The following is a 57,671-nucleotide window of genomic DNA, read 5'->3' as shown; positions in this document are numbered from 1 at the left end:
TTACAGTGATAAGATACAACAAAAAAAGAGCTATTAAAATAGCTCTTTCATAAGTATAAATATATTAGTAAATTCTATTTCTTAAGAAAACAGGTCTTTAAAACAATACTCGAACCGTCAATTTTACAATCTACTTCTTCCGGATTATCAGTTAATCGTATGCTTTTTACTTTAGTTCCTCTTTTAATTACCATAGAAGAACCTTTTACTTTAAGATCTTTAATGACTGTAACCGCATCTCCATCTTGAAGTTCAGCTCCGTTGCTATCTTTAACTATTGAATTACCCGCCGATTCTTCTCCCGACCATTCATAAAAACAATCCGGGCATACGTAGGAAGTACCATCAAAATAAACATTTTCCATTGAACATTTTGGGCACTTTAAAACATCTGTCATTATTTTTTCTTTTTAAAGATTACTAAATTTAATTAGGTTGCAAATATAACTTATTTAAACGCAGAGAACAAATATTCAATTTACTATTACATTTATATTATTCTTTTCTCTAATTATATACATAGTATTATTCCATATTTTTAAAAACATTTGTATATAGGTTTCTTTATAACTATATAAATTATTCTTTAATTTATAAGATTCTTTTAGTCAAAATAAAAAAGTTTACCTTTGTTTTATTTCGACAAATTCATTTACCATGAAAGATAGAATTGTTGTAAAAATTGGAAGTCAGCTGTTAACCCGTAAGGATGAAACTCTTGACATTACCCAAATGTCTGATATCGTCGATCAGATTGCCGAATTACATAAAAATAATACGGAAATCATTCTGGTATCATCCGGAGCGGTAGCGTCCGGTAAAAATGAATTTAAAATCCATTCAAAGCTTGACAGTATTTCTGCTCGCCAGTTATATTCTTCTGTTGGACAGGTAAAACTAATTCATAGATATTACGACCTATTTAATCAACACGGAATTCTATGCGGACAAATCTTAGCAACTAAAGAAGATTTTTCAACACGCAGGCATTATCTAAATCAAAGAAATTGCATGAATATTATGCTTGAAAATCATGTGATTCCAATTGTAAATGAAAACGATGCGATTTCCGTTAATGAACTAATGTTTACGGATAACGACGAATTATCAGGCTTGATAGCTGCTATGATGGATTGCAAAAAATTGATTATTTTAAGTAATATCGATGGAATTTACACCGGCGATCCTTCAGACCCTGAATCTAAGCTTATAAAAGAAATAGACAGTTCAAGTGATTCTGTTGAGGATTATATACAATCTAAGCGGTCGACTACCGGAAGAGGCGGAATGAAAACCAAATATAATATAGCTAGAAAAGTAGCAGAAGAAGGCATAGAAGTTATTATCGCCAATGGAAGGATAAAAAACATCATTTCTCGACTTGTAAATGGCGTTGACACACCTTCCACCCGATTTATTCCGGCGTCTAAAGAAATTTCAGGCGTAAAAAAATGGATCGCCCATTCTGAAGGTTTCGCTAAAGGAGAAATACATATTAATGAAGGAGTAAGAAAAGCTTTATTAAATTTTAAAGCCGTCAGCATATTGCCTGTAGGCGTAACTCGGATAGTCGGAAATTTTGAAAATGATGATATTGTTCGCATTATTGATCATACCGGAAAACAAATTGGAATAGGCAGATCTTCCTATTCCAGCGAAAAAGCGAAAGAAATTTTAGGACAGGCCAACAATAAGCCGATCATACATTACGACTATTTATATATTGAAAAATAAATGATGTCTTCTATTCAACAAAATATTTTTACCTCATCCGTTAAAGCGGTAAATGAACTAAATTTAGTTGATATTGATAAAATCAACCAAGTTTTAGAAGTTCTTGCCAAAGAAACTGAAAATTCTATTCCCTATATTCTTTCTGAAAATAAGAAAGATATAGAAAGGATGTCTACTTCCGATCCGAAATTTGATCGGTTGCTTTTAACTGAAGAACGCATACAAGATATAGCAAAAGATATTCGCAAAGTTGCCTCTCTTCCCTCTCCTGTTGGAAAAATAATTTCAGAAAAAATTCTATCCAATGGTCTTAAGTTATCTAAAATTACAGTTCCTTTCGGAGTTATAGGAATTATTTATGAAGCCAGACCGAATGTAAGTTTCGATGTATTTTCTTTGTGTTTAAAATCGGGTAATGTTTGTATTTTGAAAGGAGGCTCTGATGCTTTTTTTTCTAATACAGCGATTGTTTCGATTATTAAGCGAGTTTTACTACAGGAGGGTTTGAGTCCCGATATTTGTAATTTATTGCCCGCTGATCGTTCTTCGACTTTACAATTATTGAACGCAAGTAATTATGTTGATCTTCTTATTCCGAGAGGAAGTAAAGAGCTTATTAATTTTGTTCGTGAAAATTCGAAAATCCCTGTAATTGAAACCGGTGCAGGAGTATGTCATACTTATTTCCACCGGGAAGGTAATTTAGAAATAGGAAAAGAGATCATCTTTAATGCTAAAACCCGAAAAGTTAGCGTTTGCAATTCGTTGGATTGCTTACTTATTGATAAGGAAAGAATACAAGACCTTCCCGAATTGTGTAAAAAATTAATTGAGAAAAAAGTAGTTATTTACGCGGATGAACCTGCATACGCTCAATTAGAAAACTCTTATCCATCCAATTTACTGCATAAAGCAACTTCCGCAAATTACGGAATGGAATTCTTGGATTATAAAATGTCTATAAAAACGGTAAATTCTATTAAGGAAGCAATTGAACATATAGCGAACTACGGATCCAAACATAGCGAAGCAATAATAAGCGATAATAAATCATGTATAAAAATTTTTGAAAAGCTGGTAGATGCCGCTTGTATTTATGTTAATACTTCTACTGCCTTCACAGATGGCGCACAATTCGGAATGGGTGCAGAAATAGGGATCAGCACGCAGAAAATGCATGCACGAGGTCCTATGGCTCTGGATGAATTATGTTCTTATAAGTGGATTGTAGAAGGTAACGGTCAAATAAGACCGTAAATAATTTAGATAGTAGCTACACTATTTTTATTTCTTAAATTAATAATCTTTTCGGTTTTTAAATTCAGTATAAAAATTGGAATTAAAAAAAGATGAATGCTTTATCTTTATATGAAAAAAATTCATTAAATATAAATTTTTGAAAATAATAAAAGGCAATGGATGAATTAAATTTTAATCAGTAGTAAAATTTAATTCATCCATTACAAATACAAAATATATATTAATTAAAATCAGTTCCTATTCAAAATATCTAGCTATTAATTAGTCATTTTTTCATCACCGTTTTTCAATCTCATCCTAAAATCTTCGAAGCATCCAAAACTATTTTCACTAAAAACAATAACGAAACAATATAAACCGTTGGAGTAACCTCTTTTCTTCTGCCTCCTAATACTTTTAACAAAGTAAAGCTTAGCATACCAAATACAATACCTTCCGCTATACTAAATGTAAAAGGCATAAAAATTATGGTTAAAAATGCGGGTAAACCTTCCGTGATATCATTAAAATTAATTTTTACAACAGAAGAAATCATAAAGAGACCGACAATAATTAATGCCGGAGCTGTGGCAGCTGCCGGAACCAGTAAAAATATAGGAGCTAAAAATAAAGATAAAAAGAACATCAAAGCTGTACTAACTGCTGTAAGACCGGTACGTCCTCCGGAGGCTACTCCGGAAGCACTTTCTACATATGAAGTAATCGTGCTGGTACCCAAGATCGCTCCAACCGTCGTTCCCAATGCATCAGACAATAATGCTTTTTTCATTTGAGGAAAATTTCCTTCTTCATCCGTGAATCCCAATTTAGATACAACTCCTATTAATGTTCCAATCGTATCAAATAAATTAACAAATAGAAAAGTGAAAACTACAATCAACATATCCACTGAAAATATTTTGTCCCATCCTTCAGAAGAAAACATCGGTTCGACAGCTTTACCAAATATAGGTTCAATAGAAGGAGGCATGCTTACCAATGAACCAGGTAATTGTATGTCGCCCAACAAATAGCTAAATAAAGTGGAAACTACAATTCCCGCTAAGATAGATCCATTTATATTGCGCGAATGAAGTACAGCCGTAACCAACAATCCCGCAAAAGCAATCCATACCGAATGCTGTTTAAAATCACCTAAAGCAAGAAAAGTATTGGGATCTGAAACAATGATATTAGCTCCTTTTAGTCCAATTAAGGTAATAAATAATCCAATTCCGACAGGAATTGCCTCTTTCAGTACTCTAGGAATGCTTTTAACTATCATTTCCCTGACATTCAAAAAAGTAAGAATTATAAATATAAGCCCCTCTATAAAAACAGCTGTTAGAGCAAATTGCCAAGAATATCCAAGTCCTAAAACTACAGAAAAAGCAAAAAAGCTGTTCAGTCCCATTCCGGGTCCTTGTGCTATGGGCAATTTTGCCAATATTCCCATTAACAACGTCGCAAAAATAATAGCTAACGTAGTTCCTGTAAAAAGAGCTTCTCTATCCATTCCCGTTTCCGATAAAATACTAGGATTGACAATCAAAGCATAGGACATGGTTAAAAAAGTGATGATCCCGGCTACTAATTCTTTTTTAATAGTTGTACCATTTTCGGATAGCTTAAAATATCCGTCTAGAAAAGTTTTCATGTTATCAGTTTAGTTTAGTTTAGTAAAAAGCAAAAGTACTAACAAATAAGTAATATTGGTTAGTGTTTTTGTGTGTAAAGGCTGCCTTTCCACTCATTTAATCAATTGCATTTTTTATTTAATTAATTATCAGTTTATTAAAATCTAAAGTTAAAAGCTCTTCGGGTAAAATCGTATTGAAAAAGACTTGACCGGCTTCTTCTTTTAGTATGGATATATCGGTATAACGATTGGAAAAATGCCCTAATATTAATACTTTAACGTTTGCCATTTTTGCTATTTCTGCGGCTTGATATGCTGTGGTATGTCCTGTTTTAGAGGCTAATTCTCTTAATTCATCTAAAAAAGTAGCTTCATGGTATAAAACATCTACCCCTTTAATTAACGGGACTATATTGGGACTGAATTTAGTATCTGAACAAAAGGCATAGCTGTAAGAATGTTTAGGAGGAAGGGTAAGATACTCATTTTTTATGATATCTCCGGATTGAGTTATAAAATCTTTACCTAATTTCAAATTATGATAATCGCATACTTCAATTTCGGGATTGTATTTAATTACATCCATATTTAGCCTTCTTGGCTTTACTTTTTCTTTAAATAAAAACCCATTAGTGTAAATACGATGGTTTAATGGAATCGTCCATACACACAATTTATTATCTTCATAAATTAATTCACTTTTTAAAGAAGTCAGTTCAATAAAGTTAATATCAAAATGATTGATACTCTCAGTTAATAGTAATTGAATTTCAATTAATTTTTTAATTCCTTTAGGCCCATAAATGGTTAAAGGTTCAGTTCTTCCCAATAAATGAAAGGAAGATATAAGTCCGATCAAACCAAAAACATGATCGCCATGCAGATGAGAAATAAATATAGTATTTATATGGGTAAATTTTACTCTTGCTTTTCTAAGTTGTACTTGAGTCCCTTCTCCACAATCTATTAGAAAATATTGGTTATTACATTCTAATAACTGTGATGTAGGATTGGTACGAACAGTCGGAACCGCTGAGTTATATCCTAAAATAGTAAGTTTCATAAATTTTAAGTTGTATTTTTGAGTTTTTACAAACTATTACCTTACTAATATTTTTCATAAAAATACATGATTTTTTTCATTTGATAAATAAAAAATTAATTTTTAAGGCACTTTTTTTTACGCTTTTTTTTCATTTTTAACGCATTTTTTAAGAAAAATAAGTGATTTTTTAATGAATTTTTTCTTAATTAAATTAGCGCAAAATACTAAATTTCAAACAATTACATTTTCAAAAAATGTTTTTTAAAGAAAAAAATTACAATTTATAACAATTCAAATATATTATTCATATATTACTGTCCTTAATAAAATAAAAACATTATGAAAATACTTAAAAGTCTTTACGTACAAGTAATAATTGCCATAATTATAGGTATTCTTATTGGATATTTTTTCCCAAGTGAAGATATTATAGTTAATGGAGTTAAACAACACAGTACGGGACTTGGTGAAATGCTAAAACCATTAGGAGACGGATTTATCAAGCTAATTAAAATGATCGTAGGACCTTTGATTTTCTGTACCATTGTGCTGGGTATTGCAGGAATGGAAGATACTAAGAAGGTAGGTAAGGTTGGTTTAACAGCTATTGTTTATTTTGAAATTATGACAACAATAGCTTTAATCATTGGCTTGGTTTTCGTTAATGTGCTAAAACCCGGAAACGGCATGCATGTAGATCCTTATGCATTGGATTCTTCATCAATGTCCCATTATATAGAAAAAAGTAAAGAAGATCACGGAATTATTACGTTTATTTTGGATATGATTCCTGAAAATGTTATTGCTTCAATTGCTTCTAATAATTTACTTCAAGTGTTGGTATTTGCCATTCTTTTTGGTTTTGCCATGACGAAAATCGGACCTAAATCTTCAAAACCGGTTCTATCCGTAATGCAATCTTTCCTGGATGGACTTTTTGCTATTATAAAAATAATTATGTATCTGGCACCTTTAGGAGCCATGGGTGCTATGGGATATACTATTGGAGTTTACGGATTGAAAGCATTGAGTAATTTAGGAATGTTAATTTTATGCTTTTATTTAACGTGTATTGTTTTCATTTTTGGAGTTATCGGAGCAGTTCTTTATTACAATAAGGTCAACATATTCAAATTTATTAAATACATTAAAGAAGAACTTTTAATTGTGCTCGGCACCTCATCTTCCGAATCAGCATTACCGGGAATTATGAGCAAGATGGAGAAGATAGGATGTTCTAAGTCTGTCGTTGGTTTGGTAATACCAACCGGCTATTCTTTTAATCTCGACGGTACTTCCATTTATCTTACCATGGCTGCTGTTTTTATTTCTCAAGCTTTAGACATGCATTTGAATTTACAACAAGAAATTACGCTTCTTTTAGTGTTGCTTTTAACCTCAAAAGGTGCAGCCGGTGTAACAGGAAGTGGTTTTATTACTCTTGCCGCTACCCTACCGGTAGTTGGACATGTACCGGTTGAAGCTGTGGCGTTAATATTTGGTATTGATAAATTCATGAGTGAAGCAAGAGCTTTAACTAATTTAATAGGTAATGCAGCAGCTACTATTGTTGTTGCCAGAAGGGAAAATGAATTTAATTACGATAAAGCTGAAAGCATATTAATATCCAATAAGTCTTAAGTGTGATTTGTAATTTATTTTTAAAAAATATAATTTGTTAAATAAATATTATCATTTTTTTGGTAAAATTATAAATTAAAAATAGATTTGTATAAAATATACTAGTTTTGAAAGTCCTGGTAGATAATTTACTAGGGCTTTCTTAGTAAATTTTCAATTTTTTACTTCGACTTATTTATAAATATTCTTTTTAACGCAGGCTTACGTAAATTTATGAACATATATTTTTTATTTTTGTAATACTATGGATTAGCATAATATTAAATTTTTTAAAAGAAATTTGAAATTTTAGATTAATAAAATTTATTATTAGAAAATATTGAAAATATAAAAGATTTACTATTTTAATTTTTATTTAATATTTTAAATGTTAATCTTATGAAGTAATTTATTTCGATAAATAAATTATCTTCAAGCAATTAAAATAGAATACGAGCAACTTTTGAATTATAATTAAGCAATTAACCAATGAAAAAAATATATTTAGACAGTGCCGCTTCAACCATTATAGATGAAAGAGTTATTGAAGCAATGATTCAATCTATGAAAGAAGATTTTGGTAACCCTTCTGCTATACACAGCTTTGGGCAAGAAAGTAAGTCAAAAATAGAAATGGTCAGAAAAAATATAGCTCAATGGTTGCATGTAAATCCTAATGAAATCATTTTCACAAGCTGCGGTACTGAATCTAATAATTTAATTTTACGTTCTTGTATAGAAAACTTATCTATTAAACGGATCATATCTTCTCCCTTAGAACATAAATCTGTTTTGGAAACCATCAGAGATCTAAAAGAAAAACATCCTGAAATTGAAGTTGTTTTTCTTCCTTTGAAGAATAAAAAAGGGGATTTGGATATTGCTTTTTTAGAAGATTTACTAGAAGATAAAATTCCAACATTAGTTTCTTTAATGCATTCCAATAATGAAATTGGAAATTTAACGGATATTGATAGTATTGCTCAATTATGTAAAAAATATGGAGCTTTATTTCATTCTGATACCGTTCAAACTATGGCTCATTATCCTTTAGATTTCTCTAAAACACCCATTGATTTTGCTTCTTGCAGTGCCCATAAATTTCATGGTCCTAAAGGAATAGGAATGGCTTTTATAAGAAAATCAAGCGGTTTAAAAGGTATTATTACCGGAGGAACACAGGAGCGTAATTTACGAGCCGGAACTGAAAATGTTTATGGGATTGTTGGCTTAGGTAAATCTTTTGATTATGCTATGCAAGAATTAAAGGAAAGAAGAAGGATAATTGAAGATTTAAAACAATATACAATAGATCAATTGTCTAAAAATATACAAGGGGTTTTGTTTAATGGGCATGGAACAGATTTTACTAAAAGTAACTATACTCTTTTAAGTATTTTGCTTCCTTTTCCCAATACTTTGGTTGGTTTTCAACTCGATATGAAAGGTATCGCAGTTTCTCAAGGAAGCGCCTGTGCTTCCGGTGCTTCCAAACCGTCAAAAACCATGTTGCAGCTTTATACTGAAGAAGAATTAAAAAATACAACGACGTTACGCATTTCATACAGCCATTATAATACAAAAGAAGAAATAGATGTTTTGATCAATTTTCTTTCTGAGATACAAAAGAATTTAACTAATACCATCCCCGCCGAAAATGGGTAACCACCGCGCTTAAGTTAAAATTAAAGGTAAATCGAATATGGGATAAATAATTATTTTTTGCCGGTTCAAATCCCAACGTTGATTGAATGGGTAAATACAATTCTAAAAATTCAGGTATTATGTTCAATTTAACTCCTGAATCGTAGATAAAATACGTAGATTTCTTTTTATTCGAATACAATCCCATATCTGCATATAAGTCAAAAGGCTTCCATAAATGTATTTCTCCATTTAATGAAGTAATCCATTTATTGGCTGATTTATCCAACATGGATTTAAACCCTCCTTCAGCCATTATATATTGTTGATAAAACAATCCACCGGTTGCAGATCTTCCTAAATAATCCATGTAATTGAAACTATAATCTGTTATATGATCTACTCCGAAATCGAAGTAAGTAGAATTGGAATGATTGTTTATAAAATATCCTCCAAAATAGCGTAAACTTATTTTTTTATTCGGCGCATATTCATGTCTAAAATATATTTCTGTACTTATTTTATTGAAAATATTAGAATGTTGGAAGTTCGTTTTACTATACCATTCATTAATGATTCTTTTATCTGAATGCGAATACGACAGATCCAGCAGATTATAATGGGAATAATCATTTTTTTCAAGAATTTTAAACGGATCTTTTTCTCTTTCAACACTATTAAATGAAATTCCTATGGTTCTGTTAATATCTGATCTGGGCCTCTTTTTAAATATAAGATTTACATTTCCTGAATATTTTTTATAACTCAAATTCTTATCATAATGATAATAAGTATATCCTGTTCCCATAGACATTCTTCTGAATAAGCCTTCTTCCATATCGTAATTGTAATTTAAGGCACCTGATCCCGTTAAACTTTTGGTTCCAGTGGAATAAGTTGGAGAAAATGAATATTCGAAAGGTCTTGAAAATGGAGAGCTATTATAAAAACGTAATCCTAGTATAAATTTATCGTAATTATTCCAGTTTATATTGGGTTCATAAAAAATTTGTGTATAATTAGGATTATCAACGTCTGCATAGAATTTCATTTGCAATTTCTTTCTGTTCTTATAAATACCCTCCGTATTCAATAGATTATCATTATCGTTAATTTCCGGAAACAGGTAATTTTTATTTATAAGTAAACGATCATATTCTCCATTTTTAAATGAATATAAAGAATCTTTATTGGTTGAAAATACCCATTTCTGATTGATTATCTTCTTGTTTTTTTCTCCCGTGATTAATATTGGAATCGGTAAAGCCGTTTTATTAGTGATACGTACTTTTATAGTATCTTTTTCATACTTATCCTCATAAAATTTTTTAATCTTAAAATTGATACGATCATTGGTAACTATATAATTTTGAAAAAACCATGCTAAATTTTTTTGAGAGTTTGTTTCTAAAATCCTTTGAAAGTCTGATGAAGTAATTTCACGATCTTTTCCTTCTTCTATAAGCTTTTTAACTGAATTTTCGAAAAGATCCGCTCCCAAATAGGCGGATAGAAAATTAAAACTTAATCCCGATTTAAATCCACTAATTATATACTGGTTGATATTGCTCAATTCTAAAAAATCTTCACTTATCGGCTGATCATAATTTTGAGTTGCTATATATCTGTAACCTAATTTATATCGATCGGTTATAGGAACTTTAGATATGAAAAAATATTTTAACGGTTTAATTTTTATTATGCTAAGTTCTTTAGGAAGATTACCTAATAACTTAGTGTCAGGATAATACTTCTTTAAATAATTTAATTGATAATAAGTAAGCAAACCGTTAGGTATCCAATGATATTTATTTTTATCCACTTGTATTACCTGATTGATAACTGAATAGGCTATTTGCTGAAACATTTTAAGATCAATTTTTACGTCATCAGGAAAAAGTTTCCATTCTTTTAAACCCAATAATTTAATATCATCAACTCCTATAAAATTGCGATCTTTTTTAATTTTAGAGCTAATTAATAATTTTGAGGGTAATTTGCCTAATTTTTCATTTAAAAATAGTAATTCGCGTTTAATATTTTTATAATAAATTTTTTTAAATTTTTCATTAATGGAATATCCAATTACTACTTCGGTTTGCGATCCGTTTATAGTATAAATAAAAGAAATCGGTTTACTTTTAGTAAGGATCATAGTTACAGCATCACCGCATGTTCCCTGTAATTGATTTTCTCCTACTTTTGTAAGGTCTCCATCCATATATAAACCCATAGGATAGTAAAAGTTAATAGTATAATTGGTTTTTCTATAGGGATTAAACTCAGTATCGGTAAATGGCTCCAACTTGGGTTTTGAATTGATAAAATCCAAAGGCTGTATAAAAAAGTTTTTTAATACATAAGTACCTTTCGAGGAAAATCCATATCCGGTAATTTTATTGGAAGGTATTTTTATATTATAATTTAAATTCAAAGATATACTATCATTGGGTAATAAAGGAGAAAAAAGATTTACTTCGTAAAATTCAAAATCTCTAAGTAAAAAAACGGGTTGTCGTTTATTTATAAAGATGGTCAAATCATTGTTTCGACCTCTATCCATATATTTAGAAAAATATAAAGTTTTATTTCTATCCTCTAATTTTCGTTTTCCTAATACCGTATTAGTGTTAGAATAGGAATTAGCGGCTGCGTGTAAATATATTTTATCTAAAGTTATACCCGTATTATTATAAAAAACGATCTTTTGTTTTACGGATATATTTTTAGTTAGGCTGTCTAAGGTTGCTGATATAAGTATTTTGTCATTTTGTGAAAAGCACAAAACAGGTAAAATTACTAAAATTATATTCGATAAGATTCTTAGAATTTTCATAGTTAACAGCAAGAAGTCATAGGTGATGATTACTATTTAAATCTTATTTCAACGGCTCCAAAACGATATTTAATAATGTCTGCTTCAAAATATTCAATATCATCCATACTATTTAATATTTTATAAATTTCTTTTTTTAATACTCCTTTTCCTTTGCCATGTATTAGTATCAACTTCTTAACCTTATCTTTCTTGGCTGATTTTATTTCCTCCATAGCTTTATTAATTTGCTTTTCAAGCATTTGATGAGGCATCATGTTTTTAAATGAGTCAACAATATTTCCTATATGCAAATCAATAATTCTTTCTTGTATAGTTTCTTTTTTTACATTGTTGATATTTTTAGAAGTTACATCTTCTTTTTTAGCATTAAAATAGGTAGCTTCAGTATACATATTTGCATATTTATCATAGGCAATTAAGTTATTTAGTGAATGAGTAACTTCAAATCCATAAGAATCTAGTAAAACTGCTTTATTTCCTATAAAATTTTTTATAGTAAAAATTCCTTCTTCATCCAGTAGTTTAACTTTATCCCCGATCTTCATACAGATTGAATTAATAAAGAAGGCTATCTTGAGGATAGCCTTCTTTGTTTTGTTTATACTATTTAATTTATTTTACATTATTTTCTGGGAACTCTATTGCTGGCTCCTCTTTTGGTTCTTTTAGAAGAAGATTCTTTACCTTTGTGATCTTGAGCTACCCTAAATCCAACCCATACGGCAGACTCATTTTCAAGCATATATCTTCTTTGTCCCGGATCTAACCAATAAGCGGTATCATTCCAAGATCCTCCTTTAATAACCCTTAAATCATTACTGATTTGGGAAGTTCTTTGTTTGGAATCCTTATCTAAAACTACTCTTCCACTTTTATCTACGGTCCAGTTTCTAATAGGTGAATTGTAGTAATTAAAGGTACCGGTTGAATCAACACGACCATCTCCAGATTCTAAAGAAGATTGTAAATCTCCGTCTCTAAAGTTTCTTGCATCATCTACAATCTCTGTTTCAAATTTTCCGGATAAATTTCTATATAATTTTCTTCCATCTGCTAAAGTATCATATTGAATAGTACCGTCATCAACTTTTTTAAATCTGCCGGGATTTCCTTCTTCACTAATAAATTGTTGATATACGTTTCCTCTATAATAGTTGAAATCATTAAAATCAGTATCTATTAACGGTCTATAAACGTCTTGTGTCCATTCAGCAACATTTCCATACATACCATACAATCCAAAAGGGTTGGATGGATATGCTCTAACATCGGAAGTAATTGCATTCCCATCATTAGCCCAACCTCCACTACCGGAATAATCTCCTTGTCCACCGGATTTAAAATTATCCAGAAATTGACCTCTATTTCTTCCTTTTTTAGCACGCATTCTATTGATCATTACGTCTTTACCTTCAATGATATTATACTGTCTGTTATCTGCTTCAGCCAGTGCAGCATATTCCCATTCAGCTTCTGTAGGTAATCTGAATTTTTGTACTAAATTTCCTTGAGCACTTTTATTAACTGCTATAATTCTTTCATTTTTGCTGGTAATACCGCTTTGTTTAGCGATTTTATCTTGATTGACAATACCTTCCAATTCAGGATCATTGTATTTATATTTTTCAACATTAAATGAATTTGAACCCACATTATTGGCCGGATTACTATAAAAATCTTTTGGGATAATACCTTTATTCATTAATTCTCTTTCATTGGCCCTATCGGTCAACCAATCACAATATCTTTGTGCTTGTAACCAACTTACTCCAACTACCGGGTAGTTATCAAATTGAGGGGCTCTGAAATAATCTTCTGAATAAACATCGTTTCTGGACAATTTATTTTTCCAAACAAGAGTATCAGGAAGGGCTCCATAATAAATATCTTTATAATTCTCATCCGTTGGTGAATATACATACTTTAACCAAGTTACATATTCACGATATTCATAATTTGTTACTTCAGTTTCACCGATAAAAAAAGATCTTACTTGCATTCGGTTAGGGGTATTGTTCCAATCATGCATTACATCGTCTTTAACTAATCCCATAGTAAAAGCTCCTCCTTCCACGAATACCATTCCAACCCAACCTTTTTCAGTCTTTTTCTTTTTACTATAAAACCAGCCGTTTCTATCATTGGCCTTCCATCCGGTCAAACTTTTTGTATTTTTAGTTCCACCGCCAGGTTTAGTTCTCCCACCACCGCAACTAACTAATGCTAAGGAAATTGAAGAAACAACGGATAATAATAATATGAATTTCCCGATTCTCATTGTATTTATTTTCATAATTAAGATCATGCAAAAATAATATAATATTACTGAAAGAAAAATTTTTTCTACTTTATATTACATAACCTCAAATAACGTTAACTTATTTGTAGATATTGTATATTTAGTAAAATATTATTTCTACTTATTCGTTATTTAGAGGTAAATGAAAAGATTTTTATACATTTTTATAGCGTTTTTCATTCAAGTGTCCACATTTATCCCTGTGGCACAAACTATTACGATTAATTGGGACGGTATAAAGAATTTTTATTATTCAACTGAGCAAGTAAAAAAATATCCTTTCTTTACCAATGATAACTATTCCATTGATGAAGGAATACCTACTTTATATTATGCCGAGAAAACTGATTTTATTGGAGATGTATATCTGACCAATTTACAATGGCAACCTATTGAAAAATCGCAACTTGGCGATACGCCTTTGGACTTTATTCCCGATGATAATATTTTCAGCGCGTCAATTACTAAGTCACGAGATCAAAAATTTATATCCGTAACCATTAAAACATTAAAGAAAACAGGTAATACCATTTTTAAACTGGTACGTTTTACCATTGAGAAAAAAAATTCATATAGTAAAAATTTTTCATCTATAGAATCCTTTTTGAATGTTGAAAGTGTTCTAAAAAACGGATTATGGTATAAAATTAAAATTGCAAAAACAGGAGTTTATAAAATTGATCGTAATTTATTACAATCTTTAGGAATAAATTGTAATTCTTTAGATCCCAAAACTATACGAATATTTGGCAATGGAGGAAAAATGCTTCCGGAACCAACCTCATCGTTCAGATACGATAACCTAAAAGAAAATGCCATTTATGTCCGAGGAGAAAATGATGGAATTTTTGATTCAGATGATTATATATTATTTTATGGGCAAGGACCGGATTATTGGATAAGAAATTCAAAGGTTAGGCATAAAAAAAATATATATGAAGATTATGCATATTATTTTATTAACATCAATCAAACTGCAGGAAAAAGAATTCAATCCAATCCTTACAAAACACCAAACGCTAAAGTATATGTAGAGTACGATGATCATCAATTCTTTGAAGAAGATAGACTAAATTTAAATCAATTAGGTAAAATTTGGGTGGATGAAAATTTAGGATTGAAAAATTATAAAGAAATCCTATTTCCGGTGCATGACTTAGTTCCGGGTTCAAGCATAACTTGGAAATATGCTTGGGTATCAAGAAACGGTATTAATGGAAAAATAAATGTGTCATATAATGATAATCCGGTATTTTCATCGATTTTAAGACCATCCCCTAATGAAATTGATTTTGCAATTGGAAGCCAAACACAAACTATCACTCCAACTAATAATCAATTAAAATTTACTTTAGGATTTGATAACTCTGCTAATCCCTCGGCTGAATTTTATCCCGATTATTTTGAAGTCTTATATAAGCAAAAGCTTAAATTTAATGGTAGTCAAATGAATTTCAGAACATTTGATCCCATTGAAGATGGAAAAATATATGGATTTACTTTTGTTCCTTCTGAAGATTTTGAAGTTTGGGATGTTTCAGATGTTGTCAACGCAAAAAAACTGGAACGATCAGCAAATGCTTTTACGTATTCCTATCAACTATTATCAACTAATTTTAAAAACGAAATGATCGCCTTTAAGCACTCAGCTGCCTACATTCCGGAAGTTGTTGGTAAAATTTCAAATCAGGCTTTACATTCCATATCCGATGTAGATTATATTGTCATAACTGTTCCTGAATTTGTTTCTCAGGCAAATCGCATTAAAAATTTACATCAATCTAAAAATCGATTAAAAGTAGAAGTAGTTACTGTAAATCAAATTTATAATGAATTTAGCTCCGGGGGACAAGATTTAACCGCAATAAGGGATTTTTTACGTTATCTATATAAGAAAGACAATGGAAAATTAAAATATGTGCTTCTACTGGGATCAGCTTCGTATGATTATAAAAATAGAACCGGAACCGGACATAACTTAATTCCTACCTATCAAAGTTATAATAGCACCGGTCTTAATTACTCATATGCAACAGATGATTTTATAACGATATTGGATGATGATGAAGCTAATTTAATAGGAGAAGATGCCAATCTTTCAGCTACTCAATTAGATATAGCAGTGGGAAGAATGATTGCAAAAAATCTATCCGAAGCAACAGCATGTGTAGATAAAAGTGTAAAATACGATAATGGAAAAGCTCCTCAAGGTATTCCTTTTGGAAATTGGAGATTAAACGCCTCTGTTATTGTAGACATTGACAGTGATAACAATTTCCATAAAAAAATTGAAGAAACTATTGCTCAAAATATTTTTGATAAATCATTGAAAGAATATACACTTAAAAAGTTATATATAGATTCTTATAATGCAGATTACACTACAGGTGGAGCCAGATTTCCACAGGTAAATGAAGCTATTAAAGCCGCTTTTAACAATGGTAATTTAGTAATAAATTATTTTGGACATGGCGGTACATTATCTCTTTCTCAATATAGGCTATTTTCAAAAGAAGATGTAAATAGCTTGTCTAATTTCAACAGAGATTTTTCTCGACTTCCTTTATTTATTACTATCTCATGCGATGTTTCCGTATGGGACAATCCTTCTTTAAATTCTTTAGGTGATTTATTATATCTCAAAAAAAATGGTGGAGCATATTCCATGATTACAACCAATAGGGCGCTATCAATCTATTATGGGTTGAATATGAATCCTATAATCATGAAAAACATATTCACAAAAAAAACTGAAATTAATCAATATATAGCTCTAGGTGAAGCGCTTCGACTTTCCAAAAAAGAGATCTTAAGTGGAGAAAGTCGAAAAATAAATTTGTTCGGAGATCCCGCGCAATCTTTGGTATACCCGAAACGTAAAATTAAGGTCACTAAAATAAACGGATTGGACGCAGACCATTTCTCGGGTGTTATAAAAGCCCTTGATTTTATTACCATTGAAGGCCAAGTACTAAATGAAAATGGAGATGTTGATCCCTCTTTTTCGGGAAATATCCAAACTGTTTTATATGATAAACCTGTGGATAAAAAAACTCTAAATAATTTTAATTATAATTCACTTAAACCACCTCTTGAATATAAAGAACAGGTTAATGCCATATATAAAGGAGGTTCACAAGTTAAAGATGGAAATTTTAAAATAGAATTTTACGTTCCTAAAGATATTAATTATGATATCGGCGATGGCAAATTACTTTTATATGCCGATAATTCTGAAATTGACGCCTTATATTTTAAAAATGATTTAAAAATTGGAGATATAAATCCCAATGGAATAAATGATTCGGAAGGCCCAAAAATAGGTTTATACATGAATAATCTAAATTTTGCCAATGGAGGAATAACTGATCGCTCACCGTATCTTTTAGCCTGTGTTACGGATAGTACCGGTATTAATTCAACCGGTTTAGGAATTGGACATGATATCACGGGCGTGTTAAATAATAATGTAAACGGTACCATTATTCTGAATGATTTTTATACCGGAGGAGAATCTTCTCCTTGTCTAAATCCGAATTTAAAAGATTATCAAAAAGGAAAAGTTTGGTATCGATTAGATAATCTTGAAACAGGAAATCATTCAATTAAATTCAAAGTTTGGGATATTAATAATAATTCATCTTCTGCTACCTTAGATTTTTTAGTTGTTGATAACGGTGATCAGGGATTAATAATAAAAAAATTATTAAACTGGCCTAATCCATTTACAACTAAAACATTTTTTCATTTTGAACATAATTGTCCCGATATTCTTGATGTTCAAGTCCAAATTTTTACCGTATCCGGAAAATTAGTAAAAACTATTAATAAAACCGTTACTTCTCAGCCTTTTAACGAAGGATACAGAACCGACAAATTTGGAATTGAATGGGACGGATTGGATGATTTTGGAGATAAAATCGGAAAAGGTGTGTATATTTATCGTGTAAAAATAAAAGGAACATCTGAATTTTGTAAGGGTTCAGTTTCTCAAGTGGAAAAATTGGTAATATTAAAATAAAATTTATTTTTGCATTATAAAAACGCTATAATAAAAAAAATTTATATCATTTTAACTCAAATAGTTCATGAAAAAAAGAATTTTAATTCTGACGTTGTTATTATTTAGCGCCTTTAAGGCTCAGAATAGAAATTACGCCATAGTCACCGGAGCACCCTTTTTAAGAATATCACCGGATGCTCGTTCTGGCGGTTTAGGTGATCAAGGGGTGGCAACTTCACCCGATGGGTTCTCCCAATTTTGGAACCCTTCAAAATATGTTTTTGGAACTAGTTATTCCGGAGTAGGTCTTTCATATACTCCCTATATGAATAAACTAACTAGCGATGTATTTTTATTAAACGGAACTTTTTATACATTCCTCGGTGAAGAAGAAAGAAGCACATTAGCCGCAAGTATTTATTATTTCAACATGGGTGAAATCCAACTTAACGAATTATTGGGAAATAACATTGTTGAAAAAGGTATTTCTAAACCCAATGAATTTGCATTAGATGTGTCTTATGGACTTAAATTAGCGGATGTATATTCCATGGCGGTTACCGCAAGGTACGTTCGTTCCGATTTATTTAACAATGTTGATAATTCATCTGCCCAAACAAAGGCTGCCAATACATTCGCAGTTGATGTAACCGGATATTTCCAATCTGAAAAAAGCAGTTCTTTCGGCAATTATGAAGGAAGATGGAGAGCTGGTTGGGGATTATTTAATATGGGACCTAAATTAGATTACTCTGACAGCAAAGAAAATTCCAGCTATTTGCCTACTAATTTAAGATTAGGTGTGGGTTATGATCTGTATTTCGATGACGATAATAAATTGGGATTGACTTTTGAAGCTACAAAATTACTTGTTCCTGCACCCGAAGAAGTTAAAAATCCCGATGGTAGCATAACATATCAAGTTCCAGATAAAAGTTTTATTTCCGGAATGTTTAAATCATTTAGTAATAAAGATGTGGGCAAAGAAATTACGTACAGTATTGCAGGTGAATATACTTTCAATAACGCATTTGCTTTTCGTACCGGTTATTTCTACGAAAATCCTGACAAAGGAGGAAGACAATATGTAACACTGGGAGCAGGTCTTAAATATCAATCGTTTGGTATTGATTTTTCTTATCTAATTACAACTTCAAGTGTTAATAATGCTTTAGACAATACATTACGATTTGGATTGACGTGGGATTTTGGTGGTGATGCAACCAATGCTTACGACAATTATTAAAATTTCAACTAAAATATCTAACCTATAGTAAGAATCACTCTGTATAAAAGAGTGATTTTTTTTACATTTACCAAAATTATACAGTACGATGTTTACACCTGAAAAACTCAATGAATTAAAACAATTAATAAAAACAAAAAAAAATATACTCATTTTGGCTCATCAGAATCCGGACGGTGATGCCATTGGTTCTTCTTTAGGATTATATCATTTTTTACGTAACGTTGGAGTTCAATCCACGATAATTGTACCAAATGAATTTCCTAAATTTTTAAAATGGTTGCCGGAAGCCAAAAATATCATCATTGGTGAATATCGGGTAAAATTCGTTGAAATAGCTTTTAGAAATGCAGATTTAATTTTCTGTCTTGATTTCAATACTTCTTCAAGGATTAATCAATTGGAAACAAAATTAAATGAATCAAGAGCCGTTAAAGTGTTGATTGATCATCATCAAAACCCGGATAATTTTGATTACATATATTCAGATACATCTCAACCGGCTACTTGCCAAATGATTTATAAATTTATTGATGCCTTAGGTGAAGTATCAAAAATCGATGAAAAAATAGCAACTTGTCTATATACCGGAATTTTAACTGATACCGGAAGTTTTCGGTTTAGAAATACCACCGCTGAAACTCATAAAATTATATCCGTATTTTTGGAAAAAGGAGCTAAACCGGATCTTATAGCTTCCAATATTTTTGATTGTAATACACCGGAACGACTAAAACTTTTAGGCTGTGTTTTAGAATCCATTGAACTTATTCCTGATAAAAATACTGCAATATTGTATGTGACCAGAAATCAATTGTTAGAATTGGGTTATCAAAAAGGAGATACGGAAGGATTTGTTAATTACGGACTTTCAATTATAGGAATTAAATTTGTTGCATTTTTTATGGAAGATCTGCAAAATGATTTTGTTAAGATTTCTTTCCGTTCCAAAGGTAATTTTGACGTTAACGCGTTTTCTCGAAGCTATTATAATGGCGGTGGACATATTAATGCTGCCGGTGGCAGAAGTGATCTTTCTTTAAAAGATTCTATTTCAAGATTTAAAAATATAATTGAAAACGAAATCCATGAAATTTCTTAACATTGCAATTATATATTCATTTTGTATAGGCATTTTATTCTCGTGTCAGAAAAAAGAAATTTTCCTTCCGGTAACTAATTCAAAATCTGCATATGGCAAAAAATTATTAGAAAACTCTAAAGCTAGAGAAGATAAGGAAAGGGATTTCTTGCAAAACTGGATTAGTAAACGAGAGGATTCTTTACATTTAAAATTTGTTCCTACTTCTTCGGGTATTTGGATTCGATTTATTTCACATAAAAAATCTCCACAACCTAAAAATAATAGCTGGATTAAATATTCTGCTGAAATAAAAACACTTTCAGGAGATGTAATTTATTCTTTTGATGAGTTTGGTGAAAAGCAGGGAGTTTTAGGAAAATTTAAAGAAATAAGAGGAATTGAGTCAGCATTGTACATGATGGAAAAAGGAGATATAGCTGAAATAGTCCTCCCCTCCTTCTCTGCCTATGGTTTATATGGAGATGAAAATAAAATTGGATCTAATGTACCCCTCTTAGTAACCCTTACTTTAATCGATGTTAAACCTTTATCGAAATGATTATCTTATAAAATTTGGGCGGATACACTTATTTTAAAAATTAATTATATAAATCTTTAAAATAGTTTTGTGTATTTTTTTTATCCAAAGTCAATCTAGCCTTAAGTTCATCTAATGAAGAAAATTTGATCTCATCACGTGCTCTATCATAGAAATAAATTTCAACTTCTTTTCCATATAAATCCCTATCAAATTCAAGTATATGAACTTCAATTTGTTTTTGTAAACCTTGTATGGTAGGACGCATTCCTATGTTCATCATCCCGTAAAAAAATTCATCTTTAATCTTAACTTTGACATAATATACCCCATTTTTTGGGCATATCTTGTGTGGATCAATTTCAATATTTGCAGTAGGAAAACCGATGGTTCTTCCAATCTTATCACCGGTAACCACTTTGCCCTTCATAAAAAAATTATACCCTAAATACTCGTTTGCTTTACCTATTTTACCTTCGCTAATTTTATTTCTAATTTTAGTGGAACTAATAACAGAAGTATATCCACTTACCGAAGGAAGTTTGTAAAGAATAAATCCAAATTGTTCGGAATATGTTTGCAAACGTTCGTAATTTCCATCCCGATTATTTCCAAATTGATGATCATAACCAATAACTAATGAATGTATGTGTAATTGGGATACCAATAGATCTCTAACAAATTCTAAGGCACTTAACCGACTAAACTCTTTCGTAAATTCTTGTACAAATAAATGCTGCACATTAAATTTTTCCAAAAGTTGTATTTTTTCATTTAAAGTAGTTAATAGCTTAAGTTCAGTTGTGGGTTGTAAAACGAATCGGGGGTGTGGATTGAATGTCATAACTGCTGTTTCAGCTCCCTCTTTATTTGCAATATCATGCAAATAGTTTAAAACAAACTGATGGCCCAAATGCACACCATCGAACATACCTAAAGTTAGTATAATTTTATTTTCTTTAGCTACTCTGAAATTTTTAGTATGAATATTCACCGGTAATGAAAACAAATTGTCTGCAAAAATATGATATTTTTTTGGTTTTTTTTCAACGCCTATAAGCTTTAAAATAGTATATTTGTAATTCCACAAAGGAAATGTAATTATTTGAATTTTAAATTATATGGTAACGGAAAATAAAGGTAAAATATCTCAGGTAATAGGTCCGGTTATAGACGTTGTTTTTGATGATGTAGAACAACTTCCCAATATATATGATGCTTTAGAAGTTATTAAAGATAACGATGAACCCAATTTAGTACTGGAAGTTGAGCAACATATAGGTCAAGATACAGTTAGATGTATCGCTATGGATGCTACCGATGGCTTATATCGAGGTCAGGAAGTTATAGCAACTAATAAACCTATAACGGTTCCTATCGGTGAAGAAATTAACGGACGTTTATTCAACGTTATCGGAAAAGCTATTGATGGTATCGGTGATGTACCCAAAACCCATGAATTACCTATACACAGGCCTTCTCCGAATTTTGAAGATATTTCTACTTCTGCAGAAGTATTATATACCGGTATTAAAGTTATCGATCTAATTGAGCCTTATTCCAAAGGAGGTAAAATTGGACTTTTCGGAGGTGCGGGAGTTGGTAAAACCGTATTGATTCAAGAATTGATTAACAATATTGCTAAAGGACACGGTGGGTTATCTGTATTTGCCGGTGTTGGAGAACGAACTCGTGAAGGTAATGACCTACTACGGGAAATGCTGGAATCTAAAATTATCTCGTATGGAGATGAATTTATGAAATCCATGGAAGAAGGCGGATGGGACCTTTCAAAAGTTGATTTTGAAGCTTTAAAATCATCGAAAGTTGCCTTTGTTTTTGGTCAAATGAATGAACCTCCCGGTGCTCGTGCCAGAGTGGCTCTATCCGGTTTAACCTTAGCTGAATATTATCGAGACGGTTTAGGAGCCGGAAAAGGTCGGGATGTATTGTTTTTCATAGATAATATTTTCCGTTTTACTCAAGCCGGATCGGAAGTTTCTGCTTTATTAGGACGTATGCCTTCTGCGGTAGGGTATCAACCTACCTTGGCTAGTGAAATGGGTGCACTTCAAGAAAGAATTACCTCAACTAAAAACGGCTCTATTACATCTGTTCAGGCAGTTTATGTTCCGGCAGACGATTTAACAGACCCTGCCCCTGCAACTACATTTGCCTATTTAGATGCTACTACCGTATTAGACAGGAAAATTGCTTCATTGGGTATCTATCCGGCCGTAGATCCACTACAATCTACTTCGCGAATTCTTTCTCCTGAAATTTTAGGAAATGATCACTATGAATGTGCTCAAAATGTTAAGGAAATCCTTCAAAGATATAAAGCTTTACAAGATATTATTGCCATCTTAGGTATGGAAGAATTAAGTGAAGAAGATAAATTAGTGGTTTATCGAGCTAGAAAAGTACAAAGATTCCTTTCACAACCTTTCCATGTTGCAGAACAGTTTACGGGAACTCCCGGTGCATTAGTGGATATTAAAGACACTATTAAAGGGTTTAATATGATTCTTAACGGAGAATTGGATCAATATCCGGAAGCTGCCTTTAACTTGAAGGGAACTATTGAAGAAGTTATTGAACATGGTGAAAGACTATTAGCTGAATTAAAAAAATAATTTGTTGAATAATTTTAAATCTTGATGAAAATACAAATACTTACTCCGGAAGAGGTTATTTTTGACGGTGAAGTTTCATCTATAACAGTTCCCGGTTCATTGGGTGAATTTCAAATGTTGGAAAACCATGCTTCTATTGTTTCTACTCTTGAACCCGGAATCATTAAGCTTGAAAATGTAAGTTCTTCTTCCAACGCTACTAAATTAAAGAATGATGGCAAATACCAAACATTCACTATTAAGAGCGGATTATTAGAATTTAATAACAATAAAGGTATAATACTTTGTGATTAAAATATTTATACAATAATATTATAATAACATAAAAAAGGATTGAGTAACAATCCTTTTTTTATTATATATAATTTACATTTAGGGTATCTAGTTAAGATATTTAAAATAGGTCAATTAATATAGCATGAAATTCCGTTTATAGTTATATTTTAAAATTCAGATAGGTGATAGGTTTACCTTCTTTCAAAAACATATTCTCATAAAATGTTTTTATTTCTCTTACGTAAGAAGGTAATTCGTATTCCGGCGCTCCATAAATATCATGGTGAGAAGATAACACGGTATATCCCAAACCATGTATTAATCCGTTGGCATAACCATGTAAAAATTCACTATCCGTTTTTAAATGGATACTCCCTCCTTCTTTCATAATTCTTTTATATTTTTCAAGAAAAATAGAATTTATTAATCGGTGCTTTGTCCTTTTATATTTAATTTGTGGATCCGGAAATGTTATCCAAATTTCATCTACTTCACCGGGAGAAAATACATGTTCAATTAATTCAATTTGAGTGCGCAAAAAACCAACATTTTTTATTTGTTGTTCTATGGCTGTTTTTGCTCCTCTCCAAAAACGTGCTCCTTTAATATCTATTCCTAAAAAGTTTTTATCAGGAAAATGTTGCGCTAAACCAACGGAATATTCGCCCTTTCCACAACCCAATTCAATGATTATGGGATTATCATTTTTAAAAAATTCTTCTTTCCATTTACCTTTATAATGAAAATTAGAAAGTATTTCATCTCTCGTAGGCTGTATTACATTATTAAAAGTCTTGTTTTCAGCAAATTTACGAAGTTTATCCTTGCCCATAATTTAGTATTGAATGTACAAAAATAACTATATTCGTACACATTTCAAATTTCTTTATTGTTAGCTAGTTTCATAATGTGACAATAAATGAATACCCCTAATTATAATTAAGATCTGCTAACTAAAAACGTTTCCTTTTAAATCTTCTTAAATTTCTTTAAAATTCATTAAAATATTAAAATTAAAGTTTTAATTATTATCGTATTTATAATTCATTCATAAAAAATTTCATATACTTAAAATTAATTTAATATTTTTATGGATTAAACACTATTATCAATGAATCTTTCTCAACCAAAACTTACTCCTAAAATACTTTGGCTGATGGCTATTAGTTCAGGACTAGTAGTAGCAAATAACTATTATAACCAACCACTATTGGGTTTAATGGCCAAAGATTTTAATGTCAGTGAATCAAAAATAAGCGGTATAACCATGTTTACGCAGATCGGCTACGCTTGTGGACTATTTTTTCTGATTCCTTTAGGTGACATGTTTCGTAGAAAAAAAATTATTCTTATTGATTTTATATTCATTATTAGTAGTTTATTAGCTATGGCTGTCAGTCCTTCCATAGAATTATTATTTCCTATAAGTTTTATAATAGGTTTTACCTCAGTTATTCCTCAATTGTTTATACCCATGGCTGCAACTTTGGCAGCTCCGGAAGATAAACCTAAAGCCGTTGGATTTGTGATGAGCGGATTACTCATCGGTATATTGGGATCGAGAGTTTTAAGTGGATATATCGGCGATATTTTAGGATGGAGAGAAATGTTTTATATCGCAGCTATATTAATGGGTGTTGTGTATCTTTTGATATATTTTAATTTACCGGAAATCTACCCGAATTTTAAAGGAAATTATAAAAAGTTAATGCTTTCACTCGTTGAGCTTTTTAAAACAGATTCATCAATACGCTCTGCCGCTTTACGAGGAGGACTTAGTTTTGCTTCTTTAAGTGCTTTTTGGACTCCTTTGGTTTTCCATCTTGAAGAAAATTTTCATTTAAGCGACGGAACAGCAAGTAATATAGCCGGAAAATTTGGCTTAATAGGTGCATTTGGAGCTCTGGCTGCTGCCCTCATGGGAAAAGTTATATCTAAATTCAATAAAAATATAATACTTGTTTTTACTGCATTATTGATTTTACTTTCATGGATTATATTCTACTATGGAGGTTATTCTTATTTGGGTTTAACTATTGGGATCATATTAATTGATATTGGGGTGCAATCTACCCAAATTACTAATCAATCTATTATTTTTTCAAATCACCCGGAAGCAGGTAATCGTGTAAATACTATTTATATGACCAGTTATTTTATCGGTGGATCACTGGGAACCTTTATTTCCGCCTATGCTTTTGAAATTTATAATTGGACAGGTGTCATTAGTGTAGGTAGCTTTTTCGCTATAATAATGATAATATTCCATTTACTTTCAATAAAACGATAATGTATTGTTAGTTTATTTCTTTTGTAATTATTGATAGTATAAAATAAACAAGTATTATTTAATTCATTAAACCGGTGACAACTGACTTTATTTCATAAAAAAAACTCCTATTTTCTAGGAGTTTTAATTTTTTTTTAACAGCAGCTAAATTATTTGGATTGTGGAATATAAATTTGAAATCCTAAACCAAAACCTAAACCACTTTGTTTGTTTCCGTTGTTAATATTTTGAATTGCAGCTGCATAGTTATATCCGATTGTACCTTCTAATGCTACAGAACGGGTAATAAAATGAGCGTAACCCACATTTACACCAAAGGCAAATCCACTGTCTGAGCTTCCGTTAACTGCTGCTCCTTTGAATCCAACATCACCTTCAGCAAAAAATCTTCCGGTTTCTTTAGCACCTTCAGGGAAGTAATACCTTACAAAAGGCATAACCCCATAGTTCCAAATAGGTTTTTCATCATCTTGAAATACTGCCCCGAAATCTATAGCTGCACCAACGGCTATTCCATGAGAAAGAAAATACCCAACTCTAGGAGTTAAATTAAATGAAAATCCTTTGTTTTCGAAATCATAGCCGAGATTTGTAATACCTGCTCCGGTCAACCAGCTTCCTTTTTGAATTGGTGTAGAACCTACGTTAGCCGAAGTTTGTGGTGTAGTTACAATCTGTGCATTTGATATTGCTATACTACCTAAAAAAATAGTAAACAATAAAAGTACTTTTTTCATAATTATTATATTATTTTTATACACCATAGTAAACGACAAAACCTATGCCAAAATTTTAACAAAATATTATATTTTTTTTAATTAGAATAATTTGGTGCTTCTTGAGTAATTATAACATCGTGAGGATGACTTTCTTTTAGTCCTGCTGAAGAAATTTTAACCATTTTACTTTCTTTTTGCAATTTTACTATATCTTCTGTACCGCAATAGCCCATACCTGCACGAATTCCTCCACATAATTGATAAACCACATCGGATAATTTTCCTTTATAAGGAACTCTCCCTTCAATTCCTTCCGGTACTAATTTTTTTGTTCCCGACTGGAAGTAACGATCTTTGCTTCCTCTTTTCATGGCAGAAATTGAACCCATACCTTGATAACTTTTGAACTTTCTTCCTTGAAAAATAATTTCATCTCCGGGCGCTTCATCGGTTCCGGCAAATAAAGATCCCAGCATGACACAGGATGCACCGCTGGAAATAGCTTTAACTATATCTCCCGAAAGTTTAATTCCTCCATCTGCAATCACCGGTATATGATGCTGATTTGCATATTCATAGACATTATATATGGCAGATAATTGTGGCACTCCCACTCCCGCTACTACTCTAGTGGTACATATAGATCCGGGACCTACACCCACTTTTAATGAATTGGCTCCGGCTTCTATTAAATCTTTTGCCGCTTGTGCGGTAACTATATTTCCACCAACAATATCTAAATCAGGAAAAGAAGCTCTGATTTCTCTGATTTTATTTAATACATTGATTGAATGTCCATGAGCGGAATCTACCGCAATTATGTCCACTCCGGCTTTAACTAATGCTTCGACTCTTTCTAAGGTATCATCTCCTACTCCTACCCCTGCTCCCACTCTAAGTCTTCCTTCAGAATCTTTACATGAATTGGGATATTCCAACAAATTATCAATATCTTTTATGGTAATCAACCCTATTAATTTGTTGTGATCATCTATAATAGGGAGCTTTTCAATCCTATTATTTAATAATATTTGCTTGGCTTGTTCCAAAGAAGTATTTTTTGAAGAAGTAATAATATGTTCTTTGGACATGACATCTTCTACTTTTTGATTTAAATCCGATTGATATTTAATATCTCTATTGGTAATTATACCGACTAAGGTATCATCTTCCTCTATTACCGGCAAACCGGATATTTTATATTCTCTCATTAACATGAGCGCATCCTGTAAGGTATGGTTTCGACTTAAGGTAATGGGATTGGAGATCATGCCGTTTTCTGACCTCTTTACTTTGTTAACTTCAACAGCCTGTTGATCTATCGGCATATTTTTGTGAATAAATCCAAGACCTCCTTCTCTGGCCAAAGCAATGGCTAAACCTGATTCAGTTACAGTGTCCATAGCTGCTGAAACTATTGGAATGTTTAATTGAATTCTTTTAGTTAACTGGGTTTTTAAATTTACTTGAGAAGGTAGAATCTCTGAATAAGAAGGAATAAGCAAAACATCATCAAATGTGATAGCTTCTTCTACAATTTTAGAACTAAGCGACATATTGTTTTTTGCCAAGCAAATATATAATTTTTTTTCTAAAAAAATAATTTAATTTTTTTAAAAAAGTATATAATCAAAATAATACATGATAAAATAATACGTAATTTTTTATAAAAAGACTAATTATTTATAAAAATAAATTAAATTGATATAGATATTTTGGATTTATTTTTCTTAAAATTATAAATATTTTTTTCTACAATTAAAATAATTTAAATTAATTCTTACTACAATTTTTTATATAGTGAATTTCTTACGCTTGATTTTTATCCACATTTCTTTTTTGATATTCTGCTTTCAGTTTATAATTAAATCGCGCTTTAAATTTTTGGATTTTAGGTGCAATGGTATAGCTGCAATAAGGTTGATTTGGATTCTGTTCGTAATATCTTTGGTGATAATCTTCAGCCGGATAAAATTCTTTAAAAGGTACTATTTCTGTCACATATTTACCTTTCCATAAGTCAGAAGATTCTGATTTTTTTAAAGATTCTTGAGCAAGAATTTTTTGTTCTTCGTTTCTATAAAAGATAACAGATCTATATTGAGTGCCAATATCATTTCCTTGTCTGTTTAATTGAGTCGGATCATGTAAAAACCAAAAAACATCTAATATTTCTGAAAAAGAAATTTCTTCAGGATCGTATTCAATTTCAATTACTTCCGCATGTCCCGTAGTGCCCGTACAAACATCTTTATAATTAGCATTTTCTTTTTTTCCTCCGGAATATCCTGCCGTTACCTTAGTAATACCGTTTAACATTTCAAAACAAGGACTTAAACACCAAAAACATCCTCCTCCTAATGTAATTTTCTCTAATTTTTTTCTCATTATATCCGTTTTCTTTTCTTGTGATTGATTGGTCTGACAACTAAACAAAAGTAAATTAATAGCATTAAAAAAAATAAATAATTGCTTTTTTATATTATTTGTTAGAACTAGTTGCATATTTATAAAACAGTTATAAAAATTTAAGTATTTAATATTATTCTTTATTAAACAAAAACTGTACTAAAATTTATTTTTTTTTAAATATTTTAGACAAACAAAAGGATTTATTTATATTTTTTTTTGAATAAATAAATTATTTCATAAAAAAAATATTTATTTTGTTTAGGAAATCATTCTAAATTATATTATAAGAAAGTATGATTACGGTAATTAATTTGCTAACTTTGCATATTACCTATTCTATAACATGAGTACAGATACTGCAAATAAAAATTTTGAAATTGTTAAAGATGTTTTTATAAAATATTTAGAAGATCGAGGTCATAGAAAAACTCCTGAAAGATTTGCTATCGTTGAGGAGATCTATTCAACGGATGAACATTTCAATATCGATTGGCTGTATATGAGAATGAAAGAAAAAAATTATAGAGTGAGTAGAGCCACTATTTATAATACCATTGAAATTCTTTTAGATGCCAAGTTAGTCCGAAAACATCAATTTGGAGAAGGACTTCAAGCTTTATATGAAAAATCATATTTTGCTAAGCAACATGATCATATCTTAATGATGGATTCGGGAGAAGTTATTGAATTTTGTGATCCTAGACTTCAAACAATTAAAGATTCTTTAGAAAAAATATTTAATATTGAAATCGAAAGTCATTCTTTATATTTTTATGCAAAAAAGAAAAGCAAGTAAATGAATTTAAAAATTATATTTTTTATTTTCTTTATATTCACAGGTGTATTTTTATTTTCTCAAGTTACCCCTCCGGCTCCTTCCAAAAAGGATAATCCTAAACCCATAAATCTTATCAATGCCGACATGGAAGAGGTGAATGAACATGTATTTAACGGAAATATTGTTTATTCAGGACATGTCATAGCAGAACACGAAACTTCTCATTTAGAAGCAGATTCAATCATTTATTTTAGCGATAAAAATTTTATTGAAGCAAGAGGAAATGTTTTTTTTAGGGATAAACAATCTACCTTGAATTGTAAAAAATTGACTTATAATGGAATAACCAGAAATGCCATCGCCTATCATAACGTAAAATTAGTTACCCCCGATCAAACGGTTGAAACCGAGGAAATGATCTATGATGCCAATCGGGATGTTGCCTATTTTGACAATTGGGGAACAGTTTATAAAGGCGAAAATATAACTCATACAAAAGTTGGAAAATATTTTGTTAAAGACAACCGAATTGAACTAGGGGATAATTCTACGTTAGAATCTCCGGAATATATATTAGAAGGGTCTGATATTAAATATGATGCTAAAAATGAAATTGCAACATTTACTAAATTTACCCGCATAACCAATAAAAAAGATCCCACCGTTTACGTAACGGGAAGTACGGGTTCTTACAATACCAAAACCAAACAATCCGATTTAAAAAATGACGGAAAGGTTTATTACCAAGGGAAAATATTATCCGGTAATGATTTATTTTTTGATGAAATAAAAGGTTTTGGTAGAGGAATTAAAAACGTTAAATTGGAAGAACCTAAAGAAAAAAGATTTTTAATCGGTGAATATGCTGAAGTATATCAATTTAAGGATTCTGCAATGATTACAGGAAGGCCTTATATGGTAAAAGCATTTACTAAAGATTCTTTATACATTCATTCCGATACCTTGATTGCCATTCAAGGAAAAGATAAAAAATCCACCATTCGGGGGTATCATAACGGAAGGCTATTCAAATCGAATGTTTCCGGAAAAAGCGATTCTCTGGTGTATCAAGAAACCATTGGTAGAATTGATTTTTATAAAAAACCCATATTTTGGTCAACAGGAGGAAGACAATTAACCGCAGATACTCTTTCTGCGTATTTAAATAGTTCCAGTCAAGCCATAGATTCCATTTATGGCAGATCCCATGCTTTTGTAATTAGTAAAGTAGATTCTTTAAGTCCTAAATTGGAATTCAATCAAGCAAAAGGAAGAATGCTTCATGCCTATTTTCAAAACGAAGAACTTCATTTAGTAGATTTAAAAGGTAATGCCGAATCCATCACTTATGTAGAAGAAGAATCTAAAACGAAAGGTAAACAACGGACGGGAATCAGCATATCTGTATGTGGAATTTTACAAGGTGAGTTTGTTGAACGCAAAATGGATATTGTTTCTTGTCAGCTAAGTGCAGAATCAAAATTATACCCTGAAAGTAGGCTTCCCGAGCAAAACAGATATTTACCTGAATTTGAATGGAGAGATGACGAAAGATTAAAAAAATGGCAAGATATATTCCCGGATGTCTTTCCCTATAATAAAAACGAGCCTAGAAAAACCATTGAGCAACTATTGGAAGAAGAGAAAAAACAAAATGCAAAAGTCAGCAATCGATAATTATCAGATACCTATATAAATATCTATATTTGCATCTTACATTAATATAAATTAGTATGGAAAGAGAAATAATTCGATGCGAATGGGTAGGATCTGATGACATATACAAAAAATATCATGATGAGGAATGGGGCAAACCGGTATATGATGACCGATTACTATTTGAATTTCTTTTACTTGAAGGATTTCAAGCCGGTCTTAGTTGGATTACGGTATTAAAAAAAAGAGAGAGTATTCGTGAAGCTTTTGACCATTTTGATTATAAAAAAATTTCACAATATACTCAGCAAAAAATGGATCGTTTACTTCTCAATGAAGGTGTTATTAGAAATAAATTGAAAATTAAAGCTGCCACAACCAATGCACAAAAATTTATGGATGTGCAAAACGAATTCGGAAGTTTTAGCAATTATTTATGGAACTTTGTCAACCACACACCTATTTGCAACCACTGGGAGACCATTAAACAAGTTCCCGCTTCAACTCAACTTTCCGATAGTATTTCAAAAGATTTAAAAAAGCGTGGATTTAAATTTGTGGGTACAACTATTATTTATGCATTTTTACAGGCAGTTGGAGTGGTTAATGATCATACTCTTACTTGCTCATTTCATCCTGTTAATCATTAGTTGATTGTAAACATGTTTTTTTCAATTTACTTTTATATTTAATAACTAATAATAAAAAATCTCTCTTAGGACCCATTGTACTATTCAGTAAAAAACACAGAATTAAAAAAAATTGTATAATTATTGAAAGATACCTGTTATGTTAAATCACATTATGCAGTAATTACACATACCTTATAAAATTTAATAGTATTACACATTATTAAAAAACAATACATTTGATAAATAAATCGAGTTTAAAGCAGATTAATTTTATATGTTAGAAAAAAAAGAAGCATTATATGAAAAAGCTATTCTAATCGGATTGATTACTCAAAACCAAGATGAAGAAAAGTTAAATGAATACATGGATGAATTGGAGTTTTTGGCAAATACAGCCGGAGCTGTAGTTTACAAAAGATTTACGCAAAAGCTGGATCAGCCACACTCTAGAACGTTTGTAGGAAAAGGAAAGTTGGAAGAAATTAATAGTTATGCTAAAGAACATGAAATCGATACAATTATTTTCGATGATGAACTGACTCCTTCTCAACTTAAAAATATAGAAAAAGAATTAGACAGGAAAATTATTGACCGTACGAATCTTATATTAGATATTTTTGCTCAACGAGCAGAAACATCTTATGCCAGAACACAAGTGGAACTTGCTCAATATGAATACCTTCTTCCTCGCTTAACTCGTATGTGGACTCACCTGGAACGTCAAAAAGGAGGTATTGGATTGAGAGGACCGGGAGAAACTGAAATTGAAACCGACCGACGTATTATCAGAGATAGAATATCCTTGCTTAAAGAAAAATTAAAATCGATTGATAAGCAAATGTCAACTCAACGAAACAATCGAGGAAAATTAGTTAGAGTAGCTTTGGTTGGATATACTAATGTAGGAAAATCTACCTTAATGAATGTGTTGAGTAAATCAGAAGTTTTTGCCGAAAATAAATTATTTGCAACACTAGACACAACTGTAAGAAAAGTTGTAATAGGTAATCTTCCTTTTTTACTAACCGATACAGTCGGCTTTATAAGAAAATTACCTACTCAGCTGGTAGAGTCGTTTAAATCAACGTTAGATGAAGTGAGAGAGGCTGATCTCTTGATCCATGTGGTTGATATTTCTCATCCCAGCTTTGAAGATCATATTAATTCCGTTAATACCATATTGGCTGAAATAGGTTCTGCAGATAAACCAACAATAATGGTATTTAATAAAATTGATAATTTTTCTTATGAAAGAAAAGATGAAGATGATCTAACACCGGTTACCAAAAGAAATTATTCGTTAGACGATTGGAAAAAAACATGGATGGCTAAATCCAAATATCCTAGTGTTTTTATTTCTGCTTTAACTAAAGAAAATTATGAAGAATTGAAGAAAATTATTTATAATCAAGTTAAAGATATCCATACACAACGATTTCCTTATAATGATTTCCTCTTTGAATATTACGATCAAGAAGGAAAAGAAATATAATTTAAAATACAAAAGGGCTTAATTAATAAGCCCTTTTCGTTTTATATTTTTTTAATAAAAAAATTATTTTGCTCGGTTACAATAAATTCTCCAATTAACTAATAAGGCGGAAGGAAAATTCCTTTTAATTCTTTTTAAATCAGATTTTGCCGATTCTCTCTTAAAATAATCTCCGGCCAAAAGTCTCCAATCAGGACGTAAATAACTTTTTTCAACCCGTAACTCAGGGAATAACTTTCTAAATTCTGTAGTCAACGTATTAATTTCCTTCTCTGTTTTAGCTTCTCCAACTTTAATCATAAAACCGGGTATATCGTTACGTCTGCCACAAATGTTTTCAGGAGAAACAGGCCTGTTCACCGGTTTTTTATCGGTGGAAGAAATAGGTTTAGATTCTCGCGTGGTGTCTCCAAATTTTTTGCATAATTCATCTTCACTAACCATTTTCAATATTTCTTCATCAGCATTAATAATCAGCTTTCCCCCGGTAGCTGAATCTACTTTAGTAATGATTTGCTGGGCTTTAAAAGAAATACATATAAAAAAAAGTAATAAAAAAATATAGCTTTTCATTTGGATATTATGATAAAATTAACTACACAAAAATAGCATTTTATAATTAAATCTAAAGAAATATGCTATTTAAAAGAGACTAAAAGTTAATTTAAGAAATAAATTTTTATCGAAAGTTGGAAGGTGATAGGCTCCCATTCTATAATAAATTCCCAATCCAAAATAGTAAATTAGCTTATTAAGCTCCATTCCAACTTCTTGATAATAGTTGTCGGGAACTGAAAAAGAAGTTAATTTATGAATTTCTTTATGATTCATATTTCCTAGTAATCCATTATAAACTAAAGAAAATTGCAACTTACTATTTCCTATAAAATTTATGTCTTTAAAAGAATGAGTTAAGAAAAAAGCCACATATTTATCCGCATAAAACTCTCCGGGTGCTAAGGTTTCCAGTGATCGATAGCCTTTCATTGAAAATCTATTTCCTATTGATTTCCCTACTTTCGCATTACCAAAACTTCCATAATTATTCCATAAAACCGTTTTTCCGAAAATATATCCGGAATTCATAATTAAAGAACTCTCCCCTATTGGATTAGTTACAGATATATGAGCAGCTAAGTCAAAACGATCATAGTTGAAATCAGCTCCTAAAGTTTTCCACCCTTTGGTATAATCAAAATAAAAATAAACGGGCTTATCTTCTACCGTCATTTTTCCTTCCGGAGTCATCAGATATTTAGCAAATGGTGCGTATTTAAGGTGTAAAGAAGTTGAAAATAACGTATATTTATGAGAAGGCAAATAAGATTTAAATGAATATTCATAATCCGATTTTTGAACTTCATAATTCGCTTCCACCGAAGCAGTAACTTTCTTTACTATATCTTGTTCATAAGCGAGCTTTCCTCCTCTGTAAGTATAAAAAATTGAATTTTGAATGTAATTTAATTCGTCCTTTATTTGTTCCTCACGATTAGGAAATCTATCAATAGTTTTCGAAAATGGATTTACATCAGAGTATCCTAAAAGCTTTATTTTTCCATTATTTTTTTTGTTTACATTAAGATCTATTCCCAACGCACCTTTACTGTTAGTGCTTTTCGTCCCGAAAGCAAGATATCCGAGTATGGACATATTTTCACTAAACTTGTAATTGGTTTTTCCTCCTAACTGAAACCTAAATCCTTCATAATCATTATAATTCATCAAATTCAATACATTTAAATCCACTTTACCTAAAGGTAATTTCCAATTTTTTACCGAATTTAAAAGACGAACATTTTTTTCAATGGGTAACGCATTGAAAAAGCTGGAATTTGCATAGGTATTCTTTTCTCGTTGCGTTAAAGGAGTTTTACGAAAGTTTTTAATTTTTGTTTCCGTATTTGTATTAAAATCTTTTTCCAATTCATATTCATACCCTCTAAAATCTTTTCTTGTAAAAGACTTATTGGATGTAAAATGAGACGTTGTCATCTGGATAACTATCCAGGGAGAAAACAAAAATTTTTGTTCCTTGTTGGAATTTGTCAATAATTTGGTAACATCAATGGTACTTATTCTTATTTTATTGGTTTTAGACTTTAAATACCATATCCCTTTGAACGATTTCCATTGATACTCAAAATAACGAGTATAATTTGAGTTATATTCTTCCCCTGAATATTTAACTACTGCAAAACTTTTAGCGTCAATATACAATGTTCCCCTGCTCCCATTTACTAACAAATTTTTCTTGGATCCGAATGAAATAATGTAATTTTTTTTAGTATCGATTACAATACTGTCAATTAATTTAAAATTATAAGAATTGAATTTATTCTTGAAAAGATTAGGAAATTCTTCTTGAAAAAAAGGTTCAGAAAACAACTCATAAAAAGGTTTTTTAAAACCCGAAACCTGATCGGCTAAAATTATATTTTTTTTCCCGTATCTTGTGTCATATCTGCATTTCATCACCCGCTCTCCTAAAAATATATATTCCTTTTTCTCGAACTTTGCAATCTCAGATGAATCACTATTCATACTATGCATAACATTACTAAAATCATCAATATAGAATTTAGTATATAAAAAATAATTATAAGAATTTAAATGGTTAGGATGGTTAATTTTTTCGTTCTTTTTAACCATTTTTAAAATTTTATAAACACGGGAATGAGGATGATCCGGTACATAATATTTCATCTCTAAATTCTGAGAGAACATAAATATTTGAAAAAACAAAAAAATATAAACCGGAAAATTCTTCATATAGTCAAATAAAAGTGTATTACAACTAAGTTTAAAATTAAAACTTAATCATACTTTATTTTAGGGGCAAATATAAAGTATTTAACATAAACAAATTTCTATAAAAATAGTACATTTGCTATTTGTGATTGAATAAATAATACAACTCAAAAATGGATTATTTTATTGTAGCTGAAAATGTTACCCGAACTTATGAAGACAAAATTGCCTTAGATAACTTCAACATAAAAATTCCTAAAGGCAGTATCTATGGAATTTTAGGTCCGAACGGTGCCGGAAAAACTACGTTTATAAGAATCATTAATCAAATTACTAAGCCGGACAGCGGTACGATTTATTTTAATGGAGAGCCTCTACAACCCAAACATATTTCACATATAGGTTATATGCCAGAAGAAAGGGGACTATATAAAAATATGAAAATTGGGGAACAGGCAATTTATTTAGCCCAGCTTAAGGGCATGAATAAAACGGAGGCCAAGTCGCGTTTAGAATATTGGTTTGATAAACTGAAAATTGAAAAATGGTGGAATAAAAAATTGAGCGAATTATCCAAAGGAATGGCTCAAAAAATTCAATTTGTAGTTACTGTATTGCATAATCCCGAATTATTAATTTTTGACGAGCCTTTCAGCGGATTTGATCCGGTAAATGCCAATCTTATAAGAGATGAAATTCTAGAGCTAAAAGAAAAAGGGACTACCATTTTATTTTCATCTCATCGAATGGAATCTGTTGAGGAACTCTGTGATTACGTTGCTCTTATCCATAATTCAAAAAAAATTTTAGATGGTTCGGTTAAAGATATTAGACATAAATTTAAACAAGGAAAATTTAATATCAGGATTACTGATATACAATCCCATGATATTGAACATCTATTATCTAATCATCCGATCGAAAATTTAATAAAAATGGATAATGAATATTCATTTTCAATTAAGCTAACCGACCGGGAGAGCTCAAAATCCCTTTTATCAGAACTTTCATCTAAAGGAACAATCCTTTCATTTTATGAAGAAATCCCCAGTATGAATGAAGTTTTTATTAATGCTGTAAATTCAAAAAATCTATGAGAAATATCTTTTTGGTAATGAGAAGAGAATTTCTTACTCAGGCAAGAAAAAAATCTTTTGTTCTTATTACTTTTTTTGCTCCGATATTAGTAATCCTAGCCGTAGCAATTATTGGTTTTATGATTAAAATTAATGAAAGCAATTCACGTATTGCCATCATTGATTCAACCCATGAATTTTATCCTGATTTCAAGAGTAATGAAAAAAATATCTTTAATTTTTATACAGAAAATGATTTACAAGCTTTAAAAGATTCGTTAGCACAAAGTAACTCATTAGATGCTATCTTGTATATACCCAAAACCAAAGATTCTCTATTAAATAATTTGCAAGACCATATCCAACTTTATACAAACAAAAATTTGAACAAAAATCTTCTCTATTCATTAGAAGAAACCATCAATAAAAAAATTGAAGAAAAAAGAAGAAAATTATTAGGAATAAATCAATCCGATATAGATAAAATTAATTCCAAAATATCCTTACAAATTACTAATGTTAAAGAAGGCAAATCAGAGGATAACCACTTAATTAAAGAAATTCTTTCTTTGTCATTAATGTATGTAAATCTTATGTTTTTTATTATTTACGGAACACGTGTGATGAGAAGCATTATGGAAGAAAAAAATAACAGGGTGGTTGAAATAATTATTTCATCCGTTAAACCTTTCGAATTAATGATGGGAAAAATATTGGGTACAACCTTAATTGCTTTAACTCAATTTTGTATATGGATTGGAATGACCCTGCTCCTTCTTAGTATGGGTAAACTGATATTAGGACATGAATTAACGCTTTCCATTCAACAAAATGATTTACGAAATATTCTTAATCAAGAAATGCAAATTCAAATTAGCGACACTATTAATGCCCTTTTCAATCTTAACTATCCGTTAATTATTTTCGTTTTTCTTTTCTTCTTTTTTACGGGATATTTATTTTACAGTTCTTTTTTTGCAGCCATTGGAGCAGCTGTGGATAATGATACAGAAACTCAACAATTTATCCCAATAATTGTAATCCCTTTACTTTTAGGAGCTTATGGATGCATAAGTATCATAAACAATCCGGAAGGACCTGTGGCTTTTTGGTTAAGCATTATTCCTTTTACCTCTCCTATGGCTATGGTTACCCGATCCTTTTATGGAATACCGGGTTGGCAATTGGCAATATCAATTATTACCATGGTCGGATCGGTATTAGTAATGGTTTTTATTGCAAGTAAAATTTATAGGATTGGAATACTTATGTATGGAAAAAAAGTAACTTTAAAAGAAATTTTCAAGTGGATTAGACAATCATAATATATTTCTCTGCTTTATTTCTTACTCCGAAAATTAGTAAATAAGATTTCAATTGATGCTTTTATGTAAAGGGCTTTAATTTAATTTTAAATCAATAGTCACCTCTACAGCACAATCAAAAATTTAAAAAGTAAAAATTTAGAACATGAATTAAAATAAATTTTATATTTATGCTCAAATACCATCTTATTAATTAAAAAAAATCCGTTCTGATGGAAAAAAACTCTTTTATTAAATCCCAAGGTTTGGGTAACGAATACATAGTAATCAATGAAGATGCTATTACTTTTCCTTTAACTGAAAAAGCCATTCAAAAAATCTGTAACGTAAACTTCGGAATAGGTTCTGATGGAATATTAGTAAAAACAAAGTCAGAAACGGCTGACATAGGTCTGAAAATTTTTAATCCGGATGGTTCCGAAGCAGAAAAAAGCGGAAATGGATTAAGAATTTTTTGCAAGTATGTATACGATTATAAAATTATTCCTCAAAAGGAATTTACAGTAGAAACCAAAGGAGGAAAAGTTCGTGCAACCATACAAGAAACTTTAAATGAGAGGGCTGCTTTAATAACAGTAGATATGGGTCATGCCATTTTTGATTCAAAACAAATACCCACTTCCTTTAATTCGGAAGAAGTACAAGATGAACGTATTACTATCGATGATCAAGAGTTTCTAATCAATTGTGTTTCTGTAGGAAATCCACATTGTGTGATTCTCAAAGAAAATTTAGATAGTGAGGAAATAAAAAAATACGGCCCTAAAATTGAAACGTTTTCAAAATTTCCTAACCGTATAAATGTTCAATTTGCAAAAGTACTGAATAGAGATGAAGTTCAAATATTAATTTGGGAAAGAGGAGCCGGTTTCACCTTAGCCTCAGGAAGTTCGTCTTGTGCGGTAGCCGGTGTATTAAGAAAAAAAGGGTTAATAAATAATAAAGTAACCATTAAAATGCCCGGAGGGGAACTTAAAATAGAAATTGATGATCATTGGCAAATAAGAATGACCGGAGAAGTTCGCCAAATTTGTGAAGGTGTTTTGCATGAAGAGCTAATAAACAGTTTTTTATAATTATTCTCAATAAAAAAATATTTTCTGAATTTGATAAATGATAACTTAAAATTGTTAAAATATTTTTAAAATCTAATATTTGATGGAAAAAATTATTAATTTTTTTAAAAAAGCATTTATTAACTAGTAAATTTATAGATATTTGTAATCAGATTTTTTTCCACTATTTAAAATGAAAATAAAGTATCACGATTTAATTCAACAAACTTTTGATTTTCCACAGCCCGAATTTAAGGTTGATAACGGAAATTTATTATTTCATGACATCCCTTTAATGGACTTAATTGAAAAATTCGGAACTCCTTTTAAGTTCAATTATTTACCTAAAATATCGCAAAACATACAACAAACCAAAAAATGGTTTAAAAAGGCTTTTAAGGAAAATAATTACAATAATGAATATAGATATTGTTATTGTACGAAATCAAGTCATTTTTCATTCGTGGTTGAAGAAGCTTTAAAAAATAAAATTAGTTTGGAAACTTCTTTTTCAAACGATATGGAAATTATACGAAGATTATACGATAAAGGAATTGTCGATAAAAATATAGAAGTTGTTTGCAACGGATTCAAAACCGATGAATATTTAAAAATTATTTCGGAAATGATTAACGGCGGATTTTCTAACATATTACCTGTATTGGATAATTTCAGAGAAATCGATCGACTTTCCGACAGCATTGATACTAATTTTAATATAGGTATTCGAATTGCTTCTGAGGAAGAACCTAAATTTGAGTTTTATACTTCTCGTTTGGGAATCGGATATAAAGATATTGTTCCCTTTTATGCTCAAAAAATCCAAAATCATCCTTTTGCTCGTTTAAAGATGTTGCATTTCTTTATCAACACGGGGATTAAAGATACTTCCTATTATTGGAACGAACTTTATAAATGTTTGCGTGTTTATGCTCGATTGAAAAAAATCGCACCCGAAGTGGATTCGCTCAATATAGGAGGAGGTTTTCCTATAAAAAATTCTTTGAATTTTGATTACGACTATTATTATATGGTCAATGAGATTACTTACCAAATAAAAAAATTCTGTGAAGAAGAAGGAGTAGAAGAACCTACTTTATATACCGAATTTGGTTCATTCACTGTTGGAGAAAGTGGAGGAATTGTTTACAAAATCTTAAGTCAAAAAAGACAAAATGATCGAGAAAAATGGGATATGATTGACAGTTCTTTTATGACTACATTACCTGATTCTTGGGCTATTTCTCGTCGTTTTACCATGCTTCCTATCAATCGTTGGGAAGATTCCTATGAACGTGTTTTCTTAGGAGGTCTTACTTGTGATAGCGATGATTATTATAATTCAGAACAACATGTTAATGCCATTTATCTTCCTATTTTCAGTGAAGAAAAACCTCTATATATAGGTTTTTTCAATACAGGAGCTTATCAAGATGCCATTAGCGGGTTCGGAGGGGTGCACCATTGTCTGGTTCCGCAGCCAAAACATATTTTGATCAATAAAAATAAAGACGGCGAATTTACTTATGAGGTATTTCGAGAGGAACAAAATTATAAGCAAATTTTAGATCTTTTAGGTTATTAGTAGCCCCATACAATAAATTGACAGATTCATAGTTTATAATTACAAAAAAGTACCATCAAGCGTACCAGATTTATTTTCTTGTAATTTTTACTATAATGCGTCTATTGCATAAATTTATACTAATTATATTCATTAGTTTATACTCCATTGTCTATTCTCAAAACGGGCAAGAAATATATACTTTTATGAATATGACCGTATCTGCCCGTCAAGCGGCTTTAGGAGGTAATGCTAACTCTTCTTGGGATAATGATCCTAATATGGCTATGTTCAATCCGGCAATGATGAACGATAAAATGCATAACCAAGCGGGAATAAATTATTCCTCTTATTTAGCAGATGTCAAATTGGGTGCTGTTTCCTATGTATATAATCCCAAAGAAAGTAAGCACTTTTTTTCCCTTCATGGAAGATATGTAGATTATGGAGATCTTAAGGCCGCCGATGAAATTGGAAATGTAACCGGAAAATTTACAGCAAAAGACGCAGCAGTAACTTTAGGTTATGCCTATAATATCTCTGATTTCTTTACCGTAGGCGGAAATTTATCTTATGTTACCAGTAAAATTGAAAGTTATACTTCTTCCGCTCTTTTGGCTGATCTTGGGGTGGTATTTCACGACATTGATTATTATACTACCGTTTCTGCTGTGGTTAGAAATTTTGGAGGGCAATTAACTTATTATAATGATAGAAGAGAAAAATTACCCATTCAAGCAAATTTAGGAATCTCGCAACGTTTCGAAAAATTACCGATGGAGTTAACTCTTACCTTACATGACTTACAAAAATTTGATATTTCTTCACCAACTAATAAAAAGGGAGAAAAGATCAGTGGAGGAAGAAAAATTATAGATCATATTTCGTTAGGTGCCGAACTATTTCCCGAGTCAGGATTTAACCTCAGAGCCGGATATAATTTTAAGAGAGGTAATGAATTGGCCATCGAAGATCAACGGTCATTTGCCGGATTAACTCTTGGTTTTGGAGTGAAAATTTCATATTTTCGCTTTGATTACGCTTGGGGGCGATATAATGCTGCGGGAAACACCAATACATTTGGACTACGTATAGACTTGGAAAATATGTTTGCCCCTCGTTATGATTGGTAAAATAACATGAAAAACAACAAGATAAAACCTATAATTGCCATAGATGGTTATTCTTCCACCGGTAAAAGCTCCTATGCAAAAATGTTAGCCAAAGAATTTGGATGGATTCATATAGACACCGGTGCAATGTATAGAGCTGTAACTTTATATGCTATTGAAAATTTTTATAAAAATAATACAATAGATGAGTTAGCTTTACTAACCCATTTAAATTATATCCATTTGGACTTTAAGCTAAATTCTGATTCCAATACCAATGAAATTTATATTAATGGAAAAAATGTTGAAAATAGAATTCGTGCTTTTGACATATCTGAACATGTTTCATGGGTGGCAAAAATACCTGAAGTAAGAGAATATTTAGTAAAACAACAGAGAAATATAGGAAAAAACGGCGGGATAGTTATGGATGGTAGAGATATTGGAACAGTCGTATTTCCAAATGCTGATTTAAAATTTTTTATTACTGCCAGTATAGAAGAAAGAGCTAAACGAAGATTCACTGAATATAAAAATCAACACAAAAATATTTCTTTAGAAGAAGTTCAAGAAAATCTTAAGCAAAGAGATTACATTGATGGCAGCCGATCGGTGTCACCACTAACTCAGGCAACAGACGCCATTCTTATCGATAACACTCATTTAAGCAAAGAAGAAACCTATAATAAAATGGTTCAAATTGTTAAGGATAAATTTAAAATCTGATTTATAAAATAATTTTTTTTACTTTATCTTGTTGTTACTTATAATTCAGTTTATTTTTAAAAAATTCGAAAATATAACTATTTTTTATAGTATAACGGATTAATTTTTATTAATCTGTTTCTTATTAAAACTTATAAATAAGTAAATTAATAAGGATATTATTTTTCAACAAGATCTTTTATTGTAGAGAGGAAATTGAAAAACTACTCTTCAATCTCTTCTTGTTTATGATAGGCTTCTAAAATTTTTCTTACTAATTTATGTCTTACCACATCAATTTCTGTCAATTGCACAAAACCTATTCCCTTAACTCTTTTTAAAAGATGAACAGCTTCTTTTAATCCGGATTTCTGATGTTTAGGTAAATCTATTTGCCCGGGATCTCCCGTAATAATAAACTTAGCATTAGCCCCCATACGCGTTAAAAACATTTTCATTTGCAGATGGGTCGTATTTTGAGCTTCATCTAAAATTACAAAGGCTTCATCTAACGTTCGACCTCTCATAAATGCCAAAGGAGCAATTTGAACGACTCCTTTTTCAATATAAGAAGCCAGTTTTTCATGACTGATCATATCTCGTAATGCATCATACAAAGGCTGAAGATAGGGATCTAATTTATCTTTTAAATCACCGGGTAAAAATCCTAAACTTTCCCCTGCTTCCACAGCCGGGCGAGTAAGCACAATTCTTTTTACTTGTTTATCTTTTAAAGCTTTTACAGCTAAAGCAACGCTAGTATAGGTTTTCCCTGTTCCTGCCGGACCAATGGCAAATACCATATCATTGTTTTCAACTGCTTTGACAAGTTTTTTAAGATTTTCTGTTTTAGCCCTAATAAGTTTTCCTCCTATTCCGTGAACAATAATATCCTCAGATTCGGCTCTAAACACATTCTGCTTTTCTCCATTAGAGAGTATTTCCTCCAGAGCGATATCATTTAACTTATTATATCTATTTATATATTCTGTTATTTCTTTAACTTTATTATTAAACAAAGTTAAATCCGCATCATTTCCTGCTGCCGACACTACCCGATCCCTTCCTGTAATTTTTAATTTGGGAAAATGATTAATCAACAGATTAAAGTTTTGATTGTATTCACCATAGAAAGTTTTTAAATCCACCCCTTCTAAAGTAATTCGTATTTGATTCAAATTTTAACTCCTTTTTTAATTTTACATAACAAAAATAAGCAATAACTTTGTGTAGGATAATAAAAAATGGGAATAATAACACTTACTACCGATTTTGGTTTAGACGATTACCATGTGGCTGCTCTTAAAGGTGCTATATACAGCCAAATTTCGGATATTATAGTCGTTGATATCTCACATCAAATTATGCCTTTTGATTTAATTCAAACTGCTTATATTATTCAAAATTCATACAAAAATTTTCCTAAAGGGACCATTCATATAATTGGTGTCGACGCGTTGCCTTCTCCTTTTGTAAAATCTTTAGCTGCAGAAATCAACGGTCATTTTTTTATATGCAATGATAACGGCATTCTTTCTTTAATCGCTGAAGAATACATTCCCGATCAAGTATATGAAATCACGATTAATAAATATGATGATCTTCATTTTTTAACTAAAGACCTTTTCATTCCTGTGGCCTGTCATCTTGCCAGAGGCGGAAAAATAGAATTAATAGGTAGAAAAATAAATTCTTATAAAGAATTAACTCAACCCAAACCGGTCGAAAAAAGCGAAGATAATTCGTTAACAGGAATGGTTATTCATGTAGATAATTTCGGTAATGCAATAACCAACATTAGTAAAGAACAATTTCACCAATTTGGAAAAAAAAAGGACTTTATAATTTTTGCCAGAAACGTTCAATTCACTGAAATCAAATCTAAATATACCGATATACTTGGGACAGATTCTGATGACAAAAAATATCATGGAAAAGCTTTTGCTATATTTAATTCTTCGGGCTTTTTACAAATTTCCATGTATAAGAGTAATTTAAAAACCGTTGGAGGGGCCAGTTCTCTAATGGGCTTATATATAGGAACTAATATTCGCATTGTTTTTTTTTAGTTAGTAAATCATATTTTTTACACTTCCTATTTTATACACATTTTTACCTATACATGTGATCATTCATGTGTAATACTTTTATAAATTCTGATTTATATTTTTTAGAAAAAAAATAAGAACACAAAAATATACTTTGGTACAATATTTTCTCATCTACACATCAGAATAAATTTACAAATTATTTATAACATTCTATTTTATAAAAAAATTAGTTTATTTTGTTCGTTTAAACAATTAATATAAAAAACAATTAAAATATAATATATTATGAAAATTACCATTGATGATTTCCGTGTGATAGAAGGAAAATCAGTAAATCTTAAAAATTATACTACTCAATCACCTGAAAATTTCAAAAAAAATAAAAAAGAGATAAAGAAAATAATTAAAAGTATAGATTATTATCAAAATATTTTAAATGCTGAAAACAAACAATCTTTATTAATTATTTTACAAGGAATTGATGCTGCCGGAAAAGACAGTTCCATACGAGCAATCATGACGGGAGTAAATCCTCAAGGAGTAAATGTATCATCTTTTAAAACACCTTCTTCTTTAGAGTATGAACATGATTATTTATGGAGACATATTATCAAAATGCCCGAACGTGGGAAAATAGAAATATTTAATCGTTCTCATTATGAAAACGTATTAGTTTGCAAAGTACATCCTGAATTTATTTTAAATGAAAAAATTCCTACTATAAATTCTGTCAAAGATATTAATGATGGGTTTTTCGAAAAAAGATATGAGGAAATTAAAAATTTTGAAAATCGTATGTTTAACAATGGTACTCGAATTATTAAATTTTTTCTCAATATAAGTAAAGACGAGCAGAAAAAAAGATTTATTAAGAGAATTAATGAAAAAGAAAAAAATTGGAAATTTTCAGCTTCTGATTTAAAAGAACGTAAATTTTGGAATGAATATCAAAAAGCTTTTGCAATGGCTTTTGAAAATACTTCCACTGAAAATTGTCCCTGGTTTATTGTTCCTTTTGATAATAAATCTTACGGGCAATTCGTAATGGCTTACATCATTAATGAAACATTAAAATCTATGAACCCAAAATATCCGGAGGTAAATAAACAAGAAAAGGAGGCTTTAAAAATTGCTTATCAGGATTTACTCAATGAAAAAGATTAAAATTCACACTTTGTTTATTATAGTTGAGTAGAACAAACAACTTTCACATCATTGCTTAACAACTTTTATTTATCTTATAATTGTTTCTTTCACCTTTGAGATAAATAAAAACTGTTTTTTCGAGTTTATAATTAATTTCTTCGCTGAGATTACCTTAAATCTATATTATATTAAAAAAACTTTTTTAATACAATAATAATTTATACTCTAAATTATTACAAAGGAACTATATAATAAATTATTTTTTTATCTCAGATCTTCTAACATTGGTTATACCTTCAATATTATGCAACTCTTCTATAATTTGTTCTAATTGAAGAGTATTTTTTACAAATAATATTAAATTTCCGTAAAAGATACCATCTTCAGAATTAATGTTTATTTTTTTTATACTAATTTTAAATTTATTAGAAATAAGAGTGGTTATATCGTTAAAAATACCGTTTCTGTCAATTCCTTGTAATGATACTTCTATCAGAAAATCCCTGCTTGAACTACTTACCCATTTAGCTGGAATTACTCTGTAATCATAATTAGCTCGCATATCAATAGCATTGGAACAGCTTTCTTTATGAACTTTTATACCACTGTTTATGGTTACAAAACCAAAAATATTATCACCCGGAATTGGATTACAGCATTGCGCTAATTGATAATTTAGTTTTTCTTCATCATCTCCAAAAACAATCATATCATAATTTTCCTCCTCTTTAGGTTCTAGAAAATTATTTTCAGTGATTATAGAGGTTCTTTTTCTTAATTTGGATAATAAATTTGTTAAAACTCCTTTGCTATCTCTATATTTTTTTAGTGCTTTACTATCGATGACTCCGGTAGCAACCTGATAAAAAACATCGTGACTGGTTTTTGCTCCGAAAAATTTTTGAATGGAATTTAATTCTTCTTCTGAAAAATTAATTTTTAAGTGCCGTAACTTACGAATTAATAATTCTTTACCTTCTTCTGTATACGTTCTTTTTTCCGAATTCAATGCCGCTTTGATCCTTGATTTTGCTTTTGAAGTGGCGACAAAATCCAACCAATCTGCTTTAGGTTTTTGAACATTGGACGTCAGTATTTCCACCTGATCTCCACTTGATAACTTATAACTTAACGGAACCAATTTATTATTTACTTTAGCTCCTAAACAATGATCGCCGATACCCGAATGCACGGAATAAGCAAAATCTAAAGCCGTAGCTCCTGCCGAAAGTACTTTTAAATCTCCTTTAGGAGTAAAGACAAAAATGTCCTTTGTGTATAAATTTAATTTAAAATCATCTAATAATTCCTTTGTAGAAGCCGTTCCCAAGTTTTCCAACATTTCTCTAACTTGAGATATCCAATTTTCAATTTGATTATCTTCTCGTCCTTTATATCCTTCTTTATATTTATAGTGAGCGGCAATCCCTTTTTCAGCCAATTCATCCATTCTCTCCGATCGGATTTGTACTTCCACCCATTTAGATTCCGGACCAATGACGGTAACATGTAAACTTTCATATCCCGTAGATCTGGGAGTAGTAATCCAATCTCTCATTCTGCTGGGATTAGGCATAAATTTATCCGTAACTATGGAATAAATTTTCCAAGCCAGGAATTTTTCATTTTTATAATCAGATTTATATATAATTCTAATAGCAAATAAATCAAAAACTTCCTCAAAGGAAACATCTTGTTTTTTCATTTTTTTATAAATTGAAAAAACGGATTTATGTCGTCCTTTAATAGTAAAATTCAAACCTTCGGCATTTAAGCTTTCTTGCATAATCCTTGAAAACTCTTCAATATATCGTTGTCGGTCTTTTTCTGTTTCCTCAAGTTTTTTAACGATTAAAGAATAAGATTCCGGATCGGTATATTTTAAACTCAAATCTTCAAGCTCAGATTTGATGGTATATAGCCCCATTCTATGGGCTAAAGGAGCATATATATAGGTGGTTTCAGCAGCAATTTTTTTCTGTTTAGAACTTTTCATGCTGTCCAAAGTCCTCATATTATGAAGTCTGTCGGCTATCTTAATTAAAATAACTCTAACATCTTCAGACAAGGTAAGTAACAACTTTCTATAGTTCTCGGATTGTAACGAAAGATTTTGATGGTCTATATTGGATATTTTGGTAAGTCCATCTATAATTTTAGCTACTTTAGGATTAAATAAATTGGAAATATCTTCAATGGTATATTGAGTATCTTCCACTACATCATGCAATAAAGCACATGCTATGCTTGTTGCTCCTAAGCCTATTTCATCAGCAACAATTTTAGCTACGGCTAAAGGGTGATATATATAAGGTTCTCCGGTTTTTCTCCTTTGATCCTTATGGGCCTCTTTTGCAACTTCAAAAGCTTTTCTAATCAGAGATTTATCTTCTGTAGTCAAATCTCTGTAGGTGTTACGAAGCATATCTTTGTAACGTTTGACTATTTCTTCTTCTTCTTTTTTTAAGTCTATTTCGTCCATACCACTATTTAGTCTATTTTACTAGTTACAATTTATATGCGAATCATAACATTAATCTTTACTTATGTGTTAAAATCTTAACTTTTATTAGTTACACAAAGCTAATTAATTTTTCTTTTAAATATGCATTCTAACTTTTTTATGTTATTATATTATTTATAAATTTATATTTTTGAAAAACTAATTATAGTATCAATGAAAAAAATTACACTAAAATCTTTTTTATTAACCTGTTTTTTTAATGCTTCATCATTAGTCGCTCAAACGGGTGGGGGTATGTGGATACCTAATCAGCTCAATGAAAAAGAAATGAAGGAAATGGGTATGAAAATATCTTCAAAACAAATATTTAATACCTATAATCCAAGCATAAAAGATGCGGTTGCTCATTTCGGAGGAGGATGTACTTCTGAAGTTATTTCACCTAAGGGATTATTACTTACTAACCATCATTGCGGTTACTATAGCATACAATCGCACTCTACAGTTACCAATGACCTGTTAACCCATGGATTTTGGGCTTCTAACTATGAAGAAGAAAAACCGAACGAAGGCTTAAAAGCAACTTTTATTGTTGATATTATAGATGTAACTTCTCAAATATTATTGGGTATAAGCGATAATTTTACTGAACAACAAAGAAATATTATTATTAAAAATAATATTAATAAAATTTGTTCAACCATTAAAAAAGAGGACTATCAAAACATTGCTATATTACCTTTTTACAACGGTAATCAATATTATGCTTTTATTACAGAAACTTACGAAGATATTCGATTAGTGGGTGCTCCTCCATCTTCTATAGGAAAATACGGATCAGATACCGACAACTGGATGTGGCCTAGGCATACCGGAGATTTTTCCCTATTTAGGATTTATGCAGATAAAAATAATCATCCGGCAAAATATTCTAAAGATAATATTCCTTATACCCCCAAGTATTATTTACCTATATCAATTAAAGAGAAAAAGGAAAATGACTTTTCATTTGTATACGGATTTCCCGGGAGAACTCAAGAATATTTACCGGCATCTGCTATTGAACAACTATTGGAAATAACCAATCCATCAAGAATTTCTTTACGTAATGAATCTTTAAAAATTTTAGATCATGCGATGCGTGAAAATAAAGAAATAAAGATAAAATATGCGGCAAAATATGCATCTATCGCTAACGGATGGAAAAAATGGATCGGCGAAAATCAAGGGTTACTTAAATCAAATGCTATCAAAAAAAGAAAAGAGTATGAAAATCAATTGGTAGAGCAAAGTCAAATAAATCTTGATACTAAAAATGAAAATCAGTCTTTAGTAAATGCATTAAATGATTTATATAAAAATAATAGTCGGTATAATAAAGCTTACACTTATTTTAATGAAGTTTTCTATTCGAATTCTGAAACTTTTCGTATGGCATATATAGTATCCAATCTTCTTAATGCTTCTGATCAAGACTTTGATAAAATTAAATTAAGAGTAATAAAAAATGTGAGTTCAATTTATAAAAATTATGATTCGGAATTAGACAAGAAAGTATCTTCAAAAATGCTTTCCATGTACTGTATGAATATTGAGCCAAGATTTCAGGTAGCAGGTCATGAAGATTTTGAAAAAGAATCTTCGTGTAATATTTACCTAACTGATTTATGGAAAAATTCTTATATAACTCGTGAAAGAGGAGATCTTTTATCAATATTATCTTCCGATTCTAAGGAAAATATAAAGTATAAATTAAAAGACGATGCAGTACTAAACTTTATTACTCCTTATATTGAAATGTATAGAAGAAAAATTTTACCATTTCATGATGATTTTGATAAAAAAAATGACAGCCTGCAAAGAAATTATATGAATGCTCAATTAAAGACTTTTCATTCAAAAAAATTTTTTCCTGATGCAAATTCTACTTTAAGAGTTACTTATGGTAAAATAGACGGATATACTCCAAAAGATGGAGTCTATTATAAACCTTTTACAACATTATCCGGTGTTATTGAAAAATATATTCCTGATGATTACGAATTTAATTTACCTAAAAAATTAATAACATTGTACAAACAAAAAAATTTCGGGCCTTATTCACAAAATGGAGATATCATAGTAAATTATATTGCAACCAACCACACTACCGGGGGCAATTCAGGAAGTCCCGCCTTTGATGCTCATGGTAATTTGGTAGGACTTAATTTTGACAGGGTTTGGGAAGGCACTATGAGCGATATTAATTATGATCCTTCTATCTGCAGAAACATTATGGTTGATATTCGTTATATATTATTTATAATCGATAAATATGCAGGAGCCCAAAGACTTATAGATGAAATGAAAATTGTAAAGTAAAATAAAAAAGGTTTTCTAAATTAGAAAACCTTTTTTATATAATTACTTATTTAAAATAATCCTATCGCTTTCCACCAAGCGGTTCCCACTAGTAACCAAATGGCCAAGATAACTAAACTCATAAAAAATCCGATCTTCCACCATTTTGCCAATGGTATATATCCGCAACCGAACAAAATAGGAGCCGGTCCGCTTGAATAATGTGTAATTGACATATTTAAATTACTGAAAAATGCAAATAATAATATTGCTAACATTGGTGGAGCCCCTGCAGCTATCGATATGGAAACAAATATAACGTACATCGCACTGATATGTGCTATAGCACTTGCCATAAGATAGTGTACATAATAATACACCAATAAAAGTATAAATAACATCGGCAACCAAGGTAAACCTTTCACAGATTCAGCTACATAATTTCCAAACCAAGGAATAAATCCTAAGGTATTCAATTGAGACGCTAAGGTCATAAGTATCGCAAACCATATAATTGTATGCCATGCTTCTTTTTCACTAATTACATCATTCCAATCTAGAGCACGTGTTAATAACAAAATACATAATCCTACAAAAGCTGTAAATGTCGCATCAATTTTAAGAAATGATCCTAATACCCAAAATATTACTAAATAAGAAAATACACCCAGAACAATCCACTCTTTTGTAGTCATTTTACCCATCTCTTTAAGCTTTTCTTTTGCAATCGCTTTCATTTCCGGGGTATGTTTTAATTCAGGTGGATAAAATTTATATAAAACGTATGGAATTACAAGTAAAGATAACAAGCCGGGTACAATTGCGGCCTTTGCCCAATCAGTCCATGAGATGGTATATCCCATATTCTCAACAAATTTTGCTATCATAGGATTGCCTGCCATCGAAGTTAAAAACATGGCACATGTAATTGCATTACATTGAAATATACATTGTACTAAAAATGCCCCGATCTTATTCTGAGTTCCTTTTTCTGGAGTAGAATCATAGGCATTTGATATAGATAAAAATAAAGGGGTTATTATTCCGCCACAACGTGCAGATGTGGATGGCATTGCCGGAGCAAAAATTAAATCGGTCATAACCAAACCATAAGATAACCCTAAGGAACTGTTTCCTAATTTACTAATGAAAAGATATCCTACTCTTCTTCCAAAACCTGTTTTAATAAATCCTCTTGAAATAAAAAAAGCACAAGCTATCATCCAGATTGTAGTATCTCCAAAACCTTTTAAGGCGCTTTTAATAGGAATTAAATCTAGAGCAACTACCGTAGTCATACTAAAGATTGCCATTGCTCCCAAAGGAAACGGAGAAAGAATCAATCCTAAAACCGTTGCGATAAAAATTGATGCCAAATGCCAAGCTTTAACATCAAGACCATCCGGCACAGGTACGAACCAAAGAATAACTCCTACTAAAATAACCAATAAAAACTTTAATATATTTTTATTCATAATTTAACTATATGTATTTAATTTGTTTTTAATTATTATATAAATAAATTCTAATTGTTTAACGATATAACTCAACTATCAATAAATATATATGAAGTAAAAAATGTATCATAGTATTTAGAATCATTTATTCCCTTCGAAATTACCATTTTTTAAACTTTTAGGTTATATGAAACATTTCATACAACTTTTTATTCTAAGAGCAATAATTAATCCAAAAAAAAGTGTAGGAGATTCTAGTTTTTAAAATGATTAAAAATGTAATGATCTAATAGTCACAAGAATATATTTAATAGATAAATTTATAAATTAGTTAAATTTTAAGATAAGAAAAAACTAAATTTTAGATATTTTTTTTAAATATTGTTCTCTCTGAAGAATCAATAGAAAACATATATCGCAAAGGAGTTACTAGATAAATAAAATCAATAAAACCTATTTCTTCAAATTATATGATTTCAAAAACTATTTAGATTTACTATTTTTAAATAAGAAAGTCCTTATCGGGACTGAGATTGTTTTTAATAACATCGATGAATATGTATAGTAAATATCATTATAGACAGAAAAGGTCTGATATAAAATTATGCGAGTTAGCTTATGAGTTTAGCTAAATTAAAAGTCAATAACTTTAAAATTCCACTAACCAAATAAACCACTCCAAAACAAAAAAAACAAAAAAAGCCTTGTATAATCCTATACAAAGCTTTCTTTTTTAAAAAACCGGCGGCTACCTACTCTCCCGCGTTTGCAGTACCATCAGCGCAAGTAGGCTTAACTTCTGTGTTCGAAATGGGAACAGGTGAGCCCTACCGCTATAACCACCCTAAATATCTTAATGGGATTTTATATAAATTTTTAAACTCTTACGGCCAATTGTATTAACTTTTACTTTTTTATTTTGGACGAAATCTCCGGGTAATTAGTACTACTCGGCTATGACATCACTGCCTTTACACCTGTAGCCTATCAACGTGGTATTCTCCCACGACCCTATATCGAATTCTTATCTTGTGGCGAGTTTCGCACTTATATGCTTTCAGTGCTTATCTCTTCCAAACTTAGCTACTCAGCGGTGAACCTGGCGGCACAACTGATACACCAGAGGTTTGTTCAACTCGGTCCTCTCGTACTAGAGTCAACTCCACGCAAAATTCTACGCCCGCAATAGATAGAGACCGAACTGTCTCACGACGTTCTGAACCCAGCTCGCGTGCCACTTTAATGGGCGAACAGCCCAACCCTTGGGACCTTCTCCAGCCCCAGGATGTGACGAGCCGACATCGAGGTGCCGAACCTCCCCGTCGATGTGAGCTCTTGGGGGAGACTAGCCTGTTATCCCCGGAGTACCTTTTATCCTATGAGCGATGGCCCTTCCATACGGAACCACCGGATCACTATGTCCTGCTTTCGCACCTGCTCGACTTGTCGGTCTTGCAGTCAAGCACCCTTATGCCATTACACTCTGCGCACGGTTGCCAAGCGTGCTGAGGGTACCTTTGAAAGCCTCCGTTACTCTTTTGGAGGCGACCACCCCAGTCAAACTACCCACCACGCAATGTCCTTCTGTTCAGAAGTTAGGCTCCAGATAAATAAAGGGTGGTATTTCAACGTCAACTCCTCGACTCCTGGCGAAGCCGATTCTCAGTTTCCCACCTATCCTACACATCATTTACCCGAAGTCAATACGAAGCTATAGTAAAGGTTCACAGGGTCTTTTCGTCCCATTGCGGGTAATCGGCATCTTCACCGATACTACAATTTCACCGAGCTCATGGTTGAGACAGTGCCCAGATCGTTACACCATTCGTGCAGGTCGGAACTTACCCGACAAGGAATTTCGCTACCTTAGGACCGTTATAGTTACGGCCGCCGTTTACTGGGGCTTCAGTCAAAGGCTTCGCTTACGCTAACCTCCTTCCTTAACCTTCCAGCACCGGGCAGGTGTCAGACCCTATACGTCATCTTGCGATTTTGCAGAGTCCTGTGTTTTTGATAAACAGTCGCCTGGGCCTTTTCACTGCGGCTCCCTTTTTACGGGGAGCGACCTTTCTCCCGAAGTTACAGGTCTATTTTGCCTAGTTCCTTAACCATGATTCACTCGAGCGCCTTAGGATACTCTCCTCATCCACCTGTGTCGGTTTTGGTACGGGCGCTGTAAACTTGCCTTAGAAGTTTTTCTTGAGAGCTCTTACCTACACTATCCATTCCACCGTAGCTTCCTGGTACTTTCACTTTCGGCATCAGCAACGCATTTTACTATTGCTGATTTACCTACATGCTTTAACGTACTATTCCGTCAGTACGCGGTAGTGTCATTACTCTGTCACTCCATCGAATTTACAGCCGGTATCGGAATATTAACCGATTTCCCATCGATTACTCCTCTCGGATTCACCTTAGGTCCCGACTTACCCTCAGCTGATTAGCATAGCTGAGGAAACCTTGGATTTACGGCGTGAAGGTTTCTCACCTTCATTATCGTTACTTATGCCTACATTTTCTTTTCTATACGCTCCACAATAAGTCACCTTACTGATTCTGCGCATATAGAATGCTCCCCTACCGAAATTTTCATTTCGCATAGCTTCGGTAGTATACTTATGCCCGAGTATTATCCATGCCAAACCGCTCGACTAGTGAGCTGTTACGCACTCTTTAAATGAATGGCTGCTTCCAAGCCAACATCCTAGCTGTCTGGGCAGTCTGACCTCGTTTGTTCAACTTAGTATACATTTCGGGACCTTAGCTGTTGCTCTGGGTTCTTTCCCTCTCGGACATGGACCTTAGCACCCATGCCCTCACTGCTAAGAAACATATAATAGCATTCGGAGTTTGTCAGGATTTGGTAGGCGGTGAAACCCCCGCATCCAATCAGTAGCTCTACCTCTAGTATACTCTTTCTTAACGCTGCACCTAAATGCATTTCGGGGAGTACGAGCTATCTCCCAGTTTGATTAGCCTTTCACCCCTATCCACAGGTCATCCGAAGACTTTTCAACGTCAACCGGTTCGGTCCTCCACTTTGTGTTACCAAAGCTTCAACCTGCCCATGGATAGATCACAAGGTTTCGCGTCTAATCCCACTAACTAAACGCCCTATTCAGACTCGCTTTCGCTGCGGCTCCGTAGCTGAACTACTTAACCTCGCTAGTGAAATTAACTCGTAGGCTCATTATGCAAAAGGCACGCCGTCACATCTTACGATGCTCCGACCGCTTGTAGGCGTATGGTTTCAGGGTCTCTTTCATCTTTCTTTTCGAAATACTTTTCACCTTTCCCTCACGGTACTTGTTCGCTATCGGTCTTCAAGGAGTATTTAGCCTTGGAGGATGGTCCCCCCATGTTCAGACAGGATTTCACGTGTCCCGCCCTACTCTTTTTCATACATAATCAGATTTTACTTACAGGACTTTCACCTTCTTCGGTTGTTCTTTCCAAAACATTCTGCTATCTAATTACATACTTTTGGGCTCTTCCGATTTCGCTCGCCACTACTCTCGGAATCTCGGTTGATTTCTTTTCCTCTTCCTACTTAGATGTTTCAGTTCGGAAGGTTTGCCTTCCCTTGCGGGAATACTATACTCTTGTATAGTGGGTTGCCCCATTCAGACATCTGCGGATCACTTCGTGTGTGCCAATCCCCGCAGCTTTTCGCAGCTTACCACGTCTTTCTTCGCCTCTTGAAGCCTAGGCATCCGCCATACGCCCTTAACGATTTCTTTTCCTTAGCCAATTATATTGGCCGCTCGGTTTATTTTTTTATATAAAATCCCAATAATGTCAATGATCCGTATATAACACTGGTTCTTTTTACTACTTCTTTCTTTCGTTTTTAGAACCTTGTGGAGAATAAGGGAGTCGAACCCTTGACCTCCTGCGTGCAAGGCAGGCGCTCTAGCCAGCTGAGCTAATTCCCCTTGTTTCCCTTTGTAGTCTCAGGCAGACTCGAACTGCCGACCTCTACATTATCAGTGTAGCGCTCTAACCGGCTGAGCTATGAGACTGATTGATTTTTATTTTCCTCGTTGCTCCTTTTACTCTTCTTCTTATGTCTTACCTTTTCCTTACAGGGGCTTTTCAGGGGTGTTATATATCTTGTGTTTTTTAACTTTTTACTTACTTGTATTTTTTTTTCTTTCCTTTCTTCATTTTTCTTCCCTCTTTTCTTTCTTTAAGTAGGAAACACCTGGAAGTTGTCAGCTTCTTTTGGGGTTTTTATTCCTTGTTTTGACTTTTTGCTCTAAAAAAGAGATGTTCCAGCCGCACCTTCCGGTACGGCTACCTTGTTACGACTTAGCCCCAGTCACTAGTTTTACCCTAGGCAGCTCCTTTTACGGTCACCGACTTCAGGTACCCCCAGCTTCCATGGCTTGACGGGCGGTGTGTACAAGGCCCGGGAACGTATTCACCGCAGCATGGCTGATCTGCGATTACTAGCGATTCCAGCTTCATAGAGTCGAGTTGCAGACTCCAATCCGAACTGAGACCGGCTTTTGAGATTCGCATCTGGTTGCCCAGTAGCTGCCCTCTGTACCGGCCATTGTAGCACGTGTGTGGCCCAGGGCGTAAGGGCCGTGATGATTTGACGTCATCCCCACCTTCCTCGCGGTTTGCACCGGCAGTCTCATTAGAGTTCCCGACTTTACTCGTTGGCAACTAATGATAAGGGTTGCGCTCGTTATAGGACTTAACCTGACACCTCACGGCACGAGCTGACGACAACCATGCAGCACCTTGAAAATTGTCCGTAGAAATACTTATTTCTAAGTACGTCAATTCCCAT

40 protein-coding genes, 2 tRNA genes and 3 rRNA genes (1 of these 45 cut by a window edge) are annotated in these 57,671 nt (G+C 31.6%); 24 read left to right on the top strand and 21 right to left on the bottom strand.

Annotation, left to right across the window (positions count from 1 at the left end; translation table 11 throughout):
- Positions 1 to 74: 74 nt before the first annotated feature.
- Positions 75 to 398, bottom strand: coding sequence for a zinc ribbon domain-containing protein YjdM (locus tag GYM73_RS03115; protein WP_105297050.1), 324 nt, complete (start codon positions 396 to 398; stop codon positions 75 to 77).
- 259 nt (positions 399 to 657) lie between these two features.
- Between GYM73_RS03115 and proB the strand changes: the two genes are divergently transcribed.
- Positions 658 to 1,734: a glutamate 5-kinase gene (gene proB / locus GYM73_RS03110; protein WP_220234108.1), complete on the top strand. Its 1,077-nt coding sequence runs from the start codon at positions 658 to 660 to the stop codon at positions 1,732 to 1,734.
- Positions 1,735 to 2,991 carry a glutamate-5-semialdehyde dehydrogenase gene (locus GYM73_RS03105; RefSeq protein ID WP_255571013.1) on the top strand — a complete coding sequence of 419 codons (1,257 nt, stop codon included), beginning with the start codon at positions 1,735 to 1,737 and terminating at the stop codon, positions 2,989 to 2,991.
- Between the two features lie 295 nt (positions 2,992 to 3,286).
- Here the strand turns inward: GYM73_RS03105 and GYM73_RS03100 are convergent, their stop codons facing one another.
- Positions 3,287 to 4,630, bottom strand: coding sequence for an NCS2 family permease (locus GYM73_RS03100; protein ID WP_160542365.1), 1,344 nt, complete (start codon positions 4,628 to 4,630; stop codon positions 3,287 to 3,289).
- Between the two features lie 118 nt (positions 4,631 to 4,748).
- Positions 4,749 to 5,675, bottom strand: a complete 927-nt coding sequence (locus GYM73_RS03095; protein ID WP_220234107.1) for a ribonuclease Z — start codon at positions 5,673 to 5,675, stop codon at positions 4,749 to 4,751.
- Between the two features lie 321 nt (positions 5,676 to 5,996).
- Between GYM73_RS03095 and dctA the strand changes: the two genes are divergently transcribed.
- Together dctA and GYM73_RS03085 are read left to right on the top strand one after the other, a co-directional pair.
- Positions 5,997 to 7,298 carry a C4-dicarboxylate transporter DctA gene (gene dctA / locus GYM73_RS03090; RefSeq protein WP_105297054.1) on the top strand — a complete coding sequence of 434 codons (1,302 nt, stop codon included), beginning with the start codon at positions 5,997 to 5,999 and terminating at the stop codon, positions 7,296 to 7,298.
- A 468-nt stretch (positions 7,299 to 7,766) separates the two neighbouring features.
- Positions 7,767 to 8,942, top strand: coding sequence for a cysteine desulfurase family protein (locus GYM73_RS03085; RefSeq protein WP_220234106.1), 1,176 nt, complete (start codon positions 7,767 to 7,769; stop codon positions 8,940 to 8,942).
- Here GYM73_RS03085 and GYM73_RS03080 read toward each other — a convergent pair.
- The 3 genes from GYM73_RS03080 to gldJ all read right to left on the bottom strand — a co-directional run bounded on the left by GYM73_RS03080 (position 8,914) and on the right by gldJ (position 14,053).
- Entirely contained in the window at positions 8,914 to 11,757 is a 2,844-nt protein-coding gene (locus GYM73_RS03080) for an aminopeptidase (RefSeq protein WP_220234105.1), read from the bottom strand. The genes GYM73_RS03085 and GYM73_RS03080 overlap by 29 nt on opposite strands.
- A 32-nt stretch (positions 11,758 to 11,789) precedes the next feature.
- The gene (locus GYM73_RS03075; protein WP_220234104.1) at positions 11,790 to 12,305 is read right to left on the bottom strand and encodes a Smr/MutS family protein; all 516 of its coding nucleotides are present in this window, start codon (positions 12,303 to 12,305) and stop codon (positions 11,790 to 11,792) included.
- 77 nt (positions 12,306 to 12,382) lie between these two features.
- Positions 12,383 to 14,053 carry a gliding motility lipoprotein GldJ gene (gene gldJ, locus GYM73_RS03070; RefSeq protein ID WP_370457895.1) on the bottom strand — a complete coding sequence of 557 codons (1,671 nt, stop codon included), beginning with the start codon at positions 14,051 to 14,053 and terminating at the stop codon, positions 12,383 to 12,385.
- A gap of 148 nt (positions 14,054 to 14,201) precedes the next feature.
- Between gldJ and porU the strand changes: the two genes are divergently transcribed.
- From porU to GYM73_RS03050, 4 genes are all read left to right on the top strand, one after another.
- Positions 14,202 to 18,080, top strand: coding sequence for a type IX secretion system sortase PorU (gene porU / locus GYM73_RS03065; protein WP_220234103.1), 3,879 nt, complete (start codon positions 14,202 to 14,204; stop codon positions 18,078 to 18,080).
- 67 nt (positions 18,081 to 18,147) lie between these two features.
- Entirely contained in the window at positions 18,148 to 19,308 is a 1,161-nt protein-coding gene (gene porV / locus GYM73_RS03060; RefSeq protein WP_105297060.1) for a type IX secretion system outer membrane channel protein PorV, read from the top strand.
- Positions 19,309 to 19,396: 88 nt separating this feature from the next.
- Complete coding sequence (locus GYM73_RS03055; protein ID WP_220234102.1) at positions 19,397 to 20,410, top strand: bifunctional oligoribonuclease/PAP phosphatase NrnA; 1,014 nt, start codon at positions 19,397 to 19,399, stop codon at positions 20,408 to 20,410.
- Positions 20,397 to 20,951, top strand: a complete 555-nt coding sequence (locus GYM73_RS03050; RefSeq protein WP_220234101.1) for an FKBP-type peptidyl-prolyl cis-trans isomerase — start codon at positions 20,397 to 20,399, stop codon at positions 20,949 to 20,951. The genes GYM73_RS03055 and GYM73_RS03050 overlap by 14 nt, the downstream gene beginning before the upstream one ends.
- A gap of 40 nt (positions 20,952 to 20,991) precedes the next feature.
- On the opposite strand, the gene GYM73_RS03045 is transcribed toward GYM73_RS03050, so the two are convergent.
- Entirely contained in the window at positions 20,992 to 22,020 is a 1,029-nt protein-coding gene (locus tag GYM73_RS03045; protein WP_255571012.1) for a bifunctional riboflavin kinase/FAD synthetase, read from the bottom strand.
- A 31-nt stretch (positions 22,021 to 22,051) separates the two neighbouring features.
- On the opposite strand from GYM73_RS03045, the gene atpD reads away from it, so the two are divergent.
- Positions 22,052 to 23,566, top strand: coding sequence for a F0F1 ATP synthase subunit beta (atpD, locus tag GYM73_RS03040; protein WP_105297063.1), 1,515 nt, complete (start codon positions 22,052 to 22,054; stop codon positions 23,564 to 23,566).
- A 24-nt stretch (positions 23,567 to 23,590) separates the two neighbouring features.
- Entirely contained in the window at positions 23,591 to 23,860 is a 270-nt protein-coding gene (locus GYM73_RS03035) for a F0F1 ATP synthase subunit epsilon (RefSeq protein WP_160542374.1), read from the top strand.
- 142 nt (positions 23,861 to 24,002) lie between these two features.
- Here the strand turns inward: GYM73_RS03035 and trmB are convergent, their stop codons facing one another.
- Entirely contained in the window at positions 24,003 to 24,674 is a 672-nt protein-coding gene (gene trmB, locus GYM73_RS03030; RefSeq protein ID WP_160565584.1) for a tRNA (guanosine(46)-N7)-methyltransferase TrmB, read from the bottom strand.
- A 279-nt stretch (positions 24,675 to 24,953) separates the two neighbouring features.
- On the opposite strand from trmB, the gene GYM73_RS03025 reads away from it, so the two are divergent.
- A complete protein-coding gene (locus tag GYM73_RS03025; RefSeq protein WP_220234100.1) occupies positions 24,954 to 26,132 on the top strand; it encodes an MFS transporter in 1,179 nt (392 codons plus the stop codon).
- Positions 26,133 to 26,281: 149 nt separating this feature from the next.
- On the opposite strand, the gene GYM73_RS03020 is transcribed toward GYM73_RS03025, so the two are convergent.
- The 3 genes from GYM73_RS03020 to msrA all read right to left on the bottom strand — a co-directional run bounded on the left by GYM73_RS03020 (position 26,282) and on the right by msrA (position 29,356).
- A complete protein-coding gene (locus GYM73_RS03020; protein WP_105297090.1) occupies positions 26,282 to 26,869 on the bottom strand; it encodes a hypothetical protein in 588 nt (195 codons plus the stop codon).
- Between the two features lie 77 nt (positions 26,870 to 26,946).
- Positions 26,947 to 28,407 carry an IMP dehydrogenase gene (gene guaB / locus GYM73_RS03015; protein ID WP_160542377.1) on the bottom strand — a complete coding sequence of 487 codons (1,461 nt, stop codon included), beginning with the start codon at positions 28,405 to 28,407 and terminating at the stop codon, positions 26,947 to 26,949.
- 253 nt (positions 28,408 to 28,660) lie between these two features.
- Positions 28,661 to 29,356 (bottom strand): peptide-methionine (S)-S-oxide reductase MsrA, encoded by a 696-nt coding sequence (msrA, locus tag GYM73_RS03010; RefSeq protein ID WP_160542378.1) that lies wholly within the window; start codon positions 29,354 to 29,356, stop codon positions 28,661 to 28,663.
- A gap of 250 nt (positions 29,357 to 29,606) precedes the next feature.
- Between msrA and GYM73_RS03005 the strand changes: the two genes are divergently transcribed.
- From GYM73_RS03005 to hflX, 4 genes are all read left to right on the top strand, one after another.
- The gene (locus GYM73_RS03005; protein ID WP_105297069.1) at positions 29,607 to 30,059 is read left to right on the top strand and encodes a Fur family transcriptional regulator; all 453 of its coding nucleotides are present in this window, start codon (positions 29,607 to 29,609) and stop codon (positions 30,057 to 30,059) included.
- Positions 30,060 to 31,718 carry an OstA-like protein gene (locus GYM73_RS03000; protein WP_166003198.1) on the top strand — a complete coding sequence of 553 codons (1,659 nt, stop codon included), beginning with the start codon at positions 30,060 to 30,062 and terminating at the stop codon, positions 31,716 to 31,718.
- Between the two features lie 56 nt (positions 31,719 to 31,774).
- Positions 31,775 to 32,347, top strand: coding sequence for a DNA-3-methyladenine glycosylase I (locus GYM73_RS02995; protein ID WP_220234099.1), 573 nt, complete (start codon positions 31,775 to 31,777; stop codon positions 32,345 to 32,347).
- A gap of 256 nt (positions 32,348 to 32,603) precedes the next feature.
- Positions 32,604 to 33,821: a GTPase HflX gene (gene hflX, locus GYM73_RS02990; RefSeq protein WP_160568025.1), complete on the top strand. Its 1,218-nt coding sequence runs from the start codon at positions 32,604 to 32,606 to the stop codon at positions 33,819 to 33,821.
- 63 nt (positions 33,822 to 33,884) lie between these two features.
- On the opposite strand, the gene GYM73_RS02985 is transcribed toward hflX, so the two are convergent.
- Positions 33,885 to 34,394 (bottom strand): SPOR domain-containing protein, encoded by a 510-nt coding sequence (locus tag GYM73_RS02985; RefSeq protein ID WP_160542383.1) that lies wholly within the window; start codon positions 34,392 to 34,394, stop codon positions 33,885 to 33,887.
- Between the two features lie 69 nt (positions 34,395 to 34,463).
- On the bottom strand, positions 34,464 to 36,548 hold the full coding sequence (locus GYM73_RS02980; protein WP_220234098.1) for a DUF5686 family protein: 2,085 nt from the start codon (positions 36,546 to 36,548) through the stop codon (positions 34,464 to 34,466).
- 197 nt (positions 36,549 to 36,745) lie between these two features.
- Between GYM73_RS02980 and GYM73_RS02975 the strand changes: the two genes are divergently transcribed.
- The 6 genes from GYM73_RS02975 (at position 36,746) to cmk (ending at position 43,430) form a co-directional block, all read left to right on the top strand.
- A complete protein-coding gene (locus tag GYM73_RS02975) occupies positions 36,746 to 37,669 on the top strand; it encodes an ABC transporter ATP-binding protein (RefSeq protein WP_160542385.1) in 924 nt (307 codons plus the stop codon).
- Positions 37,666 to 38,973 (top strand): ABC transporter permease, encoded by a 1,308-nt coding sequence (locus tag GYM73_RS02970; protein WP_220234097.1) that lies wholly within the window; start codon positions 37,666 to 37,668, stop codon positions 38,971 to 38,973. The genes GYM73_RS02975 and GYM73_RS02970 overlap by 4 nt, the downstream gene beginning before the upstream one ends.
- A gap of 212 nt (positions 38,974 to 39,185) precedes the next feature.
- The gene (gene dapF, locus GYM73_RS02965; RefSeq protein WP_220234096.1) at positions 39,186 to 40,049 is read left to right on the top strand and encodes a diaminopimelate epimerase; all 864 of its coding nucleotides are present in this window, start codon (positions 39,186 to 39,188) and stop codon (positions 40,047 to 40,049) included.
- A 172-nt stretch (positions 40,050 to 40,221) separates the two neighbouring features.
- Positions 40,222 to 41,613 (top strand): arginine decarboxylase, encoded by a 1,392-nt coding sequence (locus GYM73_RS02960; protein ID WP_160542388.1) that lies wholly within the window; start codon positions 40,222 to 40,224, stop codon positions 41,611 to 41,613.
- A gap of 95 nt (positions 41,614 to 41,708) precedes the next feature.
- On the top strand, positions 41,709 to 42,725 hold the full coding sequence (gene porQ / locus GYM73_RS02955; RefSeq protein ID WP_220234095.1) for a type IX secretion system protein PorQ: 1,017 nt from the start codon (positions 41,709 to 41,711) through the stop codon (positions 42,723 to 42,725).
- Positions 42,726 to 42,731: 6 nt separating this feature from the next.
- Entirely contained in the window at positions 42,732 to 43,430 is a 699-nt protein-coding gene (gene cmk / locus GYM73_RS02950) for a (d)CMP kinase (protein ID WP_220234094.1), read from the top strand.
- Positions 43,431 to 43,633: 203 nt separating this feature from the next.
- Here cmk and GYM73_RS02945 read toward each other — a convergent pair whose 3' ends face one another.
- Positions 43,634 to 44,587 carry a PhoH family protein gene (locus tag GYM73_RS02945; protein WP_220234093.1) on the bottom strand — a complete coding sequence of 318 codons (954 nt, stop codon included), beginning with the start codon at positions 44,585 to 44,587 and terminating at the stop codon, positions 43,634 to 43,636.
- A gap of 66 nt (positions 44,588 to 44,653) precedes the next feature.
- Here GYM73_RS02945 and GYM73_RS02940 point away from each other — a divergent pair, with 66 nt between their 5' ends.
- Both GYM73_RS02940 and GYM73_RS02935 read left to right on the top strand, forming a co-directional pair.
- The gene (locus GYM73_RS02940) at positions 44,654 to 45,478 is read left to right on the top strand and encodes an S-adenosyl-l-methionine hydroxide adenosyltransferase family protein (protein ID WP_220234092.1); all 825 of its coding nucleotides are present in this window, start codon (positions 44,654 to 44,656) and stop codon (positions 45,476 to 45,478) included.
- 267 nt (positions 45,479 to 45,745) lie between these two features.
- Positions 45,746 to 46,624, top strand: a complete 879-nt coding sequence (locus tag GYM73_RS02935) for a PPK2 family polyphosphate kinase (protein WP_255571011.1) — start codon at positions 45,746 to 45,748, stop codon at positions 46,622 to 46,624.
- 238 nt (positions 46,625 to 46,862) lie between these two features.
- Here GYM73_RS02935 and GYM73_RS02930 read toward each other — a convergent pair whose 3' ends face one another.
- Positions 46,863 to 49,088, bottom strand: coding sequence for a bifunctional (p)ppGpp synthetase/guanosine-3',5'-bis(diphosphate) 3'-pyrophosphohydrolase (locus tag GYM73_RS02930; protein ID WP_220234091.1), 2,226 nt, complete (start codon positions 49,086 to 49,088; stop codon positions 46,863 to 46,865).
- A 195-nt stretch (positions 49,089 to 49,283) separates the two neighbouring features.
- Here GYM73_RS02930 and GYM73_RS02925 point away from each other — a divergent pair, with 195 nt between their 5' ends.
- Complete coding sequence (locus GYM73_RS02925; protein ID WP_220234090.1) at positions 49,284 to 51,431, top strand: S46 family peptidase; 2,148 nt, start codon at positions 49,284 to 49,286, stop codon at positions 51,429 to 51,431.
- A gap of 50 nt (positions 51,432 to 51,481) precedes the next feature.
- Here GYM73_RS02925 and GYM73_RS02920 read toward each other — a convergent pair whose 3' ends face one another.
- From GYM73_RS02920 to GYM73_RS02895, 6 genes are all read right to left on the bottom strand, one after another.
- On the bottom strand, positions 51,482 to 52,885 hold the full coding sequence (locus GYM73_RS02920) for an anion permease (RefSeq protein ID WP_160542395.1): 1,404 nt from the start codon (positions 52,883 to 52,885) through the stop codon (positions 51,482 to 51,484).
- 721 nt (positions 52,886 to 53,606) lie between these two features.
- Positions 53,607 to 53,714, bottom strand: a 5S ribosomal RNA gene (rrf, locus tag GYM73_RS02915).
- 73 nt (positions 53,715 to 53,787) lie between these two features.
- Positions 53,788 to 56,610, bottom strand: a 23S ribosomal RNA gene (locus GYM73_RS02910).
- A gap of 121 nt (positions 56,611 to 56,731) precedes the next feature.
- Positions 56,732 to 56,805, bottom strand: a tRNA-Ala gene (locus tag GYM73_RS02905).
- 13 nt (positions 56,806 to 56,818) lie between these two features.
- Positions 56,819 to 56,892, bottom strand: a tRNA-Ile gene (locus GYM73_RS02900).
- A gap of 240 nt (positions 56,893 to 57,132) precedes the next feature.
- A 16S ribosomal RNA gene (locus GYM73_RS02895) occupies positions 57,133 to 57,671 on the bottom strand; it runs 982 nt beyond the window's last position.
- Together the 16S, 23S and 5S rRNA genes with 2 tRNA genes alongside form the textbook arrangement of a ribosomal RNA operon.

The sequence above is a fragment of the Apibacter sp. ESL0432 genome (assembly GCF_019469225.1).
Lineage (GTDB): Bacteria > Bacteroidota > Bacteroidia > Flavobacteriales > Weeksellaceae > Apibacter.
This window is presented reverse-complemented; position numbering and strand designations above follow the sequence as displayed.

What these genes read in the sequence shown, in the direction of transcription:
- GYM73_RS02975 (WP_160542385.1), top strand. Translation starts at nt 36,746, where the DNA reads ATGGATTATTTTATTGTAGCTGAAAATGTTACCCGAACTTATGAAGAC.
- gldJ (WP_370457895.1), bottom strand. Translation starts at nt 14,053, where the DNA reads ATGAAAATAAATACAATGAGAATCGGGAAATTCATATTATTATTATCC.
- GYM73_RS03075 (WP_220234104.1), bottom strand. Translation starts at nt 12,305, where the DNA reads ATGAAGATCGGGGATAAAGTTAAACTACTGGATGAAGAAGGAATTTTT.
- GYM73_RS03080 (WP_220234105.1), bottom strand. Translation starts at nt 11,757, where the DNA reads ATGAAAATTCTAAGAATCTTATCGAATATAATTTTAGTAATTTTACCT.
- GYM73_RS02925 (WP_220234090.1), top strand. Translation starts at nt 49,284, where the DNA reads ATGAAAAAAATTACACTAAAATCTTTTTTATTAACCTGTTTTTTTAAT.
- GYM73_RS02960 (WP_160542388.1), top strand. Translation starts at nt 40,222, where the DNA reads ATGAAAATAAAGTATCACGATTTAATTCAACAAACTTTTGATTTTCCA.
- GYM73_RS03025 (WP_220234100.1), top strand. Translation starts at nt 24,954, where the DNA reads ATGAATCTTTCTCAACCAAAACTTACTCCTAAAATACTTTGGCTGATG.
- GYM73_RS02940 (WP_220234092.1), top strand. Translation starts at nt 44,654, where the DNA reads ATGGGAATAATAACACTTACTACCGATTTTGGTTTAGACGATTACCAT.
- cmk (WP_220234094.1), top strand. Translation starts at nt 42,732, where the DNA reads ATGAAAAACAACAAGATAAAACCTATAATTGCCATAGATGGTTATTCT.
- guaB (WP_160542377.1), bottom strand. Translation starts at nt 28,407, where the DNA reads ATGTCGCTTAGTTCTAAAATTGTAGAAGAAGCTATCACATTTGATGAT.
- GYM73_RS02930 (WP_220234091.1), bottom strand. Translation starts at nt 49,088, where the DNA reads ATGGACGAAATAGACTTAAAAAAAGAAGAAGAAGAAATAGTCAAACGT.
- atpD (WP_105297063.1), top strand. Translation starts at nt 22,052, where the DNA reads ATGGTAACGGAAAATAAAGGTAAAATATCTCAGGTAATAGGTCCGGTT.
- GYM73_RS02970 (WP_220234097.1), top strand. Translation starts at nt 37,666, where the DNA reads ATGAGAAATATCTTTTTGGTAATGAGAAGAGAATTTCTTACTCAGGCA.
- GYM73_RS03115 (WP_105297050.1), bottom strand. Translation starts at nt 398, where the DNA reads ATGACAGATGTTTTAAAGTGCCCAAAATGTTCAATGGAAAATGTTTAT.
- GYM73_RS03000 (WP_166003198.1), top strand. Translation starts at nt 30,060, where the DNA reads ATGAATTTAAAAATTATATTTTTTATTTTCTTTATATTCACAGGTGTA.
- GYM73_RS03055 (WP_220234102.1), top strand. Translation starts at nt 19,397, where the DNA reads ATGTTTACACCTGAAAAACTCAATGAATTAAAACAATTAATAAAAACA.
- GYM73_RS03020 (WP_105297090.1), bottom strand. Translation starts at nt 26,869, where the DNA reads ATGAAAAAAGTACTTTTATTGTTTACTATTTTTTTAGGTAGTATAGCA.
- proB (WP_220234108.1), top strand. Translation starts at nt 658, where the DNA reads ATGAAAGATAGAATTGTTGTAAAAATTGGAAGTCAGCTGTTAACCCGT.
- porU (WP_220234103.1), top strand. Translation starts at nt 14,202, where the DNA reads ATGAAAAGATTTTTATACATTTTTATAGCGTTTTTCATTCAAGTGTCC.
- GYM73_RS02985 (WP_160542383.1), bottom strand. Translation starts at nt 34,394, where the DNA reads ATGAAAAGCTATATTTTTTTATTACTTTTTTTTATATGTATTTCTTTT.
- GYM73_RS02935 (WP_255571011.1), top strand. Translation starts at nt 45,746, where the DNA reads ATGAAAATTACCATTGATGATTTCCGTGTGATAGAAGGAAAATCAGTA.
- dctA (WP_105297054.1), top strand. Translation starts at nt 5,997, where the DNA reads ATGAAAATACTTAAAAGTCTTTACGTACAAGTAATAATTGCCATAATT.
- GYM73_RS03100 (WP_160542365.1), bottom strand. Translation starts at nt 4,630, where the DNA reads ATGAAAACTTTTCTAGACGGATATTTTAAGCTATCCGAAAATGGTACA.
- hflX (WP_160568025.1), top strand. Translation starts at nt 32,604, where the DNA reads ATGTTAGAAAAAAAAGAAGCATTATATGAAAAAGCTATTCTAATCGGA.
- GYM73_RS02995 (WP_220234099.1), top strand. Translation starts at nt 31,775, where the DNA reads ATGGAAAGAGAAATAATTCGATGCGAATGGGTAGGATCTGATGACATA.
- porV (WP_105297060.1), top strand. Translation starts at nt 18,148, where the DNA reads ATGAAAAAAAGAATTTTAATTCTGACGTTGTTATTATTTAGCGCCTTT.
- GYM73_RS03035 (WP_160542374.1), top strand. Translation starts at nt 23,591, where the DNA reads ATGAAAATACAAATACTTACTCCGGAAGAGGTTATTTTTGACGGTGAA.
- GYM73_RS03085 (WP_220234106.1), top strand. Translation starts at nt 7,767, where the DNA reads ATGAAAAAAATATATTTAGACAGTGCCGCTTCAACCATTATAGATGAA.
- GYM73_RS02980 (WP_220234098.1), bottom strand. Translation starts at nt 36,548, where the DNA reads ATGTTCTCTCAGAATTTAGAGATGAAATATTATGTACCGGATCATCCT.
- msrA (WP_160542378.1), bottom strand. Translation starts at nt 29,356, where the DNA reads ATGCAACTAGTTCTAACAAATAATATAAAAAAGCAATTATTTATTTTT.
- GYM73_RS03105 (WP_255571013.1), top strand. Translation starts at nt 1,735, where the DNA reads ATGATGTCTTCTATTCAACAAAATATTTTTACCTCATCCGTTAAAGCG.
- porQ (WP_220234095.1), top strand. Translation starts at nt 41,709, where the DNA reads ATGCGTCTATTGCATAAATTTATACTAATTATATTCATTAGTTTATAC.
- GYM73_RS02920 (WP_160542395.1), bottom strand. Translation starts at nt 52,885, where the DNA reads ATGAATAAAAATATATTAAAGTTTTTATTGGTTATTTTAGTAGGAGTT.
- trmB (WP_160565584.1), bottom strand. Translation starts at nt 24,674, where the DNA reads ATGGGCAAGGATAAACTTCGTAAATTTGCTGAAAACAAGACTTTTAAT.
- GYM73_RS03050 (WP_220234101.1), top strand. Translation starts at nt 20,397, where the DNA reads ATGAAATTTCTTAACATTGCAATTATATATTCATTTTGTATAGGCATT.
- GYM73_RS03005 (WP_105297069.1), top strand. Translation starts at nt 29,607, where the DNA reads ATGAGTACAGATACTGCAAATAAAAATTTTGAAATTGTTAAAGATGTT.
- GYM73_RS03095 (WP_220234107.1), bottom strand. Translation starts at nt 5,675, where the DNA reads ATGAAACTTACTATTTTAGGATATAACTCAGCGGTTCCGACTGTTCGT.
- dapF (WP_220234096.1), top strand. Translation starts at nt 39,186, where the DNA reads ATGGAAAAAAACTCTTTTATTAAATCCCAAGGTTTGGGTAACGAATAC.